We start from the raw sequence: 41,160 nt of genomic DNA on the forward strand, positions 1-41,160 counted from the left end.
GGTAACCGGCCTTGCTAAGGGCGTCGATGGTGGTTTCCCAGGTGGCGGCGCAGAAGTTCTTGCCGTGCATCAGCACCACGTTGTGGCCGTTGGCCTGGCCCTGGGCGGGCACGTCCATGTAGCCCATCTGCAGGGCCTGGCCCTGGGACTTGAAGTCGAAATGCTTGAGGGGGTGCGGGTAGCTGAAGCCTTCGAGCTGGGGGCCGTAGGTAGGCGACTCGGCAGCGATGGCCGAACTGCTGGCAAGGCAGGCCAGGGCAAGGGCGGTTGCGCGCAGCATGGGGGCACTCCGTGTAGGGCCGGGTTGAATGGGGCGACTGTAACAGGCAGTGGACCACGCGAAACCTGAAAGGTGTTACCAGGCGTGAAACCAGCCCAGGGTAATCATCGCAAGCACCGCATAGCGGCCAGCCTTGGCCAGGGTCACCAGCAACAGGAAGCGCCAGAATGGCTCACGCATTATCCCGGCGATCAGCGTAAGCGGGTCGCCGATCACCGGCATCCAGCTGAGCAGCAGCGACCATTGCCCCCAGCGTTGGTAGCGCTGCTGCGCACGCGCCAGCTGGGCAGCACTGAAAGGGAACCAGCGCTTGTCGCGCAGGTGCTCGATGGCCCGGCCCAGCAGCCAGTTGACCACCGAGCCGAGCACGTTGCCCAGGGTGGCTACCAGCAGCAGGGTCGCCCAGGCCTCGGGCTGGCGCAGCAACAGGCCGACCAGCACGGCCTCCGATTGCAGCGGTAGCAGGGTGGCGGCACCAAAGGCGCTGAGAAACAGCGCCCCCAGGCTGAGCATCAGTAGTTGGCGACCACGGTGTCCTGGCCATCCTGGGTCACCCCGATGACCTGGTAGGCATCCTTGTGGTCACCCATCTCCATGCCGGGCGAGCCCATGGGCATGCCCGGCACCGCCAGGCCCTTGAGGTCGTTGCGCTTGGCCAGCAGGCGCACCTGCTCGGCCGGCACGTGGCCTTCGACGAACTTGCCGTCGATCACCCCGGTGTGGCACGACGCAAGGCGTGGCGCCACGCCGAGGCGTTGCTTGACGGCGCTCATGTTTGGCTCGACGTGGTCGTTGACGGTAAAACCGTTGTCACGCAGGTGGCTGATCCAGGCCTTGCAGCAGCCGCAGTTGGGGTCGCGGTAGACGTCGATGGTCTCGGCGGCCTGGGCCAGGCCGGTGACGGCCAGCAGGCTCAGGGTCAGCAGGTGTTTGCGCAGCATGGTGAAGCACTCCTTTAAAAACGCAGGCGGAAACCGGCGAGCAGGCGGGTCTGGCCCAGATCTTCGCCGTCTTCTCGGGCCTGGTTGGCACGCGAGCCGTGCAGGCGGTTGAAACTGAGCCCGACGTAGGGGGCGAAGCCGCGCGTGATCTCGTAGCGCAGGCGCAGGCCCACCTCGCTGTCGGCCAGCCCCGCGCTTTGCTCGCGGCCGGCGTCGTTGCGCCCGTAGAGGTTGGCCTCCAGGGTCGGCTCCAGTATCCAGCGGTTGGTCAGCAGCATAGCGTAAGCGGCTTCCAGGCGCAGCGCGGTCTGTTGCCGCTCGCCTGCATAGGCGGTGGCTTGCAGCTCCAGGCCGTACAACGGTGTGCCCTGGATGCCGAAGGCGGCCCAGGTTTGGCCACTGGCAGGCTTGAAGTCCTGGCGTACACCGGCCACCAGTTCCCACCACGGGCTCACGGCATGGCCCCACAGCGCCTGCAGCTCGGCCTTGTGGGTCTTGCCCTGTTCGCGTTCGCCTTCGGTGCGCAGCCACAAACGGTCGATATCGCCGCCGACCCAGGCGGTGGCGTTCCAGTTCAGGGCACTGCTGCTCTCGAAGTTCTGGTATTCGAGCTTGTCCACGATCACTGCCCAGTTCAGCGCCCGGTCATGCGCCTGGTGCCCTGGCAATGGCGGGAAGGCGGCGCGGCGGTCGGCGTCGGTGATGACAGGCAGGGGCGTGCGAGGCTGGCTGAGGGAAGGCTGGTCATGGCCCATGCTTTCATGGTCCATAGGCATGGCCTGATGGCCCATCTGGCCGTGGTTCGTGTGTTCGGAACCCGCGGCCATCGCCCGTTCACTGGCCAGCAAGGTCAGCAGCGCCACGCCTGCCACGATGCTGCGGTTGCGGGTGTCATTCATCGACGCGTACCTCGCGGAGCATGCCGGTCTCCATGTGGTAGAGCAAGTGGCAGTGGTAGGCCCAGCGGCCCAGCGCGTCGGCAGTCACCCGGTAGGAGCGTCGGCTGCCGGGCGGGATATCGACGGTGTGCTTGCGCACCAGGAACTGGCCATGCTCGTCTTCCAGGTCGCTCCACATGCCATGCAGGTGGATGGGGTGGGTCATCATGGTGTCGTTGACCAGGGTGATGCGCACGCGCTCACCGTAGGTCAGCCGCAGCGGTTCGGCGTCGCTGAACTTGATGCCGTCGAACGACCAGGCGAAGCGCTCCATATGGCCGGTCAGGTGCAGCTCAATGTCACGCGATGGCGGGCGGCCATCCGGGTCGGGGTAGGGGCTGCGCAGGTCGGCGTAGGTCAGCACGCGGCGACCATTGTCACGCAGGCCTATGCCAGGATCGGCAAGGTTTGGACGCGGTGCCATGGTCTGCATGTCCACCAGCGGGTTGCCGGTTTCACTGACCGGGTGTTGCTGCATTGCTGACATGGCGGCGTGGTCCATACCGGCCATGCTGCCGTGGTTCATGCCCTGCGGATTTCTGTGGTCCATGCCCGCCATGGCATCCATGCCGCCGTGGCCCATGTCCTCCATGCTCAGCACTGGGCGTGGGTCGGGGGCAGGCACCGGTGCCTGCAGCCCGGCCGCACGGGCCAGGGTGCCGCGGGCGAAGCCGGTGCGGTCCATGCTCTGGGCGAACAGGGTGTAGGCGGGTTGGTCACCCACGGTCACCAGCACGTCGTAGGTCTCTGCCACGGCAATGCGCAGTTCATCCACGCTCACAGGGGTTACCGGCAAGCCGTCGGCGGCGATCACCGTCAGCTTCAGCCCAGGGATGCGGAAGTCGAAGTAGGTCATGGCTGAGGCATTGATCAGCCGCAGGCGCACGGTTTCGCCTGGCTGGAACAGGCAGGTGAAGTTGCCTTGTGGTGGTTGGCCGTTGAGCAGGTAGGTGTAGGTGGCGGCGCTGATATCGGCGAGGTCGGTTGGGCTCATGCGCATGCGCGCCCAGGCCGTGCGTTCGGTGACGGTGGCGCTCCAGCCGTTTTCGGCTACGTCATCGATGAAGTCGCCAACCGTGCGCTTGTGAAGGTTGTACGCGTCGGACTGCTTCTTCAGCGTCGCCATCAGGTGTTCCGGTGCCTGGTCTGACCAGTCGCTGAACAGCAGCACATGGTCGCGCTGGTAGCGGTGCGTTTCGGGCTCGCGTGGCTCGATCACGATCGCCCCGTATACCCCGGCTTGCTCCTGCAGCCCCGAATGGCTGTGGTACCAGTAGGTACCGCTCTGGCGCAGGGTGAACTGGTACAGGTAGTCGCCGCCGGGCTCGATGCCAGCGAAGCTCAGGCCAGGCACGCCGTCCATGTTGGCCGGCAGGATGATGCCGTGCCAGTGGATCGAGGTGTCCTGCGCCAGTCGGTTGCGCACGCGCAACGTCACGGTGTCACCTTCGCGCCAGCGCAGCAGTGGGCCGGGCAGGCTGTTGTTGACGGTCAGTGCGGTACGCGGCCGGCCTGTGATGTTGACCGGGGTCTGGCCAATGAACAGCTCGAAATGCTGGCCGGCCAGATCTCGGCCTTCGGCGGCCTGGGCCAGCGGGCGCCACAGCCCCAGGCCCGCCAGCGTGCTGGCGGCGCTCAGGCCTTTGACAAACGTACGGCGGGAGGGGTTGCGCAACATGGCGTGGCCTCATGCGGAAGAGCCACGATGTTCGCTGCCGCCTGCTGTCAGGTAGCTGAGGTGCACATTACAGTGCTGTCAGCTTGCTGCTTCGTCGATGCGCAGGTCGCGCATCAGCAGGCCGTAGTCGAGGGCAACCTGTTCCGGGATCGGCAGATACACCACATGGCCATCGCCCGGTGCGACCTCGATGGCGTGCTGCTGGCGGTTGCACAGGCGGTGCAGGTCGAAGTGGTAGTTACCGCGCGGGGTCATCAGTTCCAGATGGTCGCCCACGGCGAAGCGGTTCTTCACCTTGACCTCAGCCAGGCCGTCGACGCGCACGCCAGTCAGTTCGCCTACGAATTGCTGGCGCTCGGACACCGAGTTGCCGCGCTGGTAGTTCTGGTACTCGTCGTGAACGTGGCGGCGCAGGAAACCTTCGGTGTAACCGCGTTGCGCCAGGGATTCGAGGTTGCCCATCAGGGCGCGGTCGAATGGTCGCCCGGCCACCGCGTCGTCGATCGCCTGGCGATACGACTGTACCGCGCGGGCACAGTAGAAGTGCGATTTGGTGCGGCCCTCGATCTTCAGCGAATGCACGCCCATCAAGGCCAGGCGCTCGACGTGCTGGATGGCGCGCAGGTCCTTGGCGTTCATGATGTAGGTGCCGTGTTCGTCCTCGAACGCCGGCATTTCAGTGCCGGGGCGGTTGCTTTCCTGCAGCAGGAACACTTGGTCGGTGGGTGCACCCAGGCCCAGGGTGGGCTGCACTTGGCGCACGATGTCACCGGTGGCGTTCTCGGTGGCCGGCGTGGCGTCGTACTTCCAGCGGCAGGCATTGGTGCAGGTGCCCTGGTTGGCGTCACGCTTGTTGAGGTAGCCCGACAGCAGGCAACGGCCGGAATAGGCCATGCACAGGGCGCCGTGCACGAACACTTCCAGTTCCATGCCCGGCACCTGCTGGCGGATTTCCTCGATTTCGTCCAGCGACAGCTCCCGCGACAGGATCACCCGGCTCAGGCCAAGTTGCTGCCAGAACTGCACGCTGGCCCAGTTGACGGTGTTGGCCTGCACCGACAGGTGCACCGGCATCTGTGGGAAGTGCTGGCGCACCAGCATGATCAGGCCGGGGTCGGACATGATCAGCGCGTCCGGCGCCATCTCGATCACGGGTGCCAGGTCCTTGAGGAAGGTCTTGAGCTTGGCATTGTGCGGGGCGATGTTGACCACCACGTAGAAGCGCTTGCCCAAGGCGTGCGCCTCCTCGATCCCCAGTGCCAGGTTGGCGTGATCGAACTCGTTGTTGCGCACCCGCAAGCTGTAACGCGGCTGGCCGGCGTAGACCGCATCGGCGCCGTAGGCAAACGCGTAGCGCATGGTCTTGAGGGTGCCGGCGGGGGCCAGCAGTTCGGGCTTGGCAGTAGGGTTCATGTGCGCACCGGGGCAAAAGGCGGGGATGCTAGGGTCGATGGACAAGGTGCGTATTGATTTGCGTCAAGTGAGCACGGCACTTTTGTCCAGGCGCGGTGCACTAATCACTCATAAGCCATTTGAGGAACTGCGATGAACGAAACCGCGCTACAGAACAAGGCCCTGGCAGTACTCTTGGCGTTGGTGACCATTGCCTTCTTCTGGATTCTTCTGCCGTACTACGGCGCAATCTTCTGGGCGGTGATCCTCGGCATCCTGTTCGCCCCGCTGCAGCGTCACTTGCTGATCCGCTGCGGGCGGCGGCGTAACCTTGCCGCGGCCACGTCCACGCTGGTGTGCCTGCTTGTGGCGATCCTGCCGGTGATCATCATCAGCGCCCTGCTGGTGCAAGAGGGCGCCACGCTGTACCAGCGCATCGAAAGCGGGCAGCTGGACATTGCCGGTTACGTCGAGCGCGGCAAGGACATGCTCCCGGCATTCGCCCAGCGTGGGCTGGACAACATGGGCATGGGTAACCTTGACGGGTTGCGTGACAAGATCACCAAGTGGGCAACCCAGGGTAGCCAGGTATTGGCCAGCCGGGCGTTCAGCTTTGGCCAGGGCACATTCGAGTTTCTGATCAGTTTCGGCATCATGATGTACCTGCTGTTCTTTTTCCTGCGTGATGGCCCGGAAGTTGCGCGCCGGGTGCGGATGGCCGTCCCGCTGCCCGAGCACCAGAAGCGTCGTTTGCAGTTGAAGTTCAATCGTGTGGTGAGGGCGACGGTGAAGGGCAACGTACTGGTGGCCATTACCCAAGGTGCGTTGGGAGGTTTTATTTTCTGGGTGCTGGATATCCCGAGTGCGTTGGTGTGGGCGGTGCTGATGGCGTTTCTGTCGCTGCTGCCGGCGGTGGGCGCGGGCATCATCTGGGCGCCGGTGGCGGCGTATTTCCTGCTGACCGGGGCGATCCTGCAAGGGGTGGTGCTTACCGCGTTCGGGGTGCTGGTGATCGGCCTGGTGGATAATGTGTTGCGGCCAATCCTGGTGGGCAAGGATACGCGCATGCCGGACTACCTGATCCTGGTGTCGACGCTTGGCGGGCTGGCGGTGTTCGGCCTCAACGGCTTTGTGATCGGCCCATTGATCGCGGCGCTGTTCGTCTCCAGCTGGGCGATCTTTGCCGCGACCAAACCGCGGGTGCAATTGCCACAATAGCGTTCTAGCTCAGGTTTGTCGGCCGTAGGAGCGGGTTCATCCGCGAAAAGGGCCGGGCCTGCTGGCCAATTACCACCCGCCATTCACCGTTGCCGCCGCTACCGTATTCGCGGGTAAACCCGCTCCTACGCCGGATCGGGGGTAGACACAGGTCGGTGGTTGGGCACAGGCCGTGGTGTAGGAGCGGGTTCACCCGCGAAAGGGCCGGGTCTGCTGGCCAATTTCCACCAGGCGTTCACCGTTGCCGCCGCTACCGTATTCGCGGGTAAACCCGCTCCTACGCGGGATCGGGGGTGGACACAGGTCGGTGGTTGGGCACAGTCCGTGGTGTAGGAGCGGGTTCACCCGCGAAAGGGCCGGACCTGCTGGCCAATTTCCACCCGCCGTTCACCGTTGCTGCCGCCACCGTATTCGCGGGTAAACCCGCTCCTACGCCGGATCGGGGGTGGACACGGGTCGGTGGTTGGGCACAGGCCGTGGTGTAGGAGCGGGTTTACCCGCGAAAGGGCCGGCCCTGCTGGCCAATTACCACCCGCCGTTCACCGTTGCCGCCGCTACCGTATTCGCGGGTAAACCCGTTCCTACGCCGGATCGGGGGTGGACACGGGTCGGTGGTTGGGCACAGGCCGCGTGTAGGAGCGGGTTTACCCGCGAAAGGGCCGGGCCTGCTGGCCAATTTCCGCCCGCCGTTCACCGTTGCCGCCGCCACCGTATTCGCGGGTAAACCCGCTCCTACGCCGGATCGGTGGTGGGCTCAGGTCGGTGCTTGGGCACAGGCCGCGTGTAGGAGCGGGTTCACCCGCGAAAGGGCCTGACCTGCTGGCCAATTTCCACCCGCCGTTCATCGTTGCTGCCGCCACCGTATTCGCGGGTAAACCCGCTCCTACACAGATTGGTGGCGGACACACATACAGCGAAACCGCAGGGGTCAGAAGGCTTGCGGCATCTCGCCCTTGGCCAGGCGCCGGTTGATGTCGGCAATCACTTCGGGCAGGTCGTTGATGGTGTCGATCAGGTAGTGCGGGCGGGAGCCGGCAAACAGTGCATGGATGCGCTGGCGCTCGCTTTCCAGTTTCTCGGCACTCAACGCCCGGAAGCCTTCCCAGGTCAGGCCCAGAGCATTGCCCGAGCAGACCAGCGCCACGGTCCACATGCCGGCACGGCGGCCTTCAAGAATGCCAGGCACGGTGTCGTCCACCTTCACGCAGGCCGCTACATCGTCAATCCCCAGCGCAATCACGTTGGCCAAGGCCTGGGCCGGCCATGGGCGGCCGTTCGGGGTTTCATCGGTGGCCACTACATGGTCGGCTACGTAGCCGTTCTGCGCAGCCAGTTCCACCACCTTGTCCATCACCACTTTCGGGTAGCCCGAGCACGAGCCGATCTTCAGGCCGTCCTGGCGTAGACCGGTGAGGGTGTCCAGCGCACCGGGGATCAGTGCCGAGTGCACGGCGATCTTCTCGATCTGCAGCGGCATGAAGCGGTTGTAGATGGCGGTGACGTCATCATCGGTCGGGGTACGGCCGAACACCTTGCGGTAGCGCTCGGCAATTTCCGGTACGTCGCACAGGGTGCGGATATGGTCCCATTTGCCCATGCCCATCGGGCCTCGGGCTTCCTCGATCGAAACCTGCACGTCGAACTCGGCAAAGGCCTCGACAAAGATCTGGGTGGGAGCGAATGAGCCGAAATCGACCACGGTGCCAGCCCAGTCGAGGATGGCGGCTTGCAATTGGGTGGGGTTGTTGTAGTTCATGTGCGCAAATTCCTGAGTTCGGGTGGGCAAAGCGTCAGATGTCCAGCACTTCCATTTCCCGCAGCACGTCGGCCACGGCATTCACGGCGGCCTGCATGCCGTCCGCCCCGACCACACCGATACAGCCGACGCGGAAGGTTTCGACCTGGGTCAACTTGCCCGGGTAGAGAATGAAACCCTTGGCCTTGACCCGCTCGTAGAAGTCCTTGAACTGGTAGCGGGCATCGGTGGGGGCGTGGAAGGTGACGATGATCGGCGCCTGGATCTCGGCAGGCAGGAAACTGCGCAGGCCGATGGCTGCCATGCCATCGAGCAGCGTCTTGCAGTTGTCTGCGTAGCGCTGGTGGCGGGCCGGAAGGCCACCTTCCTCGTTGTATTGCTGCAGTGCTTCGTGCAGTGCAGCGACCACGTGGGTAGGCGGGGTGAAGCGCCATTGCCCGGTCTTGGCCATGTAGGCGTGCTGGTCGTGCAGGTCCATGGCCAGCGAGTGGGCATTGCCTTCGGCGGCCGCCAGGGCGTTTTTTTCGGCGAAGACGAAGCCCATGCCGGGTACGCCTTCCAGGCACTTTCCGGAGGCCGCGATCAGTGCTTCGAAGGGGATTTCGCGGGCATCGATCGGCAGTGCACCGAACGAGCTCATGGCATCGATGATCAGGCGCTTGCCATGGCGTTTGATCACCTGGGCGATCTCGGGCAGCGGGTTGAGGATGCCGGTGCTGGTTTCGCAGTGGATCAGCGCCACATGGGTGATGGCCGGGTCTTCGGCCAGCAGCCGGTTGACGTCGGCGGCGGTGGTCGGCTGGTCTTCGGCCGTTTCGAAGGTGCTGTAGGTGCGACCCAGCACTTTGCAGATCTTCGCCAGGCGCTGGCCGTACGCGCCGTTGATCAGTACCAGAACCTTGCCATCGCGTGGCACCAAGGTGCCGATGGCCGCTTCCACGGCGAAGGTACCGCTGCCTTGCAGGGGCACGCAGTGGTGGCTGCTGGCGCCGTCGATGATGGCCAGCAGTTGTTCGCAGACGCTGGCAGTCAATTGGTTGAAGTCACGGTCCCAGGAGCCCCAGTCCACCAGCATGGCTTGGCGGGTGCGGATTGATGTGGTCAGGGGACCTGGGGTCAGCAGAATCGGGGCGTTGCTCATTCCGTTATTCCTCACAAGCGGTGGGCTGAAACTACGGGGCCTAGGTTGCAATTCACGCTGCCATCAATCAAATTGTTTGTTGTTATCCCAGCTATAAGTCAGGCCGATGAATATGAACCTGTTCCAGCTACGCGCCTTCGACGCCGTGGCCCGTGAGGGCAGCTTTACCCGTGCTGCCGAGCGCCTGTTCATCAGCCAGCCGGCGGTGACCGGGCACGTCAAGGCCCTGGAGGAGCACTACCAGATCACCTTGTTGCGGCGTACTGCACGGCGCGTGGAGCTGACCGAGGAGGGCACGCGCCTGGCGGCCATCACCCGCGCCATGTTCGGCCTGGCCGAAGAAGCGCAGGCCATGCTCGAGGCCAACCGCCAGTTGCTGACCGGGCGCCTGGAGGTAGCTGCCGACGGCCCGCACCGGGTCATGCCGATGCTGGCGCTGCTGCGTGAACGGTACCCAGGCGTCACCGTCAACTTGCGCCTGGGCAATGCTCAGGAGACCTTGGCTGCGCTGCTCGGCGAGCATGCCGACGTGGCGGTGCTGACCGAAATAGAGCCGCGCAAGGGGCTGCATCTGCAAAATCTCTGTGAGTCGCGCCTGTGTGCGCTGTTACCGGTGGGGCACACCTGGGCCAGCGAGCGGGAGGACTTGCCGTTGGCCGAGCTGCACCAGCAGATCATGGTGCTGCGCGAACCCAGCTCCACCACCCGGCGCACCTTCGACAAGGCCTGCATCAAGGCGGGCGTGCATCCGCGTGTATTGCTGGAGCTGGACAGCCGGGAGGCGGTAACCGAGGCAGTGGCCTCGCAGCTGGGGATTGGCGTTGTTTCTTCCACTGAAGTGGCCAATGATCCCCGTGTGGTGGCACGCCCATTGGCCGGCGAGGGCCTTGTCAACCAACACGTAATCGGCTGCCTGGAGCGTCGTCGCGAACTGCGCCTGATTCAGGCATTCCTGGGCCTGGCAGCGGGGCTATGATGGCTGTTTGCTGCGGGGCACCCTAGGTTCTGTATGAAAAGCCTTGATACTCGGTGATGCTGCGTTGAAAACAGCCTCGGAATGCTCATTTACAACCCGTAAACTCCGCTTCCTCGGCTGTTTTCGCCTTGCCTGACCTTCGTCTCAAGGCTTTTCATACAGACCCTAATATGGCCGGCAATCAGCCGACAGGACCGTCGATGAGCGACAAAGACACCATTTCCATGCAGCTGGTGCGCGAAGCGCTGTTGCAGACCTGCCCTGCCGGTGAGCCTGACAGTGGCTTGCTGGCCAGGGCGGGCATCGCCGTTGAACAACTGCACCTGCCAGAGGCAAGGGTCAGTGCCGAGTCCTATGCCCGCCTGTGGCGCTTGCTGGCCCGGCGCTGCAACGACGAATTCTTCGCGATGGACCCGCGCGGTCTGTGCAGTGGCAGCCTGGCGTTCATGTGCCGTGCCAGCATGGGCCAACCGACCCTGGGCGCAGGCCTGGAAACCTCGTTAGCATTTCTGTCGCTGATGCTTCAAGACATGCAGCCCAGCCTGGTGCGCCAGCAAGGCCTGGCCGAAATTGTCATCAATGAGCCGCGTGACGAACCGCGCCGCGCGTTCACCTATTTCACCTTCTGGATGATCGTGCATGGGGTGACCTGCTGGCTGGCCGGGCGGCGCATCCCGATTCTGAGCATTGATTTGCGTTGTGCCGAACCACCCTTTTGCGACGACTACCGGGTCATGTTTTCGGAGAACCTGCATTTTGAGCGTCCACGCACACGCATGATCATTGCTTCGCAATACCTCGACTTGCCCCTGCGGCGCAGCGAGGAGGAGCTGCAGCGTTTTCTGGCCGAAGCGCCGGGCAATATCCTGGTCAAGTACCGTGACCCGGCCAGCCTCGGGCGGCGTATCCGCACCGACCTGTTGCGCCTGGCCCCTGAGCAATGGCCCGATGCTGACCGCCTGGCCCGGCAGCTGTGCCTGTCGCCATCGACCCTGCGTCGGCGCCTGGCAGAAGAGGGGCAGAACTACCAGGGCTTGAAGGACAGCGTACGACGGGAGCTGGCGATCGCCTGGCTCAGCCAGGAAGACGTGGCCATGGGCGAGCTTGCCGAGCGTTTGGGGTTCGCCGACAGCAGCTCGTTCTATAAGGCATTTCGCAAGTGGTTCGGCTGCAACCCGGGGCATTATCGGGCATTGATCCAGGCGCGAGGGGCGGGGCACTGACGGGCGAACGCTTCCCGCTGTAGTGCATTACCGCACCGGCCCGGAAGGCTTGCCGAGCAGGCGCCGATCGAACCCGTTCCCTCTGCATCCTGGTCCGGCATTTGAACAACATGGTTGGCTTCGTCAAATAGCTGTGGAACCCACCATGATTATCAATGCGACTGACCATGACCCATTCATCGGTGCCCGATTACCTGAGTGGCTCAAACGCGCGTCAAGGGGCCAGATCAACACCCTGCGCACCAGCCTGAACGCGCACCACGCCAGCCAAGCACGCTTGAGTGGCCTGACACTTGAGTTACTGCCGCTCCAGCAGTTTGCCGAGAAGCACCTGGCGGCGTTGCTGGATGCACCGTTGCCGGACGGGCAGGTATTTGCCCAGCTCGAGTGGCTGCGGGTGGCGCCACGCTTCGGCACACTGCCAGGTACCTTGCAACAGACATACGGGTACAGCCAGACGCGTGAGAACGGGTTACTGCGGCTGATGCGCAACTTTGCTGCGAATACCCGCTACTACGAGGGCACGGGGCTGGTTTTGCCAGGCAGCGATAAACCATTGAATGCATCGCTGGAAGCATTGATTACGGCCTGTCGCAATCTGGACGTTGGTCAGCGTTATCAGGACGCGTTGCAAAGGATCTTCCCGCCAGCTACCCAGGCGGTGCTGGCTGAAGACAAACGTTCAGGGTTGAAGCTGGCGACCGAGCTTGCGGCTTTGCAGGGAAACATAAGCGTCGATGTGCAGCTTGCCTTGCGTGAGGTGGTGGACCCCGCTCAGGAGCGGCGACAACAAGGCCTCGAAGGCAAACCCATGCTGTTGAGGGCAATAGGGAAACCTGTGGTCGATGGCTTGCTGATTCACCTGCATGACAAGGCGGGAAATGAACGGGGCATCGTACTTTACCTGCCTGGTGATCCCCGGCAGGCATTGCGGTTCTTCGACAATGCCGCCTCCATGAACAGTACCGTGGCGATGTTGTTGCAAGATCCCGGTTACTGGCAGTACTTCACACAGCTCATCAGCCTTGAGCACCGTGCAGGTTTTGTCAGTACCCTCGGCAAGCGCCTGAAAGACAAGCTGCCGGACCTGGAGCTTGAGGGTGAAACACCTGGAGGAGGGGTTTTCACGCAACTGGCGACTCGGCAAGTGCAACGGGTCAAGGAAGATGCCCGGTTGCTGCTGGTACCAACCGCTGACGCTGATAGCCGGGCGATTAGCGCCAGACACGCTGAGTGGAAGGCGGCAGGTCTGGACCTGGTAAACCTCGCCGGCCTTTTCATCCCGGCTGTGGGGGGCGTGCTGCTGGGGCAGGTGGTTGCCCAGACGTGCGCCGAAGTGTTCGAAGGGATGAGGGATTGGTCGAAGGGGCACCAACACGAAGCGCTGCAGCATCTGCTGGGGGTCGCCGAAACCTTGGCGGCTACCGCGGCGACGGTGGCGGGTGTCAGTTTTGTGCGCAGTGCGTTTGTCGCGGGCCTGGAGCCGGTAAGCGTTGGGAATGGGCGCGGTCGGCTGTGGCAGTTCAACGCCAGGAATTATCGATCATTGCCGGGCCCTGTCGATCTGCTCGAGGAGGAGCGCGGTGGCGAGGCGGGCTGCCGCTGGGTCCGTATCGATGGACGTTCCCTCGAAGTGCACCAGCCCGTCGCCGATGGCCCCTATCGCCTGCGCCATGCAGCGAGTGAGGGGGGCTACGGGCCGGTCGTGTTGCACAACGGTGAGCGTGGCTGGCAGCTGATGCGTGAACAACCCTTAAGCTGGCAGGCGCCTGCCCGCATGCTGGATGCATTATGGCCACAGCTTTCCCCTGTCGACGCGCATCAGGCCGAGCAGATAATGCGGGTGGCAGGTATCGATGCAGACTTGTTGCGCGGCGTTCTCGTGGAGAATCGCCCGGCGCCGGTGAGCCTTGGCCAAACGTTGCGCGCCTTCCAGGCGCATGCACGCATTCAAAGGTTTTTCCAGCGTGTTCGGCTGAAGGCGTTGATGCCATCGGACAGGGAGCTGCTGGCCTGGTGTGAAGCAAGGCCAGGCGTGGGCGCCGGACTGGAGCAGATGCAGGTGCATGAGGCCGGGTTGCGGCCGCAATTGTTTGCTCACCTGACAGAACAGTCACTGGCAGCAGACCCGCTCAGCATGTTGGTAAAACGCGACTTCCCGGGTTTGCCTTCGGCCTACATAAATGAAGTAACCGGCCAGGCGCATGAGCTTGAGCACCAAATGGCGCGGGTCGAGCGGCGGCTGCCATTGCCGTGCGCGAAGAACGCCCGTTCGCTCTTGCGTCTGGCTCGCCTGAGCCGGGGGCTGGCGGGGTTGTATCTGAGCACGGCGTACAGTGATGTCACCGGCGAGTTGGCCCTTGCGTTGCTGGATAGCTTCGAACTCGAGCAACTTGACCTCGACTTGCGCGACCGCGGGCTGGATGGGCGGTCTATCAGGCGCCTCGGTAGCGGCGGGCGAACCGAGGCAAGAAGAATAGTGGTCCGGCATGAAGGCAGGTTTCTGATCTACAACGGGTCAGGTGTGCCACACGTGCTTATCGCTGACGAGCCGGGATGTATCTTCGAGGCGCTTTTTGCCGCACTGACATCAGAGCAGCGGGCAGCGATGCAACTGGTGGGCAGTGCGGCGGCGAGCCAACTGCGTGAGAAGCTTCTGGCGCGGTTACCCGCTACCCATTGGGATATCGCGCGCATGCTCGGCTGGCCAGAGGAGCAGGCCTGGCTCAATCCAGGGCGTCGCATGGACGATGGGCGCGTGGGATACCCGCTCAGTGGTCGCCCTGGCGCTGCTCCCAGGGATGAGCGAGCGATCATTCGCGATCAGCTACGATCGCTTTATCCTGGCCTGGACGAGGCCGCGCTCGATGTGGAGCTGGCGCGTGTGCAACAAGGCCCGCAGCCAGTCTTCGAGCGCCTGGTAGAACTGCAGGAAGCACATGACCAGCTAGTGCTGTACCTCAACCGCTGGGTCGGTGCCGAGTTGCAGGAGGGTCGACGCGCCGACCGCAGGTTGACGGCCGACAGCATCCTGCGAGCCTGGCGACTGCAGGGCGAGCCTGTTTCGGCCGGCGAGGGGCAAACACAGGGGCAGCGCTTGTCGATGAGCGGTTTGAGTTTGCGCACACTGCCGGCACTACCGCCGCACATCGATTTCCATCGCATTACCCTGCTGAGCGTGAACGACACCCTGATTACTGACATTCCGGCCGACTTCCTTCGCCCGTTTACTGCCTTGACGCACCTGAACCTCAACAACAACGCGTTGATGCGTCTACCAACAGGCATTGCCCATTTACCGAATCTTCAATCGCTTCGGTTGGCGCATAACGAGATACGCCTCGACGCCCAGGCGATCAGCGTTCTGCATGGTTTGTCCAACCTTGTGCATCTTGATCTCAGTCATAACCGGCTGGAAGCGCTCGACATGAGCTTCCACCAACTTTCTCGGCTGACAAGCCTGAACCTGCGTCATTGTCGGCTGGGCAGCTGGCCGCGTCGCCTGGAGCTCTGTGGTCTACTTGAACGTGCTGACTTGCGCAACAACCAACTCCGCGAAGTGCCCACCGAGATCCAGCTGATGCCTTATGCATTTCGACAGGCCATTCTGATGGAGGACAACCCCTTGTCGGTCATGCAGCAACGAAGGTTGTATGCCCTCGATGTGATCGAAGAACACCGGCACTCACCTGAGCAGTTGGGGTCAGTTGACCTGGCCAGGGCCCGTACGCGTTGGGTAGGCCATACGGATGCGACGGTTCAGGCCGAGCGTGAGGCCGTGTGGCTGCGGTTGCTGGCGCAAGCAGGTAGCAGCGGGTTGTTCAGGTTGTTGGCTCGCCTGGAGATGACTGCGGACTACAGCCAAGCGGGTGAAGGGCGGGATGCGCTGGTTGACGGGGTATGGACACTGCTGGCTACGCTGGACGGCGACCCGGTGCTGTGCCGGCGGATTTTTGAGCGGGCCGGCCTGCCGCTGTCATGTTCGGACGCCGTTGCCAGCCATTTCAGTGCATTGCAGGTATTGGTGAGGCAGGCGCAGGCCGAAGCCGCCGCAGTCAACCCTGAACGCAGGGGCGAGTTGCTTGAACTGGGCAGGCAACTGTTCCGGCTGGATCAACTGGAAGGGATTGCCTACCAGGATGGCCGGCAGCGTCTGGCTGCCAGTGAACATGTTGACCAGTTGGCATTGGGGCTGGCTTACAGGGTGCAACTTCGTAGCCGTTTGCGGTTGCCCAACCAGCCGTATGCCATGCGCTATCCCGAGTCTGTCGCGCTGACACAGGCCCAGGTAGAGGATGCGTTCCTGCGGGTTACGCGCGCGCAGACCATCGAGGGCCTGACCGATAGCCTGAGCCAGCGCGCGTTCTGGCGCCGTTACCTGCGCCAGCAACATGACCAAATGTTCGATGCCCTCAGTGCGGATTACACTCGGCGCACGCTTGAGCTGCAGGCTCAACGTCCTGTCTTGGCGCCCGCGGCCTTCGAGCAGCAACTACGCCGGCTGCAGGAACAGCAGGTCCTCGATATCGAGCGCCTGGTCGCAGGGCTCACCCAGTCCTACCTGCGTGCAGCCGAGCGCGCAGAGGGGTGATTAGCGGCGGCCAAACCAGTCATCCAGATTGACAGCTTTGGCCATTGCCGCCGCGCATGAGCGGCGCGAACATCGTCGGACCGATGCTTCAACTCCAAAAACAAGAAACCAGGAGTCCGATGATGCGCGATTACGCCGAGGCCGCTCGTACGTTCGACCATGACCAGGCCGTTGTGACGGCATTGCACGGCAACCTTGAAGCCCTTAATGCCTGTGTCGAATGCTGTGACCGGCATGCCGGTGACGGCAGGCTGGCACTGATTCATGAGGACCGCGATGGTAACAGCGCGCGCTATAGCTTCGATCAGCTTCAGGTGCAGGCTGCCCGGTTCGCCAATGTGTTAAAGGCGCAGGGGGTAGGCGCCGGAGACCGGGTTGCCGGCTTGATGCCGCGTACCCCTGAACTGCTGGTGACCATCCTCGCTACCTGGCGCCTCGGGGCGGTTTACCAGCCCTTGTTCACCGCGTTCGGCCCCAAGGCCATCGAGCACCGGCTTGAGCAATCCCATGCCCGAGTGGTGGTCACCGATAGCCACAACCGCGCCAAGCTGGACGACGTGCATGCCTGCCCGACCATCATCACTGTCAAGGCCCGCAGTGGTGAGCTGGACTTCCAGCAATGCCTGGAACGCGCAGCGGACGTATGTGAGCCGGTGATGCGCTCAGGCAACGATCCATTCCTGCTGATGTTCACTTCCGGAACCACTGGCCCGGCAAAACCCCTGGAAGTGCCACTGCGTGCGATCGTCGCGTTTCAGGGCTACATGCGTGATGCCATCGAGCTGCTGCCCGAGGACAACTTCTGGAACCTGGCCGACCCGGGTTGGGCTTACGGCTTGTATTACGCCGTTACCGGTCCGTTGTCGCTGGGGCACGCCACCACGTTCTACAATGGCCCGTTCAGTGTCGAGAGCTGCGCCCGGGTGATCGACAAGCTGGGTATCACCAACCTGGCCGGTTCGCCGACCGCGTATCGCTTGCTGATTGCGGCGGGCAAAGATTTCTCGGCACCGATCAAGGGCCGCCTGCGGGTGGTCAGCAGTGCCGGCGAACCGCTTAACCCCGAGGTGATCCGCTGGTTCGCCGACGAGCTGGGCGTGACCATTCACGATCACTACGGCCAGACCGAACTGGGCATGGTGCTGTGCAACCACCATGGCCTGCAGCATCCGGTGCACCTGGGTTCTGCCGGCTATGCCATCCCCGGCCACCGCATCGTGGTGGTAGACGAGCAGGGCAACGAACTGCCAGCCGGCCAGCCAGGCATCCTCGCCGTTGACCGTGAGCAGTCGCCGCTGTGCTGGTTCGGCGGTTACCACGGCCTGCCGACCAAAGCCTTCGTCGGCAAGTACTACCTCAGCGGCGACACTGTCGAGCTGAACCCGGATGGCAGCATCAGCTTCGTTGGCCGTAGCGACGACGTGATCACCACCTCCGGTTACCGGGTGGGGCCGTTCGATGTGGAAAGCGCGTTGATCGAGCACCCGGCGGTGATCGAGGCAGCGGTGATCGGCAAGCCCGACCCGGAGCGTACCGAGCTGATCAAGGCGTTCGTGGTATTGGCCAGCGGCTACGCCGGCAGCGTCGAGCTGGAAGAAACCTTGCGCCAGCATGTGCGCCAGCGCCTCTACGCGCATGCCTACCCCAGGGAAATCGAATTCGTCAGCGAGCTGCCCAAGACCCCGAGCGGCAAGCTGCAACGCTTCATCCTGCGCAACCAGGAAGTCGCCAAACAACAAGCGCAACAGGCCACCCCTGCCAGCGTCTGAAAGGAAAGTACTCATGCACATAGCCAATAAACATTTCATCGTCAGCGGCGCCGCTTCCGGGCTGGGTGCTGCGACTGCACAGATGCTGGTCGAGGCTGGCGCCAAGGTCATGCTGGTCGACCTCAATGCCCAGGCTGTCGAAGCCAAGGCCCGCGAACTGGGCGACAATGCCCGTTTCACCGTGGCTGATATCAGTGACGAGCAGGCGGCCCAGTCGGCTGTCGATGCAGCTGTCAGCGCCTTTGGCAGCTTGCATGGGTTGGTCAATTGTGCCGGCATCGTCGGTGCCGAGAAGGTGCTGGGCAAGCAGGGCCCGCATGGCCTGGCCAGCTTCGCCAAGGTCATCAACGTCAACCTGATCGGCAGCTTCAACCTGTTGCGTCTGGCTGCGGCGGCCATGGCCGAAGGGGCTGCCGATGAGAGCGGCGAGCGTGGGGTCATCATCAACACGGCCTCCATTGCCGCCTATGACGGCCAGATTGGCCAGGCCGCCTACGCTGCCTCCAAGGGGGCCATTGCCAGCCTGACCTTGCCGGCCGCGCGCGAACTGGCACGCTTCGGCATCCGCGTGATGACCATCGCTCCGGGTATCTTTGAAACCCCTATGATGGCCGGCATGAGCGAAGAGGTACGTGCTTCGCTGGCTGCCGGCGTACCGTTCCCGCCCCGCTTGGGCCGCCCGCAGGAATACGCCGCGCTGGCCCGCCATATCATCGAGAACAGCATGCTCAACGGTGAGGTCATCCGCCTCGACGGTGCGCTGCGCATGGCTGCCAAGTAAGGAGAGCGAACATGACCCTCGCCAATGACCCCATCGTTATCGTCAGCGCCGTGCGCACGCCCATGGGCGGGTTGCAGGGCGACCTCAAGAGCCTGACTGCGCCGCAACTGGGCAGCGCCGCCATTCGTGCTGCCGTGGAACGTGCCGGCATCGATGCCGCCGGTGTCGAGCAGGTACTGTTCGGCTGCGTGCTGCCGGCCGGCCAGGGCCAGGCGCCGGCACGCCAGGCCGCGCTGGGCGCCGGGCTGGACAAGCACACCACCTGCACCACCCTGAACAAGATGTGCGGCTCGGGTATGCAAGCCGCGATCATGGCCCATGACCTGCTGCTGGCCGGCACCGCAGACGTGGTAGTGGCGGGTGGCATGGAAAGCATGACCAACGCGCCGTACCTGCTGGACAAAGCCCGTGGCGGATACCGCATGGGCCACGGCAAGATCATCGACCACATGTTCATGGACGGCCTCGAAGACGCCTACGACAAAGGCCGTCTGATGGGTACCTTTGCCGAGGACTGTGCCCAGGCCAATGCCTTCAGCCGCGAAGCCCAGGACCAGTTCGCCATCGCCTCGCTGACCCGAGCGCAGGAAGCCATCAGCAGCGGCCGTTTTGCCGCCGAGATCGTGCCGGTGGAAGTCACCGAGGGCAAGGAAAAGCGCGTCATCAAGGATGACGAGCAGCCGCCCAAGGCGCGTCTGGACAAGATTGCGCAGCTCAAACCGGCGTTTCGTGAAGGCGGCACCGTGACGGCGGCCAACGCCAGTTCGATTTCCGACGGCGCTGCGGCGCTGGTACTGATGCGCCGCTCCGAGGCCGACAAACGTGGCCTCAAGCCATTGGCCGTCATCCACGGCCACGCCGCCTTTGCCGACACCCCGGCGCTGTTCCCGACCGCCCCGATCGGCGCTATCGACAAACTGATGAAACGCACCGGCTGGAACCTGGCCGAAGTTGACCTGTTCGAGATCAACGAGGCCTTCGCCGTGGTCACCCTGGCGGCCATGAAACACCTCGATCTGCCACACGACAAGGTCAATATCCACGGCGGCGCTTGCGCCCTCGGCCACCCGATCGGCGCTTCTGGCGCACGTATTCTGGTCACCCTGTTGTCGGCCTTGCGCCAGAACAATCTGCGTCGAGGTGTGGCGGCCATCTGCATCGGCGGTGGCGAGGCCACGGCCATGGCTGTTGAATGCCTGTACTGAGGTGAACCATGCTGGTAAATGACGAGCAACAACAGATCGCCGACGCGGTACGTGCCTTCGCCCAGGAGCGCCTGAGACCGTTTGCCGAGCAATGGGACAAGGAACATCGCTTCCCGAAAGAGGCCATCGACGAGATGGCCGAACTGGGCCTGTTCGGCATGCTGGTGCCGGAGCAGTGGGGCGGTAGCGACACCGGTTATGTGGCCTATGCCATGGCCTTGGAGGAAATCGCTGCGGGCGATGGCGCCTGCTCGACCATCATGAGCGTGCACAACTCGGTGGGTTGCGTGCCGATCCTGCGCTTCGGCAACGAGCAGCAGAAAGAACAGTTCCTCACCCCGCTGGCGACAGGTGCGATGCTCGGTGCTTTCGCCCTGACCGAGCCGCAGGCTGGCTCCGATGCCAGCAGCCTGAAGACCCGCGCCCGCCTGGAAGGCGACCATTACGTGCTCAATGGCAGCAAGCAGTTCATTACCTCGGGGCAGAACGCCGGCGTCGTGATCGTGTTTGCAGTCACCGACCCGGAGGCCGGCAAGCGTGGCATCAGCGCCTTCATCGTGCCGACCGATTCGCCGGGCTACCAGGTAGCGCGGGTGGAGGACAAACTCGGCCAGCACGCCTCCGACACCTGCCAGATCGTTTTCGACAATGTGCGCGTGCCAGTGGCCAACCGGCTGGGCGCGGAGGGTGAAGGCTACAAGATCGCCCTGGCCAACCTTGAAGGCGGCCGTATCGGCATCGCCTCGCAAGCGGTGGGTATGGCCCGCGCGGCGTTCGAAGTGGCGCGCGACTACGCCAACGAGCGCCTGAGCTTTGGCAAACCGCTGATCGAGCACCAGGCCGTGGCGTTTCGCCTGGCCGACATGGCAACGAAAATTTCCGTTGCCCGGCAGATGGTATTGCACGCCGCTGCCCTTCGTGATGCGGGGCGCCCGGCGCTGGTGGAAGCGTCGATGGCCAAGCTGTTTGCCTCGGAAATGGCCGAAAAGGTCTGTTCGGACGCCTTGCAGACCCTGGGCGGTTATGGCTATCTGAGTGACTTCCCGCTGGAGCGGATCTACCGCGACGTTCGGGTTTGCCAGATCTACGAAGGCACCAGCGACATTCAGCGCATGGTCATTGCGCGCAATCTTTGAAGGAGCAGACTGCATGGCATTCGAAACCATCCTGTTGGACATCCACGGCAAGGTTGGCCTGATCACCCTCAACCGCCCGCAGGCGCTCAATGCGCTGAACGCGCAGATTGTCGGCGAGATCAACCAGGCTCTGGACCAGCTCGAGCGCGACCCGAACATCGGCTGCGTGGTGCTGACAGGCTCGGCCAAAGCCTTTGCTGCTGGCGCCGACATCAAGGAAATGGCCGAGCTGCAATACCCGCAGATCTACGTCGACGACCTGTTCAGCGACGCCGACCGCATCGCCAATCGCCGTAAGCCGATCATTGCTGCAGTGTCTGGATTTGCCTTGGGCGGCGGCTGTGAGCTGGCGATGATGTGCGACTTTATCCTCGCTGCGGACAATGCCAAATTTGGTCAACCGGAAATCAACCTGGGCGTGCTGCCGGGCATGGGCGGTACCCAGCGCCTGACGCGTGCGGTGGGTAAGGCGAAGGCCATGGAGCTTTGCCTGACCGGCCGCCTGATGGGCGCGGAAGAAGCCGAGCGTGCAGGCCTGGTGGCGCGGATCGTGCCGCAGGCAGAGCTGGTGGAAGAGGCGCTGAAGGTGGCGGCGACCATTGCCAGCAAGTCGATTCCGGTGAGCATGATGGTCAAGGAGAGCGTCAACCGGGCATTTGAAGTCACCCTCAGCGAGGGGGTTCGCTTTGAGCGTCGGGTCTTCCATGCGGCTTTCTCCACCGAAGACCAGAAAGAAGGCATGGCCGCATTCATCGCTAAGCGCGAGGCACAGTTCAAGGACCGTTGATCAGACTCGGTTCGTTGCCGTTGCCGTTGCCGTTGCCGTTGCCGTTGCCGTTGCCGTTGCTGTGGCTTTTGCTTCGAAGTGCGCGATAGTTCAGGCGACGCAGATTGCGACTTCAGGAGGCCGAGCGTAGGGCTTGCGGAGGGAGGTGACGGGCATGGATGCCCGTCAAGCGCTGAGGCCCCATGGATGGGGCCTGCAGCGCGTACTCCCGGGAGCAAGCCCGGAGCGAGGGAACCCCGGAGCGTAGCGCAGGGGCCGGATGATGGGAGCGCAGCGTTTTTTGGTTACTTTTTGTCGCGTTTGACAAAAAGTGACCCGCCGTAAGGGCGGAAAGGTGACTATGCGCCACCTGCGTGAATGAATACCTACTCGATGTGAATGCCCACATCCAAGAAGCAAGAAGCAAGAAGCAAGAAGCGAACTCGTCTGTTTTGACTCAGCGAACCGTCCATTTGCGATGGCGACGCTGACTCACCTTTTCGCCCTTACGGCGAGTCACTTTTTGTCAAACGCGACAAAAAGTAACCAAAAAACGCTGCGCTCCCATCATCCGGCCCCTGCGCTACGCTCCGGGGTACCCTCACTCCGGCCTTGCTCCCGGCAGGACCGCGCCGAAGGCCCCATCCTGGGGCCTCAGCGCTTGACGGGCATCCATGCCCGTCACCTGCCTCCGCAAGGCCTGCGTTCGGCCTCCTGAAGTCGCGAAGATCAAGATCAAGATCAAGATCAAGATCAAGATCAACGGCAACGGCAACGGCAACGGCAACGGCAACGGCAACGGCAACGGCAACGGCAACGGCAACGGCAACGGCAACGGCAACAGCAACAGCAACAGCAACAGCAGGCGGATGGGCACTGCCAGAATCACAGTTTACTACTGGCCCTTCAGCTGAGCTGGGGTGCCGACCGGCGGATTGTGAGCAGTGGAAGCAAATTCGCACCCATTTGCAGTTGCTCCACGCGGCGTGGCGCCTTAGACTGCCGCCCCCTGTAAAAGAGTGCCGGTTGGCGCTTGAAGAATTCCGCTGGCGATGCATAGGCATCGACGGCACATGAATCGCCCAAATGCACATTTTTTCATAGAGAAATCGATGACCAAGGAACAGTTGCTGGCCATGTCGGCCGATGACTACATGAACGCCGACCAGCTTGCCTTCTTTACTGAGCTGCTGCAGGCGATGAAAGTCGAAACCCATGAACGCATCGAACTCAGCCGCACCACCATCGAAGGCCTGGACACTCCGTCAGACCCTGCCGACGTGGCTTCGGTCGAAGAAGAACGTAGCTGGCTGGTAAATGCCATCGACCGCGACCAGCGCCTGCTGCCACAGCTTGAAATGGCCCTGGACCGTATTGCCGACGAAAGCTTCGGCTGGTGCGATGACAGTGGTGAGCCCATCGGCCTGAAGCGCTTGCTGATCAGCCCGACCACCAAGTACTGCATCGAAGCTCAGGAGCGCCACGAGCAGCTCGACCGCCACCAGCGCCAGGTATAAAACCGCGCGTGGTGCCAAGCCCCTCGGAGCTATCCCTGGGGCTTTTTGCGTTTCTCGACGAGACCGTTTTTGTTGCGCCTTACGAAACACTGCTGTACCGCAATGCGCTGTTTCCGCACCACTGTCAGGCGTATCATGGCTTTATCGTTAGGGTGCTAATTAAGTTCCGGAGGGAATGATGAATAGCCGAGTCGATGTGGCTGTGATGATAGGGTCAGGTGTGCCGGCCACCTTGCAGGCGCTGGGCAAGCGTATTTGCTGGGTTGTGCTGGTCAATGGCGAGCGTCGCGGCACCGCCTTCGCCACGCGCGAAGAAGCGCTTGAGTGCCAGGCTGCCTGGCAGCAGCAGCTGAAGAAAGGGCTGGCTGCCTGAAAATGTTTATTGCCTCTCGACGGGTTTCGGTGTTTTCGGGCATATTTGTCCTACAGTAATGCGCACATGGATGCCAGGGCTTGTCTTCTAGCAGGCTCACGCCATTGGTTGCGTTTTCTGGCGAGTGATTTCAGGCATCACGCTTCCCAAGCCGGGAATGAGCCAAACGCCTTCGGTTGAAGGCGATTCTGGCAAACCAGAGTAAAGATTCCTGCGCGCTGCATCGTCAGCGAGCACAGACATTTCGCATATCGCTTTATTACTCTTTTTGCCTATCGATAAGAAATGGCCGTGCCTCCCCGAGCTTGGGTGAGGGCGGGTTGTAACCGGTTGAGGATTACTTCATTGGCAGTCAGCACACTTGATACACATGCGTTGTTCGCCCTGGGCGACTTGCGCGGTAAATTGGCCCAACTGTTTCAGGGCCGCTTCATCTATGTCACCGAACAGAGTCCCGAAGGCCTGTACATGGCCGAAATCGACACCGAGAGTGCACTGGTAGTCGATGACAAGCAGCGCCTTGAACTGAAAGTCGGCGACCACTTTCGTGCTGCCGTATTGCCCAGCCGCGAAGGTGGCAAGCTGGAAATGCGCTTTCGCGACATCAAGTTGAATGTGTATGGCGTGGGTGATTACGCCTTCGTTTCTGTGCCGGAAGGCGAGGGCATCGTATTTCGTGAAGGCCATGGCGTGATGCTGGTATTCGCCGCGCAGCAGCAAGTGCAGGAAGGCCTGGGCAAGTTGCTTAAAGCAGTGACTGGCAAAGTCGCCAAATGGCGCAAGGGTGAACTGACCACCTTCAAGGCCAGTGAATGACCGACAGTCACGACTCACCAGCCTCGCGGGCCGAGTTTCATCGGCAGCACCAGGCAGATGCCGTAGCTGAGGCAGAACGTTTGCTGGCCGGGCGTGAGAAGCTGCAAGGCGCCTGGTTGACTTGGGTGGCGGCTGAGCTCTATCGCCTCAGCCCGCCACCGTATGCCGCCATGGTCCGGCGCGAGTTGCAGCGTCTCAGCCAAGGTTGAGACGGCAAACCTTCAATTGCCACGGTCCCGGCCGCTGCTGACCTCTTCAGGCACCGGCTCTTTCGACATGCGCTTGCGAAATAGCGCCGCCCGCGCCAGCAACAGCGTGGTTATCGGCACGGTGATCGACAGCAGGATCGGAATCAGCCACGCGTGGAGCACAGGGGTGCCCTTGAGCCACGAAAAGTAGATGATCGAGGCCAGTGCAACGCACCAGGCACCAAGGGTCGAGGCCAGCGCTGGCGGGTGCATGCGCTGGAAGTAGTCTTTCAGGCGTACCAGGCCTATAGCACCGACCAGGGCGAACAGGCTGCCGGTGAGCAATAGCGCGGCGGTGACCAGCTCCAGCCAGAACGGCAGTACCAGGGCTTCAGTCATTCGATCACCTCACCGCGCAGCAGAAACTTGGCCAAGGCAAACGAGCCGACGAAACCAAACAGTGCAATCAGCAGGGCACCTTCGAAGTAGGTGTCACTGGCATAACGGATACCCAGCACCAGCATGGTGAGCATGGCCAGGATGTACAGGTAGTCCAGGGCCAGAACACGGTCTTGGGCGGACGGGCCACGGAACAGCCGGATCAGCGCCAGGCCCATGGCCAGGGCGAAGATGAACAGGCTGGCGAGGACGGCATTGGCGAGCAGGCCTGTCATTGGAAAATCTCCATAAGCGGGCGTTCGTAAGTGTCCTTGAAGTGCTGTATGAAGGCCGCTTCATCGTCCAGCTCAAACACATGCAGCAACAGCACACTGCGGTCCAGTGCCAGTTCGGACCAGACTGTGCCAGGCACCACCGTGGTGATCATCGACAGCGCTGCCAGGCCGTGGGGGTCACGCAATGCCAATGGTATGTGAACGAACGCAGAGCGTGGCGGCTGCTTGCCGGCCCGCAGCACACCACGGGCCACCAGCAGGTTGGAGGTGATCACATCGATGCCGACCCGGCAGATGAGGCGGGCGATGGCCAGGGGGCGCCTTACGTGTGCATGCTGCGGGCGCAGGGGCGCCATCAACAGTGGCGCCAGTATGCCAAGTGCAGCGCCCAGCAGCAGGTTGCCGGGGCTGACCGAGAGGTTCAGCAGCAGCCACAGGCCAAACAGCGAGACCGATAACAGTGGAGCGGGGAACAGTCGGTTCATGGCTGCACCTGTACGTCGCGCGAGGTGGGGCCAGGAATCGGCTGGGCGGCCATCACGGCTTTGATATAGGCATCGGGGGCCTGCAGGCTGGCGGCAGTGTCTTGGGTGTAGCGCAGCAACGGCTCGGCCTTGAAGCTGAGGATGAGGCACAAGCCGAGCAGGATGACGATGGGCAGGCATTCATAGCGCCGCAGCACCGGTGACGGGCGCTCTTCGGGCTTCCAGAAACGCTGGATGCCGACGCGGCCGAAGGCGATCAGCGAGGCCATGCCGGACAGGATCAGCAACGCTACCAGGCCCCAGCCGGCGGCACTCAGCGGCTGCTCGGCCGGTACGCCGAGGCCCAGTGGATTGAACAGCGCGCTGATCAGGTTGAGCTTGCCGACAAAGCCCGACAGCGGCGGCATGCCGATGATCAGTAGTGCGCAGGCAATGAAGCTGAGGCCGAGGAAGGCCATGGTCCACGGGATGATCTGGCCGATTACCACCTGCTGTTCATCGTCGAGGTTGATGCCCTTGGGCGGGAGCAGCGATTCCAGTGGCGGCGGCATGGCGTCTTCTTCTTCGTCCAGCGGCGCTTCATTGGCCGAGCGTGAGCGTTCGACCAGTTCGGCGAGCAGGAACAGTGCGCACAGTGCAAGGGTCGAGTTGACCAGGTAGAACAGCGCCGCGCCGGTCAGAGCCGCCTGGGCAAAACCCACCGCACCCAGCAGCGTGCCGGCCGAGACCAGGATACTGAGTGCCGCCATACGCTCCAGGCGCTGTGCCGCCAGGATTGATACCGCTGCCACCGCCAGGGTAACCAGGCCGCCGTAAACCAGCCATTCGCCGCCGAAATGCGCCGAGGCCCCGGCCTGCCCGGAGAACAGTAATGTCCAAAGGCGCAGCACGGCGTACAGGCCGACTTTGGTCATGATGGCGAACAGTGCAGCCACCGGCGCGCTGGCAGACGCGTAAGCTGGCACCAGCCAGAAGTTCAGCGGCCAGATACCGGCCTTGACCAGGAAGGCCATGGCCAGGATTGCCGCGCCGGCATGCAGCAGGCCACGGTCGGCCTCCGGTACCAGTGGAACTTTCAGCGCCAGGTCGGCCATGTTCAGGGTGCCGGTCACGCCATACAGCATCGCTGCGCCGATCAGGAACAGCGACGAGGCAAACAGGTTGATAGCGATGTAGTGCAGGCCTGCGCGCACCCGCGCACGCCCCGAACCATGCAGCAGCAGGCCATAGGAGGCGGCCAGCAGCACTTCGAAGAAGACGAACAGGTTGAACAGGTCGGCGGTGAGGAAGGCGCCGTACAGCCCCATCAGCTGAATCTGGAACAGCGCATGGAAGCTGGCCCCAGCACCGTCCCAGCGGGCACGGGCAAATAGCAGCGCGCTGAAACCGATGACCCCGGTCAGGGTCAGCAAGAGCGCGGACAGGTGGTCCACCACCAGCACGATACCGAATGGCGCCGGCCAGTTGCCCGGCAGGTACACGCCGATCGACGCTGCCTGGCCCTGGGTGCGCACCCACAGCAGCAGACAGACCGCGATTGCCAGGCCGGAGAAGGTAGACAGCAGGTTCAGCCTGGCCTTGATGTGCCTGTGCTTTTCACCCAGCAGCAACATTATCGCCGCCGTAATCAGCGGCAGCAGGATGGGGGCGACAATCAGTTGACTCAGATCACTCATTCGTCACGCTCCCGGCCATCCACGTGGTCGGTACCGGTCAGGCCGCGCGAGGCCAGCAGCACCACCAGGAACAGCGCGGTCATGGCGAAACTGATGACGATGGCGGTGAGCACCAGTGCTTGTGGCAGCGGGTCGGTGTAATGCAACAGGTCCTGGGTAACGCCATCCTTGATGATTGGCTCCTTGCCGATGAACAGGCTGCCCATGCTGAAGATGAACAGGTTGACCCCGTAAGAAAGCAGGCACAGGCCCATGATCACCTGGTAGGTACGCGGGCGCAGGATCAGCCACACTCCGGAGGCAGCCAGCACGCCGATGGCGACTGCAATCACTTCTTCCATCAGGCGGCTCCTGCTTGGCTGGTTTTTGCCGGGTTGCCCGGGCGGTAGGCGCGCACCGACTGGTGCGCCAGGGCCGTGAGGATCAGCAGGGTCGAGCCGACCACGACGGTGTATACGCCAATATCGAAGAACAGCGCGCTGGCCACGTGCACATCACCCAGCAACGGCAGGTGCAAGTGGGCGGTATGGGTGGTGAGGAACGGGTAACCCAGCAGCATGGCGCCGACGCCGGTCAGGGTCGCGCACAGCAGCCCGGTACCCATCCAGCGCAGCGGCCGCAGGCTCATCTGCGCCTCGACCCACTGGGTGCCGGCCACCATGTACTGGAGGATGAACGCCACCGACATGACCAAGCCAGCGACAAACCCGCCACCGGGCTGGTTGTGCCCGCGCATGAACAGGTACATCGACACCAGCAAGGCGATCGGCAGCAGCAGGCGCACCAGCGCTGCCGGCACCATCATGAAGCCCAGCGCGGTATCGGTGGCATGCCGCGGGTTGATCAGGTCGGTGACTACGTCCGGCGCCAGCTGGCGTTGTTGCGCCGGCAGCTGCATGCTCTCTTTCGGAGGACGGAAGCGCCGTAGCAGGGCGAACACCGTCAGCGCCACAGCCACCAACACGGTGATTTCACCGAGGGTATCGAAGCCGCGGAAGTCGACCAGCATGACATTGACCACATTGGTGCCGCCGCCCTGAGGCAACGCACGGCTCAGATAGAACGAGGAAATGTCGTTGGGCGTGGGCCGGGTCAGCATGGCGTACGACAGCACGGCCATGCCGCCACCCACCAGCACGGCCAGCAGCAAGTCGCGCAGGCGGCGCATGCGCGCGCGCTCCAGGCTACCCGGCAGCGGTGACACGCCTTCGATACGCCGTGGCAGCCAGCGCAGGCCGAGCAGGATCAGCACGGTGGTGACCACTTCCACCACCAACTGGGTCAGTGCCAGGTCGGGCGCAGAGAACCAGACGAAGGTGATGCAGGTCATCAGGCCGCAGACGCTGACCATGATCAGTGCCGCCAGGCGGTGGTACTTGGCCTGGTAGGCGGCGCCGATGGCGCAGGCAATGGCGATCAGCCACAGGGCGACGAATACACCGGAACCCGGAATCTTCGGGCGATCACCCCAGCTCAGGCCGCTATTGAGCATCGGCGTGAGGCCCGCGAGGAACGCGGCGAATACCAGCATGAACAGCTGCGACTGCAGCCGCCGGGTGGTGAACAGGCGTTCGATGCGACGCGCCAGCAACATCAGGTGAACCTGGCCGTGCTCGAACAGCCGCTTGCCATTGAAGCGCTCGATCACGGGCGGGTAGGGGAAGCGACCCAGGCGCAGTTGTTTGCGCAGCAACAGGTACAGGACGATGCCGCCGCTCATGGCGACCAGGCTCATGATCATCGGCGCGTTCCAGCCATGCCAGATGGCCAGGCTGTATTCCGGCAGGGTGCCGCCAACCACCGGCAGGGCCGCAGCGGCCAACAGGGGGCCGACCGACTGGGTGGGGAAGATGCCCACTACCAGGCACGTGAGCACCAGCAGCTCCACCGGAGCACGCATCCAGCGTGGCGGCTCGTGCGGGGTATGGGGCAGGTCCTGGGCTGTCGGCCCGAAGAACACATCGACGGTAAAACGCAGGGCATACGCCACGCTGAAGGTGCCGGCCAGGGTGGCGATTACCGGCAGCGTGGCCTCGACCCAGGCGGTGGAACTGATGAATACCGTTTCGGCGAAGAACATTTCCTTCGACAGGAAGCCGTTCATCAGCGGCACGCCGGCCATCGAAGCGCTGGCGACCATGGCCAGGGTCGCGGTGTAGGGCACCAGGCGGATCAGGCCGCTGAGGCGGCGAATGTCACGGGTGCCGCTCTCGTGGTCGATGATACCGGCGGCCATGAACAGCGAGGCCTTGAAGGTGGCATGGTTGAGAATGTGGAATACCGCGGCGACGGCAGCCAGCGGGCTGTTAAGGCCCAGCAGCAGGGTAATCAGGCCCAGGTGGCTGATGGTCGAATAGGCCAGCAGGCCCTTGAGGTCATTCTGGAACATGGCGGCGAAAGCGCCGAGCAGCAGGGTGAGGGCGCCGGCACCGCCGACGATCCAGAACCACTCCTCGCTACCGGAAAGTACCGGCCACAGGCGTGCCAGCAGGAACACCCCGGCCTTGACCATGGTTGCAGAGTGCAAATAGGCCGACACCGGTGTGGGCGCTGCCATGGCGTGGGGCAGCCAGAACTGGAAGGGAAACTGTGCGCTCTTGGTCAGGGCGCCGATGAGTATCAGGGGCAGCAGCACCGGGTAAAGCGCATGCTGGCGGATGGTATGCCCGGCAGCCAGGACCTTGTCCAGGTCATAGCTGCCGACCACATGGCCGAGCAGCAGGGCCCCTACCAGCAGGCACAAGCCGCCTGCACCGGTTACCATCAGCGCCATGTAGGCGCCGCGACGGGCGTCGGCGCGGTGGTGCCAGTAGCCGATCAGCAGGAAGGAGAACAGGCTGGTCAGTTCCCAGAAGAACACCAGTTGGATCAGGTTGCCGGAGATGACCAGGCCGAGCATGGCGCCCATGAAGGCCAGGAAGAACGCGAAGAAGCGTGGTACCGGGTCTTGCGGTGACATGTAGTAGCGCGCATACAGCGATACCAGCGTGCCAATGCCCAGTACCAGCAACGAGAACAGCCAGGCAAAGCCGTCCATGCGCAACACCAGGTTCAGCCCCAGGCTGGGTAACCACAGGAACTCTTCGCGAATGACGCCACCATGGGCAATCTGAGGGTACAGAAGTGCTACCTGGACGGTGCCGACCAAGGCTACGAGCCCGGCAAGAATGGACTCGGCGTTACGTGCGTTGTGCGGCAGCACAGCTGCCAGGCAACTGCCCACGAACGGCAGAAGCAATAGCACTATCAAGGACATAGCGGCCTATTCTGGAGAAGTTTGCAAGAATCATACGTGCCGAGGTGTTTATCACCAACACGCAAGCTGTCGCAGAATCCTACAAACCGGCTGTGACAAGCGGTTTTTTTATAACAGTTTTTTACAAAGAATAGCCGCTGCTGACTGTTTTACAGCCCCGCCTGGCGTTCGCCTGGGTTCTGCACATCGCGTGTTTCGACGGTTTCGCGAGGGCGTCGCACCTTGAGTTCACTGACCACCACGGCAACCACGATCAGCAGGCCGCCGAGCAGCGCCACGCCAGGCAGGCGCTCGCCAGCCAGACGCCCGACGATGCCGGCCCACACCGGTTCACCGGCATAGATGAGTGTGGCGCGGGTCGGCGAGACCGACTTCTGTGCCCAGTTCATTGCCACTTGGATCACCGCACTCATTGCGCCCAGGCCCACTGCGCTGGCAAGCAACAGCCAGGAGAAGTCGGGGATGCGCTCCTGGGTCGGCACGATCATCAGGAACGCCAGCAGCGATGCAGTCGCCAGTTGCACCACAGTAACCCGGCGCACATCGACCTGACCGGCGTAGCGGCTGATCAGAATGATTTCACCGGCGATGGCCACGGCGCTGATCAGGGTGACCAGTTCGCCCTCGCTGAAACGCAGGCTGCCGCCTTCCGGCCCGGCCAGCAGCATCAGGCCGATGAATGCCAGGCAGATACCCATGCTGGGCATCAGGCCAGGGCGACGCCCCAGCACCAGCCACTGCAGCAGCGGCACGAACGGGACGTACAGCGCAGTGATGAACGCTGACTGGCTGCTGCTGATGGTCTGCAGGCCCATGGTCTGCAGGCCATAGCCGAGCATGATCGACACGCCGATCAGCATGCCGGCCTTCAGTTCGGTGAAGGTCAGGCCGGGCAGCGCTCGCGCCGAGACCACACCAACGAACAGCGCGGCTGCCGCAAAGCGCAGGCCGACGAAGAACATCGGGCCGCTGACGGCCATCACGTTATGCACCAACAGGAACGTGCCGCCCCACAACATGGTGATGAATACCAGCACCAGTTCGGCCTTGCTCAGGCGGAAGGTGGCGGCAGGGGTGGGCTTGTTGCTGGGCTGGTTCATGGTCTTGCACACTCGGAAAGGGCGGCGCACAATCGCCGCAAAAGTGGGCAGTATACTGCGCAATCTCGACCAGTGAGCAATATAGTGCACAAGGATTCTTCGCACCGGGCATCGGTGCTGCAACATGTCAGCCTCAATGTGCGCCGCCTGCGCAACGCCGCCGGCTTGAGTCAGGCGGCGCTGGCCGAGCGTTCAGGGGTCAGCCGGCGCATGCTGGTCGCGATCGAGGCGGGCGAGAAGAATGTCAGCCTGACCACATTGGACCTGATTGCCGAAGCCTTGGGCGTGGCTTTCAGTACCCTGATCCAGGCGCCGGAGCTGCGCGACCCCGGGCGCATTGAAGAGCTGGCGTGGGCTGGCGAACACCCGCAGAGCCGAGCGGTGTTGCTGGGCACCAGCCCGGCAAGGCGCGAGGTGGAACTTTGGGAATGGACCCTGGCACCGGGGGAGTGCTATTGCAGTGAGGCCGATGCCGAAGGCTGGAGCGAGCAGATCTACGTGGTCGATGGGCAACTGACGCTGATCATCGAAGATGTCGAGCATCGCTTGCAGGTGGGGCAGTTCCATGTGTTCCCCAGCAATTGCCGGTATGCCTACCGTAACGATGGCGTGGTGGCTGTTCGGTTTGTGCGCAATGTGGTGATTTGAGGCAGCAGGCTTTGGGGCTGCTGTGCGGCCCCAAAGGTCTCAAGCCGATCAGTTTTTCAGCAGCTCGTCGGTCTTCACCACATCGGCATAGGCAAACGCCAGCGCCGCCATCGCCGAATCGTGCACATGAGCCGCCGGCACCTGCTTGCCGTCGAACGTCAGTGGCAGGGTTGCGCAGGCATCGTGCGCCACGGTCACTTGATAGCCCATATCGGCCGCAGCCCGGGTGGCAGCATCAATGCACATGTGGCTCATGCTGCCGACGATGGTCAGCGCCTCGACGCCATGCCGGTCCAGCGTGTGCTCAAGATCGGTACCGAGAAAGGCGTTGACCTTGTGCTTGAGCACCACCGGCTCGCCCGGCAATGGCTCGACCTTGGCGTGGATGGCCGCACCCTGCGAACCGGGGGCAAAGAAGGGGGCATCGGCAGTGTCGAACTCATGCCGCACATGCACCACCAGGTCGCCGCGCTTGCGTGCTGCTGCCAGCAGGCGGGCGGCGTTGTCGGCTGCCTGGTCGACGCCATCGAGGGGCCACTTGCCGCCGGGGAAGTAGTCGTTCTGGATGTCGATGATGATCAGTGCCTGCTTGCTCATGCTGCCTCCTGTGGCAGTAGTCGTCGAGAGACGTTAGTTATAGGCTGTGTTCACCCACCTGAGGATTGGCGCGAACGACACTATGCGGGCAAAAACTGACACCAGCGCTAACCTGGATATCGGCTTGCTGTTGTACCCCGGCGTGCAGCGCGCCGCTGTGCATGGCCTGGCCGACCTGTTCCTGGTGGCCAACCGGGTGGCGGCCGAACTGGGGGCCGTCGAGTTGCCACACATTCGCGTCAGTTGCTGGCAGGCAGATGAGACGGGGCAGTTGTTGCCTGCGTCGGATAACTCTGCTGTCACCGTACCGGGCCTGCGCGTCCTGATCATTCCGCCAAGCCTGGAGTCGGCCCCGCAAACCGAATTGCTCGAACGCCACCGCGCGCCGCTGTGCCTGCTGCACGGGCGTGGTACGGTGCTGGCGTCGGTATGCATCGGTGTATTTTTCATTGCCGCCAGCGGTTTGCTCGACGGGCGCCCGGCCTGCACGCACTGGAACTATGTACAGGCGCTTGCCCAGCGCTTCCCCAGGGTGCGGGTAGAGGCCCAGCAGCCGTTGCTGGATGACGGCGACATCGTGACCTCGGCAGGGTTGATGGCCTGGACGGACCTCGGTTTGCGCCTGCTGGAGCGCTTTTTGGGGGCGACGGTGGCTCAGGAGACTGCCCGCTATCTGGCCGTCGATCCGGTCGCGGCGCCGCTGCCCGGCGCTGTGTTCAACCCGCGCCTGGACCACGGCGACGAAGCCGTGTTGAAGGTGCAGCACTGGTTGCAGGGCAATGGCGGGCAGGATGCCGACCTGGCCACGATGGCGGCCTGCGCGGGGCTGGAGGCGCGCACTTTCTTGCGGCGCTTTCGTGCCGCTACCGGGCTGCGCCCGACCGAGTATTGCCAGCAGGTGAGGGTGGGGCGGGCGTGCCGCTTGCTGGAGTTTACCCGGCGCACCGTCGAACAGATCGCGTGGGGTGTCGGTTACCAGGATCCGGGCGCGTTTCGCAAGGTGTTCCAGCGTGTCATCGGCCTTACCCCGAGTGACTATCGGCGGCGGTTTGCGGTATCCGGCCAGGGTCTGTAGAAACCACTTGACCTTGACTTTACTTGAGGTCTTACCCTGCTCGGCATCGCGCTGCATGCGTACGTAGCCAGGAGACTGTCGATGTTGGCAACACCTCATGCCTTGTGGTTCACCCAGATGATCGAATACGAAGTACCCAGTATGTACCAGCAAGCATTGGCTCAGGCCCTGGTGGAGCGTAGTGAAGCATTGGCTGCGCGTTGCGAAGGGCTGCAGGGTGTGAGCATCCAGGCCAGCGACGATGGCTGTCGGGTGTTGCAGTACCTGCAATGGCAGTCACGCCAGGCCTGGGCTGCGGCGGCCGTGCACTTCGTCGAGGAATCGTTTCTTGACCTGCTGGGCCAGCATCAGGCACGCGGTGTCAACTTCGCCGCCTACCAGGCCCTGCGCAGCCTGGTGCGCGGGGACGATGGCGTGCTGCATTGCCAGATGGGCGGTCCTCAGGCATACCAAGGTGCGTAGTGCGGGTAGCGGTCCAGGCGGGCACCGATGACCATTTCGCTGATCCATGCCGCCAGGAGCGAGCTATACGCTTTCTGGCTCTGTTCGCTGGACAGCGCGTGGTCGGCGCCGTCGACGATGCGATGGGTGAGCGAGTGGGCGTTGATGAACGCCGAGCGGTAGTTCATCAAGGTACTGTGCGGCACGTAGTCATCCTGCTCGGACTCCACCAGCAACACATCCCCGCCGAATTCGGCGCACGCGGCCAGCGCGCGGTTGTCGGCCGGGCCCAGGGGGCGCTGGCGATAGGCATTCAGGCGTTGACGGTCAAGGGTTTGCTTCGGGCTGCCCCATTCGTCATCCCAGTACATGGCAGGTACCCGCAGGGCCAGCCATCTGACCGGCCGTTCGCGGGTCAGCAGAGTCGCCAGGTAACCGCCATAGCTGCTGCCGATAATGGCGATGGCGCTGCTGTCGACCGCCGGGTGGCTGACCAGTCGATCGTAAGCCACCAGCAAGTCCTGCAGGTTTTGTTCACGGGTGACCGTGAGGCGCTGGCTTTCAGTTTTTTCGTGACCGCGCAGGTCGAAGGTCATGCACACACATCCCAGTCCGGTGATATGCCGGGCGCGGGCTAGGTCACGTTGCTGGCTGCCGCCCCAGCCGTGTACGAAGAGAATGCCCGGCATTTTGGTGCCCGGGCTGACCAAGGTGCCGGCGATGCGGTCATTCTCGACCTGCAGCTCAACGGTTTCACTCTGAATGGCCATGGTCGCGAATCCGCGCAAATTTGCTGAGTTGTCCGAGTTCACTGTCGTTTCCTTGGTAAAAGAGGGTGGCGTCAGCGGGCAGGTCGGGGTTGCCGAATACTTCGTGGGTGGAAGCCCGCACCCGTTGCAATGCGGGGTCATCGGCAAATGCCTGCAGGGCCAACAGTTCGGCACTGCTGGCACCACCCAGGCGCCAGGATTGTTCGAGCACCCCGCTGCACAGATGGCCCGAAGGGCTGATGCCGCGGGCGATGTCATAGTTGCGACGTGAGGCGACAAAGCCCGGGAAGTGCTGCTCGGCGGCTTGTTCGTAAACCATGGCCTGGTTGATGGCAAGGCGCAGGTGGTCGTCCAGTGGGAGCTGTAGCAACGCCTGATAGTCGCCACGTACCACCACCAGGTCAGAACCGCCGTAGACCTCGGTACCCTGATGGTCGCGTGTCAGTTGCTGGGTGCCGTGGTAGCTGCAGGTCAAGCCGGCGACGCGCACCTGGCCGACGCTGAAGGTTTGCACCTCGCTCAGGTCTTCTTCGAGCACCAGGCCCCACTGCGCCAACGTGTGGTCATCCATATCGGCCAGCAGAGGCTCCAGGGCATCTGCAGTGGTGATGACCTGTTGCCCGCGTCCCGCACAAGCCAGTACCGGTTTGACCCTCAGCGGGCCGTCGAGCAGCAGCAACTGTGCGGCAGTGCGAGCGTCGCCTTTGCTGAACACGGTGTAGCCGCGCAGCAGGGCATCGCTGGCCTGTCGGGCGAAGTCGTCGGTCCAGCCTGGCGGGAAGCTGGCTCCGGCGGGTAACGGGTGAGAGATCGCCTTGGTCGCCATGTAGGGGTACGGCACCATGCCGCCAAACAGGTCCTGTTCGCTGCAAATACCCAAGGCGGCATATCGTCTGGGGTCGATCAGGGTCTCGGTTGGCAGATAATAGTAGGCATCGGCTGCATCTGGCGGCCGCATGGGCTGTATAAGTGGGCAGCCCAGCAAACGTGCCAGGCCTTCGGCGAGCTTGAGATGAACGCCGTGCTCGTGTTCGGGCGTGTGGTCGCGGGTGTCAAGCAACACCACGCCGGCTTTCGGTTCGAGGGCACTGGGCATGGTCATTTGCCTGTGTGCAATGAATGTACTGTGTGTGAAGCCGGTGTCCTGGGGAAGTTCAGGGGAACTTGATCGGTGGTCCTGGTCCTGTTGTAGGAAGTGTCCTATTGGCACAGGGCGTCGTGGGCAAGGCATGCCGTATCTTGGTCGTCGCGATTGCAGCGCCCTGGCGGCTGTTCCATTATCGGCCTATTGGATCAACCGTTATGAAGCCGCAGGAGAGCGCATGAACGTCCAGACCACCCTTGAGCAAAGCGTGCCGCAGCGACTGGTGCACGTGCGCCAAGCCATGGCGGCAGGGGGCATCGATGCCTTGCTGGTCCCCTCGGCCGACCCCCACCTATCCGAATACCTGCCCGGTTACTGGCAGGGGCGCCAGTGGCTTTCGGGGTTCCATGGTTCGGTTGGTACGCTGGTGGTCACCCCCGGCTTTGCCGGGCTGTGGGTCGACAGCCGCTACTGGGAGCAGGCAGCTCAGGAGCTGAAGGGCAGCGGCATCGAACTGATGAAACTGTTGCCGGGCAAACCCGGGGCGTTGGAATGGTTGGGCGAAAATGTCGAGCCCAACGGTCGTGTGGCAGTGGATGGTGCGGTCATGGCCCTGGCTTCGGCGCGCCAGCTGGCTGAGCGGCTGAAGGCGCGTGGAGCGCAGCTGGTGACAGACATGGACCTGCTGGGTCAGGTCTGGGACGGGCGCCCGGCGCTGCCAGGTAACCCGGTGTACCAGCACCTGCCGCCCCACGCCACGGTGAGCCGGGCGGAAAAGCTCGCGCAATTGCGCCAGGGCATCCAGGCCAAGGGTGCCGACTGGCACTTCATCGCTACCCTGGATGACATTGCCTGGCTGTTCAACCTGCGCGGCAGCGATGTCTCCTACAATCCGGTTTTCCTGGCCTTTGCCCTGATCAATCAGCAGCAGGCCATCCTGTTCGTGGGCCAGGACAAGGTGGACGAGCACCTGCGTCATGTGCTGGAGGTCGACGGCATCGAGGTGCGCGACTACAGCGAAGCAGGCAAGGCGCTAGGCACCGTTCCTGCGGGGGCGCGGCTGCTGGTGGACCCGGCCCGGGTCACCTGCGGCCTGCTGGACAACCTGGCGGCAGAGGTGATTCTTGTCGAGGGGCTAAACCCCACCACGCTGAGCAAGTCCTGCAAGGGTGACGACGACCTGGTGCATATTCGCCAGGTCATGGAGCAGGACGGCGCAGCCTTGTGCGAGTTTTTCGCCTGGTTCGAGGCGAACCTCGGCCGGGAGGTCATTACCGAGCTGACGGTTGACGAGCAATTGAGTGCCGCGCGTGCTCGACGGCCGAATTTCGTGTCACTGAGCTTTTCTACCATTGCCGCCTTCAATGGCAATGGCGCGATGCCACACTACCGGGCCACCGAGCAGTCGCATGCGCTCATCGAGGGTAATGGCTTGCTGCTGATCGACTCGGGCGGTCAATACCTGGGCGGCACTACCGACATTACCCGCATGGTGCCGGTCGGTAACCCCAGCCAGGCTCAGAAGCAGGACTGCACCCGTGTACTCAAGGGCATGATTGCCTTGTCGCGTGCCACGTTCCCGCGAGGGGTGCTGTCGCCGTTGCTCGACGCCATTGCCCGGGCGCCGATCTGGGCTGACCAGGTCGACTATGGCCATGGTACCGGCCACGGGGTGGGCTACTTCATGAACGTGCATGAGGGGCCTCAAGTGATCGCCTACCAGGCGGCACCTGCACCGCAGACGGCGATGCAAGTGGGCATGATCAGCTCGATCGAGCCGGGGACGTACCGCCCGGGGCAGTGGGGCGTTCGCATCGAGAACCTGGTGGTCAACCGCGAAGCGGGGAAGAGTGCCTTTGGTGACTTCCTGCAGTTCGAAACCTTGACGCTGTGCCCTATCGACACCCGCTGTCTGTTGCCCGAGTTGCTGACCAAGGAGGAGGTGGAGTGGCTGAACGGCTACCACGCCTGCGTACGTGAGCGCCTGGCGCCCTTGCTCCAAGGGGATGCGCTAGCCTGGCTGGAGATGCGTACTGCACCGCTGTAACGCAGCGGAAAAAGGGCAGTTTGCGAACTGCCCTTTTCTCTATTTACAGATGATGATCATGCTCCGGCTGGTGTAACCCGCCGGGTTGATGCCGAACAAATAGTCACCGGCCTCTTCATCGCTATCGCCCGAGCGCGCAATGACCCGGTAGCCGCGCGTGCTGCAGGCGCTTGCGGCCTTGCTGTAGCAATTGTCCCACGAGGAAGAAAGGCCGGAGCAGTTGATATGCAGGCCCTTCTTGCCCCTTTTGACCTCGGTCTTGGCTGTGGCGGCACATCCAGCAATGGCCAAGATGGCCAGGATGAGAAAAATTCGTTTCATTCCTGTCCTTAAATGCAGGGCAAATCAGTTGTCACGACCCTGTCGTTGTCGCTTCGGTTCTTCCTGAACCTTCCCCCAGCGTCCGTGTTCGGCCCAGTAGATAGCGTAAAGATGATGATTCTGTGACAGCTTAATCAGCGAGACAGGCTGCTACAATCATTAATCCTTTCTCAAATGAAAATATTTCTCATATCAGTCTGCTGCGATGGCCGGGCTGGGCGCCTTGCGCATGGATAGGGTGGTGCCGACCGAGGCGGTAATGATTGCCAGAATCGCCAGCCATTGAGTGAGCGTCAGCACCTCGCCGAGGAAAAGCAGGCCGGACAATGCGCCAAATGCCGGTTCGATGCTCATCAGGGTGCCGAACGTGCGCGCCGGAATCCGCGTGAGGGCAACCATTTCCAGGCTGTATGGCAGGGCGGTGGACAGTATTGCAACGGCAAACGCCATGGGGATCACGGCAGGTGTGAGCAGAGCGCTACCGGCGTGGGCGATACCGATGGGGGCGACGAACAGGGCCGCGACCACCACCCCCAGGGCCGCGCTCTGGATGCCGTGCTCGGCCCCTGCACGTTGCCCGAACAGGATGTACAGCGCCCAGCACACACCCGCCCCCAGCGCATAGGCGGCGCCCACTGGGTCGAGTGCCTGGCCGCTGTGACCTGCCGGCAGCAACAGCAGCAGGCCTGCGATGGCCAGGGCAATCCACAGGAAATCGATCGCTCGGCGCGAGGAGAAGATCGCCACGGCCAACGGGCCGGTGAATTCCAAGGCGACGGCGATACCGATTGGTACCGTTTGCAGGGCCATATAGAAGAGGAAGTTCATGCCGCCCAGTGCCATGCCGTAGATGACCACATTGCGCAACGTGTTGGCGGTCATGCGTACCCGCCACGGGCGCAATATAAGCAGCATGATGATGCTGGCGAAGATCAGGCGCAGGGTGGTGGTGCCTTGTGCGCCGACGATCGGGAACATGCTTTTGGCCAGGGAGGCGCCGGACTGAATCGATGCCATGGCGATAAGCAGTAGGCCGATCGGGAAGAGGGTGGCGGCCAGGCTGCGGGGTTGGGTGTTCATTTAAGTGCGGCAATCCTTGGGCGGGGGAGGTGGTGAGCAATATAGTGCGCAATTGGTGGGGGAGGTGGTAGCCCTCAAGCGGCTTTGCCAGAAATATTTCAAATCATTGAAATTAAAGGTTGACCTTCTCGATGGCCTCCCTATAATGCGCACCACTCCAACGCGGTAGCGAAGCAAAGCTAGCCACTGTGTTGAGTCAAGTGTTTGAAGCTAAACGAGTTTCTCGCAAAAAACTTCAAAATAAACGCTTGACAGGCTCTGAGGAAAGCGTAGAATGCGCGCCTCGGTTGAGATGAAAAGCTCTTAACCAACGCTCTTTAACAAATCGAATCAAGCAATTCGTGTGGGTGCTTGTGAGTACGGACTGATAGTCAAAAAGATTATCAGCATCACAAGTGGCCATGCGAGAAATCACATAGTCATTTGAGATTGCTGAGCCAAGTTTAGGGTTTCTTAAAAACCCAAGCAGTATTGAACTGAAGAGTTTGATCATGGCTCAGATTGAACGCTGGCGGCAGGCCTAACACATGCAAGTCGAGCGGATGACGGGAGCTTGCTCCTTGATTCAGCGGCGGACGGGTGAGTAATGCCTAGGAATCTGCCTGGTAGTGGGGGACAACGTTTCGAAAGGAACGCTAATACCGCATACGTCCTACGGGAGAAAGCAGGGGACCTTCGGGCCTTGCGCTATCAGATGAGCCTAGGTCGGATTAGCTAGTTGGTGGGGTAATGGCTCACCAAGGCGACGATCCGTAACTGGTCTGAGAGGATGATCAGTCACACTGGAACTGAGACACGGTCCAGACTCCTACGGGAGGCAGCAGTGGGGAATATTGGACAATGGGCGAAAGCCTGATCCAGCCATGCCGCGTGTGTGAAGAAGGTCTTCGGATTGTAAAGCACTTTAAGTTGGGAGGAAGGGCAGTAAGCTAATACCTTGCTGTTTTGACGTTACCGACAGAATAAGCACCGGCTAACTCTGTGCCAGCAGCCGCGGTAATACAGAGGGTGCAAGCGTTAATCGGAATTACTGGGCGTAAAGCGCGCGTAGGTGGTTTGTTAAGTTGGATGTGAAAGCCCCGGGCTCAACCTGGGAACTGCATCCAAAACTGGCAAGCTAGAGTACGGTAGAGGGTGGTGGAATTTCCTGTGTAGCGGTGAAATGCGTAGATATAGGAAGGAACACCAGTGGCGAAGGCGACCACCTGGACTGATACTGAC

At 62.6% G+C, this 41,160-nt stretch carries 38 protein-coding genes and 1 rRNA gene (2 of these 39 running past the window's edge); 19 read left to right on the forward strand and 20 right to left on the reverse strand.

The window, feature by feature from the left end:
• The 6 genes from C4Q27_RS21075 to yegQ all read right to left on the reverse strand — a co-directional run.
• On the reverse strand, positions 1 to 280 hold the start of the coding sequence (locus C4Q27_RS21075; RefSeq protein ID WP_064491219.1) for an alpha/beta fold hydrolase. Its footprint begins 719 nt before the window's first position; 280 of the gene's 999 nt are visible here — the first part of the coding sequence; it begins with the start codon at positions 278 to 280; its stop codon lies off the left edge, out of view.
• 75 nt (positions 281 to 355) lie between these two features.
• Entirely contained in the window at positions 356 to 793 is a 438-nt protein-coding gene (locus tag C4Q27_RS21080; RefSeq protein WP_010953185.1) for a YqaA family protein, read from the reverse strand.
• Entirely contained in the window at positions 793 to 1,221 is a 429-nt protein-coding gene (locus C4Q27_RS21085) for a DUF411 domain-containing protein (protein ID WP_003248913.1), read from the reverse strand. Before C4Q27_RS21085 ends, C4Q27_RS21080 begins: the two co-directional genes overlap by 1 nt.
• Positions 1,222 to 1,235: 14 nt before the next feature.
• Positions 1,236 to 2,120: a copper resistance protein B gene (locus C4Q27_RS21090; RefSeq protein ID WP_104887314.1), complete on the reverse strand. Its 885-nt coding sequence runs from the start codon at positions 2,118 to 2,120 to the stop codon at positions 1,236 to 1,238.
• Positions 2,113 to 3,834: a copper resistance system multicopper oxidase gene (locus C4Q27_RS21095; RefSeq protein ID WP_371919375.1), complete on the reverse strand. Its 1,722-nt coding sequence runs from the start codon at positions 3,832 to 3,834 to the stop codon at positions 2,113 to 2,115. The genes C4Q27_RS21090 and C4Q27_RS21095 overlap by 8 nt, the downstream gene beginning before the upstream one ends.
• An 81-nt stretch (positions 3,835 to 3,915) precedes the next feature.
• Positions 3,916 to 5,250, reverse strand: a complete 1,335-nt coding sequence (yegQ, locus tag C4Q27_RS21100; RefSeq protein ID WP_049587511.1) for a tRNA 5-hydroxyuridine modification protein YegQ — start codon at positions 5,248 to 5,250, stop codon at positions 3,916 to 3,918.
• A gap of 132 nt (positions 5,251 to 5,382) precedes the next feature.
• Between yegQ and C4Q27_RS21105 the strand changes: the two genes are divergently transcribed.
• Positions 5,383 to 6,447: an AI-2E family transporter gene (locus tag C4Q27_RS21105; protein WP_064491216.1), complete on the forward strand. Its 1,065-nt coding sequence runs from the start codon at positions 5,383 to 5,385 to the stop codon at positions 6,445 to 6,447.
• A gap of 928 nt (positions 6,448 to 7,375) precedes the next feature.
• On the opposite strand, the gene phnX is transcribed toward C4Q27_RS21105, so the two are convergent.
• The gene (phnX, locus tag C4Q27_RS21125) at positions 7,376 to 8,203 is read right to left on the reverse strand and encodes a phosphonoacetaldehyde hydrolase (RefSeq protein ID WP_003250077.1); all 828 of its coding nucleotides are present in this window, start codon (positions 8,201 to 8,203) and stop codon (positions 7,376 to 7,378) included.
• A 34-nt stretch (positions 8,204 to 8,237) separates the two neighbouring features.
• Entirely contained in the window at positions 8,238 to 9,344 is a 1,107-nt protein-coding gene (locus C4Q27_RS21130; RefSeq protein ID WP_104887318.1) for a 2-aminoethylphosphonate--pyruvate transaminase, read from the reverse strand.
• Between the two features lie 112 nt (positions 9,345 to 9,456).
• Between C4Q27_RS21130 and C4Q27_RS21135 the strand changes: the two genes are divergently transcribed.
• From C4Q27_RS21135 to C4Q27_RS21195, 13 genes are all read left to right on the forward strand, one after another.
• Positions 9,457 to 10,320 carry a LysR substrate-binding domain-containing protein gene (locus tag C4Q27_RS21135; protein WP_064492893.1) on the forward strand — a complete coding sequence of 288 codons (864 nt, stop codon included), beginning with the start codon at positions 9,457 to 9,459 and terminating at the stop codon, positions 10,318 to 10,320.
• Positions 10,321 to 10,520: 200 nt separating this feature from the next.
• Positions 10,521 to 11,543: an AraC family transcriptional regulator gene (locus C4Q27_RS21140; protein WP_020192118.1), complete on the forward strand. Its 1,023-nt coding sequence runs from the start codon at positions 10,521 to 10,523 to the stop codon at positions 11,541 to 11,543.
• 145 nt (positions 11,544 to 11,688) lie between these two features.
• Positions 11,689 to 16,134 carry an NEL-type E3 ubiquitin ligase domain-containing protein gene (locus C4Q27_RS21145; protein WP_104887319.1) on the forward strand — a complete coding sequence of 1,482 codons (4,446 nt, stop codon included), beginning with the start codon at positions 11,689 to 11,691 and terminating at the stop codon, positions 16,132 to 16,134.
• 122 nt (positions 16,135 to 16,256) lie between these two features.
• Positions 16,257 to 17,903 carry an acyl-CoA synthetase gene (locus C4Q27_RS21150; RefSeq protein ID WP_104887320.1) on the forward strand — a complete coding sequence of 549 codons (1,647 nt, stop codon included), beginning with the start codon at positions 16,257 to 16,259 and terminating at the stop codon, positions 17,901 to 17,903.
• Positions 17,904 to 17,916: 13 nt separating this feature from the next.
• Entirely contained in the window at positions 17,917 to 18,684 is a 768-nt protein-coding gene (locus C4Q27_RS21155; protein WP_064492895.1) for an SDR family NAD(P)-dependent oxidoreductase, read from the forward strand.
• A gap of 11 nt (positions 18,685 to 18,695) precedes the next feature.
• Positions 18,696 to 19,889, forward strand: coding sequence for an acetyl-CoA C-acyltransferase (locus C4Q27_RS21160; protein ID WP_010953196.1), 1,194 nt, complete (start codon positions 18,696 to 18,698; stop codon positions 19,887 to 19,889).
• A gap of 8 nt (positions 19,890 to 19,897) precedes the next feature.
• Positions 19,898 to 21,025, forward strand: a complete 1,128-nt coding sequence (locus C4Q27_RS21165) for an acyl-CoA dehydrogenase (protein ID WP_104887321.1) — start codon at positions 19,898 to 19,900, stop codon at positions 21,023 to 21,025.
• 13 nt (positions 21,026 to 21,038) lie between these two features.
• Positions 21,039 to 21,812, forward strand: a complete 774-nt coding sequence (locus C4Q27_RS21170) for an enoyl-CoA hydratase (RefSeq protein ID WP_003250095.1) — start codon at positions 21,039 to 21,041, stop codon at positions 21,810 to 21,812.
• A gap of 653 nt (positions 21,813 to 22,465) precedes the next feature.
• Positions 22,466 to 22,705, forward strand: a complete 240-nt coding sequence (locus tag C4Q27_RS29460) for a hypothetical protein (RefSeq protein WP_177410014.1) — start codon at positions 22,466 to 22,468, stop codon at positions 22,703 to 22,705.
• 198 nt (positions 22,706 to 22,903) lie between these two features.
• Entirely contained in the window at positions 22,904 to 23,308 is a 405-nt protein-coding gene (locus C4Q27_RS21180) for a TraR/DksA family transcriptional regulator (protein WP_003250099.1), read from the forward strand.
• 178 nt (positions 23,309 to 23,486) lie between these two features.
• Entirely contained in the window at positions 23,487 to 23,681 is a 195-nt protein-coding gene (locus tag C4Q27_RS21185) for a hypothetical protein (RefSeq protein WP_012271507.1), read from the forward strand.
• 345 nt (positions 23,682 to 24,026) lie between these two features.
• Entirely contained in the window at positions 24,027 to 24,497 is a 471-nt protein-coding gene (locus C4Q27_RS21190) for a hypothetical protein (RefSeq protein WP_014591718.1), read from the forward strand.
• Entirely contained in the window at positions 24,494 to 24,706 is a 213-nt protein-coding gene (locus C4Q27_RS21195; protein WP_010953202.1) for a hypothetical protein, read from the forward strand. Before C4Q27_RS21190 ends, C4Q27_RS21195 begins: the two co-directional genes overlap by 4 nt.
• 12 nt (positions 24,707 to 24,718) lie before the next feature.
• On the opposite strand, the gene C4Q27_RS21200 is transcribed toward C4Q27_RS21195, so the two are convergent.
• The 7 genes from C4Q27_RS21200 to C4Q27_RS21230 all read right to left on the reverse strand — a co-directional run bounded on the left by C4Q27_RS21200 (position 24,719) and on the right by C4Q27_RS21230 (position 31,876).
• Positions 24,719 to 25,084, reverse strand: coding sequence for a Na+/H+ antiporter subunit G (locus tag C4Q27_RS21200; RefSeq protein ID WP_003250107.1), 366 nt, complete (start codon positions 25,082 to 25,084; stop codon positions 24,719 to 24,721).
• The gene (locus C4Q27_RS21205; RefSeq protein WP_003250109.1) at positions 25,081 to 25,359 is read right to left on the reverse strand and encodes a K+/H+ antiporter subunit F; all 279 of its coding nucleotides are present in this window, start codon (positions 25,357 to 25,359) and stop codon (positions 25,081 to 25,083) included. The genes C4Q27_RS21200 and C4Q27_RS21205 overlap by 4 nt, the downstream gene beginning before the upstream one ends.
• Positions 25,356 to 25,844 (reverse strand): Na+/H+ antiporter subunit E, encoded by a 489-nt coding sequence (locus tag C4Q27_RS21210; RefSeq protein WP_014591717.1) that lies wholly within the window; start codon positions 25,842 to 25,844, stop codon positions 25,356 to 25,358. The genes C4Q27_RS21205 and C4Q27_RS21210 overlap by 4 nt, the downstream gene beginning before the upstream one ends.
• The gene (locus C4Q27_RS21215; protein ID WP_104887322.1) at positions 25,841 to 27,520 is read right to left on the reverse strand and encodes a monovalent cation/H+ antiporter subunit D; all 1,680 of its coding nucleotides are present in this window, start codon (positions 27,518 to 27,520) and stop codon (positions 25,841 to 25,843) included. The genes C4Q27_RS21210 and C4Q27_RS21215 overlap by 4 nt, the downstream gene beginning before the upstream one ends.
• Positions 27,517 to 27,861, reverse strand: a complete 345-nt coding sequence (locus C4Q27_RS21220) for a Na+/H+ antiporter subunit C (RefSeq protein WP_003250128.1) — start codon at positions 27,859 to 27,861, stop codon at positions 27,517 to 27,519. The genes C4Q27_RS21215 and C4Q27_RS21220 overlap by 4 nt, the downstream gene beginning before the upstream one ends.
• Positions 27,861 to 30,776 carry a monovalent cation/H+ antiporter subunit A gene (locus C4Q27_RS21225; RefSeq protein WP_104887323.1) on the reverse strand — a complete coding sequence of 972 codons (2,916 nt, stop codon included), beginning with the start codon at positions 30,774 to 30,776 and terminating at the stop codon, positions 27,861 to 27,863. The genes C4Q27_RS21220 and C4Q27_RS21225 overlap by 1 nt, the downstream gene beginning before the upstream one ends.
• A 149-nt stretch (positions 30,777 to 30,925) precedes the next feature.
• Positions 30,926 to 31,876 (reverse strand): DMT family transporter, encoded by a 951-nt coding sequence (locus C4Q27_RS21230; RefSeq protein WP_104887324.1) that lies wholly within the window; start codon positions 31,874 to 31,876, stop codon positions 30,926 to 30,928.
• Between the two features lie 84 nt (positions 31,877 to 31,960).
• On the opposite strand from C4Q27_RS21230, the gene C4Q27_RS21235 reads away from it, so the two are divergent.
• Complete coding sequence (locus C4Q27_RS21235; protein WP_026031877.1) at positions 31,961 to 32,524, forward strand: helix-turn-helix domain-containing protein; 564 nt, start codon at positions 31,961 to 31,963, stop codon at positions 32,522 to 32,524.
• A gap of 48 nt (positions 32,525 to 32,572) precedes the next feature.
• Here C4Q27_RS21235 and C4Q27_RS21240 read toward each other — a convergent pair whose 3' ends face one another.
• A complete protein-coding gene (locus C4Q27_RS21240) occupies positions 32,573 to 33,121 on the reverse strand; it encodes a cysteine hydrolase family protein (RefSeq protein ID WP_104887325.1) in 549 nt (182 codons plus the stop codon).
• An 82-nt stretch (positions 33,122 to 33,203) separates the two neighbouring features.
• On the opposite strand from C4Q27_RS21240, the gene C4Q27_RS21245 reads away from it, so the two are divergent.
• Both C4Q27_RS21245 and C4Q27_RS21250 read left to right on the forward strand, forming a co-directional pair.
• Positions 33,204 to 34,196, forward strand: a complete 993-nt coding sequence (locus tag C4Q27_RS21245) for a GlxA family transcriptional regulator (protein ID WP_064491047.1) — start codon at positions 33,204 to 33,206, stop codon at positions 34,194 to 34,196.
• An 81-nt stretch (positions 34,197 to 34,277) separates the two neighbouring features.
• Complete coding sequence (locus C4Q27_RS21250; protein ID WP_010953211.1) at positions 34,278 to 34,658, forward strand: antibiotic biosynthesis monooxygenase; 381 nt, start codon at positions 34,278 to 34,280, stop codon at positions 34,656 to 34,658.
• Here C4Q27_RS21250 and C4Q27_RS21255 read toward each other — a convergent pair.
• Positions 34,637 to 35,407 carry a S9 family peptidase gene (locus C4Q27_RS21255; protein ID WP_064491048.1) on the reverse strand — a complete coding sequence of 257 codons (771 nt, stop codon included), beginning with the start codon at positions 35,405 to 35,407 and terminating at the stop codon, positions 34,637 to 34,639. The two genes, C4Q27_RS21250 and C4Q27_RS21255, sit on opposite strands and share 22 nt — an antisense overlap.
• Positions 35,391 to 36,509, reverse strand: coding sequence for a DUF3182 family protein (locus C4Q27_RS21260; RefSeq protein WP_104887326.1), 1,119 nt, complete (start codon positions 36,507 to 36,509; stop codon positions 35,391 to 35,393). Before C4Q27_RS21260 ends, C4Q27_RS21255 begins: the two co-directional genes overlap by 17 nt.
• Before the next feature lie 220 nt (positions 36,510 to 36,729).
• Here C4Q27_RS21260 and C4Q27_RS21265 point away from each other — a divergent pair, with 220 nt between their 5' ends.
• Positions 36,730 to 38,538, forward strand: a complete 1,809-nt coding sequence (locus C4Q27_RS21265; protein WP_019437609.1) for an aminopeptidase P family protein — start codon at positions 36,730 to 36,732, stop codon at positions 38,536 to 38,538.
• Between the two features lie 39 nt (positions 38,539 to 38,577).
• Here C4Q27_RS21265 and C4Q27_RS21270 read toward each other — a convergent pair whose 3' ends face one another.
• Complete coding sequence (locus tag C4Q27_RS21270) at positions 38,578 to 38,859, reverse strand: hypothetical protein (protein ID WP_014591706.1); 282 nt, start codon at positions 38,857 to 38,859, stop codon at positions 38,578 to 38,580.
• 192 nt (positions 38,860 to 39,051) lie between these two features.
• The gene (rhtA, locus tag C4Q27_RS21275; RefSeq protein WP_010953215.1) at positions 39,052 to 39,939 is read right to left on the reverse strand and encodes a threonine/homoserine exporter RhtA; all 888 of its coding nucleotides are present in this window, start codon (positions 39,937 to 39,939) and stop codon (positions 39,052 to 39,054) included.
• Between the two features lie 473 nt (positions 39,940 to 40,412).
• On the opposite strand from rhtA, the gene C4Q27_RS21280 reads away from it, so the two are divergent.
• A 16S ribosomal RNA gene (locus C4Q27_RS21280) occupies positions 40,413 to 41,160 on the forward strand (it continues 789 nt past the right edge of the window).

The organism is Pseudomonas sp. SWI36, from assembly GCF_002948105.1.
GTDB classification, from domain to species: domain Bacteria; phylum Pseudomonadota; class Gammaproteobacteria; order Pseudomonadales; family Pseudomonadaceae; genus Aquipseudomonas; species Aquipseudomonas alloputida.

Coding starts and splice junctions, on each gene's coding strand:
- C4Q27_RS21185 (WP_012271507.1), top strand. CDS start 23,487: ATGAATAGCCGAGTCGATGTGGCTGTGATGATAGGGTCAGGTGTGCCG.
- C4Q27_RS29460 (WP_177410014.1), top strand. CDS start 22,466: ATGCCCGTCACCTGCCTCCGCAAGGCCTGCGTTCGGCCTCCTGAAGTC.
- C4Q27_RS21215 (WP_104887322.1), bottom strand. CDS start 27,520: ATGAGTGATCTGAGTCAACTGATTGTCGCCCCCATCCTGCTGCCGCTG.
- C4Q27_RS21260 (WP_104887326.1), bottom strand. CDS start 36,509: ATGACCATGCCCAGTGCCCTCGAACCGAAAGCCGGCGTGGTGTTGCTT.
- C4Q27_RS21240 (WP_104887325.1), bottom strand. CDS start 33,121: ATGAGCAAGCAGGCACTGATCATCATCGACATCCAGAACGACTACTTC.
- C4Q27_RS21180 (WP_003250099.1), top strand. CDS start 22,904: ATGACCAAGGAACAGTTGCTGGCCATGTCGGCCGATGACTACATGAAC.
- C4Q27_RS21245 (WP_064491047.1), top strand. CDS start 33,204: ATGCGGGCAAAAACTGACACCAGCGCTAACCTGGATATCGGCTTGCTG.
- C4Q27_RS21160 (WP_010953196.1), top strand. CDS start 18,696: ATGACCCTCGCCAATGACCCCATCGTTATCGTCAGCGCCGTGCGCACG.
- C4Q27_RS21195 (WP_010953202.1), top strand. CDS start 24,494: ATGACCGACAGTCACGACTCACCAGCCTCGCGGGCCGAGTTTCATCGG.
- yegQ (WP_049587511.1), bottom strand. CDS start 5,250: ATGAACCCTACTGCCAAGCCCGAACTGCTGGCCCCCGCCGGCACCCTC.
- C4Q27_RS21225 (WP_104887323.1), bottom strand. CDS start 30,776: ATGTCCTTGATAGTGCTATTGCTTCTGCCGTTCGTGGGCAGTTGCCTG.
- C4Q27_RS21085 (WP_003248913.1), bottom strand. CDS start 1,221: ATGCTGCGCAAACACCTGCTGACCCTGAGCCTGCTGGCCGTCACCGGC.
- C4Q27_RS21200 (WP_003250107.1), bottom strand. CDS start 25,084: ATGACTGAAGCCCTGGTACTGCCGTTCTGGCTGGAGCTGGTCACCGCC.
- C4Q27_RS21210 (WP_014591717.1), bottom strand. CDS start 25,844: ATGAACCGACTGTTCCCCGCTCCACTGTTATCGGTCTCGCTGTTTGGC.
- C4Q27_RS21150 (WP_104887320.1), top strand. CDS start 16,257: ATGCGCGATTACGCCGAGGCCGCTCGTACGTTCGACCATGACCAGGCC.
- C4Q27_RS21270 (WP_014591706.1), bottom strand. CDS start 38,859: ATGAAACGAATTTTTCTCATCCTGGCCATCTTGGCCATTGCTGGATGT.
- C4Q27_RS21140 (WP_020192118.1), top strand. CDS start 10,521: ATGAGCGACAAAGACACCATTTCCATGCAGCTGGTGCGCGAAGCGCTG.
- C4Q27_RS21230 (WP_104887324.1), bottom strand. CDS start 31,876: ATGAACCAGCCCAGCAACAAGCCCACCCCTGCCGCCACCTTCCGCCTG.
- C4Q27_RS21105 (WP_064491216.1), top strand. CDS start 5,383: ATGAACGAAACCGCGCTACAGAACAAGGCCCTGGCAGTACTCTTGGCG.
- C4Q27_RS21220 (WP_003250128.1), bottom strand. CDS start 27,861: ATGGAAGAAGTGATTGCAGTCGCCATCGGCGTGCTGGCTGCCTCCGGA.
- C4Q27_RS21130 (WP_104887318.1), bottom strand. CDS start 9,344: ATGAGCAACGCCCCGATTCTGCTGACCCCAGGTCCCCTGACCACATCA.
- C4Q27_RS21135 (WP_064492893.1), top strand. CDS start 9,457: ATGAACCTGTTCCAGCTACGCGCCTTCGACGCCGTGGCCCGTGAGGGC.
- C4Q27_RS21205 (WP_003250109.1), bottom strand. CDS start 25,359: ATGACAGGCCTGCTCGCCAATGCCGTCCTCGCCAGCCTGTTCATCTTC.
- C4Q27_RS21265 (WP_019437609.1), top strand. CDS start 36,730: ATGAACGTCCAGACCACCCTTGAGCAAAGCGTGCCGCAGCGACTGGTG.
- C4Q27_RS21145 (WP_104887319.1), top strand. CDS start 11,689: ATGATTATCAATGCGACTGACCATGACCCATTCATCGGTGCCCGATTA.
- rhtA (WP_010953215.1), bottom strand. CDS start 39,939: ATGAACACCCAACCCCGCAGCCTGGCCGCCACCCTCTTCCCGATCGGC.
- C4Q27_RS21170 (WP_003250095.1), top strand. CDS start 21,039: ATGGCATTCGAAACCATCCTGTTGGACATCCACGGCAAGGTTGGCCTG.
- C4Q27_RS21155 (WP_064492895.1), top strand. CDS start 17,917: ATGCACATAGCCAATAAACATTTCATCGTCAGCGGCGCCGCTTCCGGG.
- C4Q27_RS21080 (WP_010953185.1), bottom strand. CDS start 793: ATGCTCAGCCTGGGGGCGCTGTTTCTCAGCGCCTTTGGTGCCGCCACC.
- C4Q27_RS21165 (WP_104887321.1), top strand. CDS start 19,898: ATGCTGGTAAATGACGAGCAACAACAGATCGCCGACGCGGTACGTGCC.
- C4Q27_RS21090 (WP_104887314.1), bottom strand. CDS start 2,120: ATGAATGACACCCGCAACCGCAGCATCGTGGCAGGCGTGGCGCTGCTG.
- phnX (WP_003250077.1), bottom strand. CDS start 8,203: ATGAACTACAACAACCCCACCCAATTGCAAGCCGCCATCCTCGACTGG.
- C4Q27_RS21250 (WP_010953211.1), top strand. CDS start 34,278: ATGTTGGCAACACCTCATGCCTTGTGGTTCACCCAGATGATCGAATAC.
- C4Q27_RS21255 (WP_064491048.1), bottom strand. CDS start 35,407: ATGGCCATTCAGAGTGAAACCGTTGAGCTGCAGGTCGAGAATGACCGC.